Origin of the sequence: Streptomyces griseoruber, from assembly GCF_001514205.1 — a bacterium.
Taxonomy (GTDB): domain Bacteria; phylum Actinomycetota; class Actinomycetes; order Streptomycetales; family Streptomycetaceae; genus Streptomyces; species Streptomyces griseoruber.
Genome location: NZ_KQ948779.1, coordinates 68,103 through 124,941 on the forward strand (window position 1 = coordinate 68,103; position 56,839 = coordinate 124,941).

General features: G+C 71.9%; 47 protein-coding genes and 1 tRNA gene (2 of these 48 only partly in view). 26 read left to right on the plus strand and 22 right to left on the minus strand.

From position 1 onward, the window contains the following. Positions 1–282, minus strand: the start of a protein-coding gene (locus tag AQJ64_RS34440; RefSeq protein WP_059203279.1) for a site-2 protease family protein. 1,320 nt of this gene lie to the left of the window's left edge; only the first 282 of its 1,602 coding nucleotides appear in the window; its start codon is at positions 280–282; the stop codon falls past the left edge of the window. Positions 283–1,225: 943 nt separating this feature from the next. Between AQJ64_RS34440 and AQJ64_RS34445 the strand changes: the two genes are divergently transcribed. Together AQJ64_RS34445 and AQJ64_RS34450 are read left to right on the plus strand one after the other, a co-directional pair. Continuing rightward, positions 1,226–2,143 carry a RecB family exonuclease gene (locus AQJ64_RS34445; protein WP_063808098.1) on the plus strand — a complete coding sequence of 306 codons (918 nt, stop codon included), beginning with the start codon at positions 1,226–1,228 and terminating at the stop codon, positions 2,141–2,143. 14 nt (positions 2,144–2,157) lie between these two features. Next, positions 2,158–2,832: a response regulator gene (locus tag AQJ64_RS34450; protein ID WP_055636776.1), complete on the plus strand. Its 675-nt coding sequence runs from the start codon at positions 2,158–2,160 to the stop codon at positions 2,830–2,832. Positions 2,833–2,901: 69 nt separating this feature from the next. Here AQJ64_RS34450 and AQJ64_RS34455 read toward each other — a convergent pair whose 3' ends face one another. The 4 genes from AQJ64_RS34455 to metH form a co-directional block, all read right to left on the minus strand. Further along, complete coding sequence (locus AQJ64_RS34455; protein WP_055636777.1) at positions 2,902–4,485, minus strand: ABC transporter substrate-binding protein; 1,584 nt, start codon at positions 4,483–4,485, stop codon at positions 2,902–2,904. A gap of 88 nt (positions 4,486–4,573) precedes the next feature. Continuing rightward, entirely contained in the window at positions 4,574–6,181 is a 1,608-nt protein-coding gene (locus tag AQJ64_RS34460) for an ABC transporter substrate-binding protein (RefSeq protein ID WP_055636778.1), read from the minus strand. Between the two features lie 482 nt (positions 6,182–6,663). Further along, a complete protein-coding gene (locus AQJ64_RS34465) occupies positions 6,664–7,359 on the minus strand; it encodes an HAD family hydrolase (protein WP_055636779.1) in 696 nt (231 codons plus the stop codon). Positions 7,360–7,469: 110 nt separating this feature from the next. Further along, positions 7,470–10,982: a methionine synthase gene (gene metH / locus AQJ64_RS34470; RefSeq protein ID WP_055636780.1), complete on the minus strand. Its 3,513-nt coding sequence runs from the start codon at positions 10,980–10,982 to the stop codon at positions 7,470–7,472. Positions 10,983–11,325: 343 nt separating this feature from the next. Between metH and AQJ64_RS34475 the strand changes: the two genes are divergently transcribed. From AQJ64_RS34475 to AQJ64_RS34490, 4 genes are all read left to right on the plus strand, one after another. After that, on the plus strand, positions 11,326–12,090 hold the full coding sequence (locus AQJ64_RS34475; RefSeq protein WP_055636781.1) for an IclR family transcriptional regulator: 765 nt from the start codon (positions 11,326–11,328) through the stop codon (positions 12,088–12,090). A gap of 309 nt (positions 12,091–12,399) precedes the next feature. Beyond that, positions 12,400–13,194: an MIP/aquaporin family protein gene (locus AQJ64_RS34480; RefSeq protein WP_055636782.1), complete on the plus strand. Its 795-nt coding sequence runs from the start codon at positions 12,400–12,402 to the stop codon at positions 13,192–13,194. A 73-nt stretch (positions 13,195–13,267) separates the two neighbouring features. After that, positions 13,268–14,806 (plus strand): glycerol kinase GlpK, encoded by a 1,539-nt coding sequence (gene glpK, locus AQJ64_RS34485; protein WP_055636783.1) that lies wholly within the window; start codon positions 13,268–13,270, stop codon positions 14,804–14,806. Between the two features lie 61 nt (positions 14,807–14,867). Then, positions 14,868–16,484: a glycerol-3-phosphate dehydrogenase/oxidase gene (locus AQJ64_RS34490; protein WP_055636784.1), complete on the plus strand. Its 1,617-nt coding sequence runs from the start codon at positions 14,868–14,870 to the stop codon at positions 16,482–16,484. Positions 16,485–16,694: 210 nt separating this feature from the next. Here AQJ64_RS34490 and mtnK read toward each other — a convergent pair whose 3' ends face one another. From mtnK to AQJ64_RS34510, 4 genes are read right to left on the minus strand one after another with little or no spacing between them, the layout of a single operon-like run. Next, a complete protein-coding gene (mtnK, locus tag AQJ64_RS34495) occupies positions 16,695–17,867 on the minus strand; it encodes an S-methyl-5-thioribose kinase (RefSeq protein WP_055636785.1) in 1,173 nt (390 codons plus the stop codon). 15 nt (positions 17,868–17,882) lie between these two features. Continuing rightward, positions 17,883–18,929, minus strand: coding sequence for an ABC transporter permease (locus AQJ64_RS34500; RefSeq protein ID WP_055636786.1), 1,047 nt, complete (start codon positions 18,927–18,929; stop codon positions 17,883–17,885). Between the two features lie 37 nt (positions 18,930–18,966). Continuing rightward, positions 18,967–20,487 carry a sugar ABC transporter ATP-binding protein gene (locus AQJ64_RS34505; protein ID WP_055636787.1) on the minus strand — a complete coding sequence of 507 codons (1,521 nt, stop codon included), beginning with the start codon at positions 20,485–20,487 and terminating at the stop codon, positions 18,967–18,969. Further along, positions 20,474–21,571 carry a substrate-binding domain-containing protein gene (locus AQJ64_RS34510; RefSeq protein WP_059203280.1) on the minus strand — a complete coding sequence of 366 codons (1,098 nt, stop codon included), beginning with the start codon at positions 21,569–21,571 and terminating at the stop codon, positions 20,474–20,476. Before AQJ64_RS34510 ends, AQJ64_RS34505 begins: the two co-directional genes overlap by 14 nt. Before the next feature lie 549 nt (positions 21,572–22,120). Here AQJ64_RS34510 and AQJ64_RS34515 point away from each other — a divergent pair. Genes AQJ64_RS34515 through mtnB form a run of 3 tightly spaced genes read left to right on the plus strand, consistent with a single transcriptional unit; the run spans position 22,121 to position 24,050 of the window. Next, the gene (locus AQJ64_RS34515; protein WP_055636484.1) at positions 22,121–22,720 is read left to right on the plus strand and encodes a 1,2-dihydroxy-3-keto-5-methylthiopentene dioxygenase; all 600 of its coding nucleotides are present in this window, start codon (positions 22,121–22,123) and stop codon (positions 22,718–22,720) included. Beyond that, positions 22,717–23,445: an acireductone synthase gene (gene mtnC, locus AQJ64_RS34520; protein WP_055636485.1), complete on the plus strand. Its 729-nt coding sequence runs from the start codon at positions 22,717–22,719 to the stop codon at positions 23,443–23,445. Before AQJ64_RS34515 ends, mtnC begins: the two co-directional genes overlap by 4 nt. Then, on the plus strand, positions 23,442–24,050 hold the full coding sequence (gene mtnB / locus AQJ64_RS34525) for a methylthioribulose 1-phosphate dehydratase (RefSeq protein ID WP_055636486.1): 609 nt from the start codon (positions 23,442–23,444) through the stop codon (positions 24,048–24,050). The genes mtnC and mtnB overlap by 4 nt, the downstream gene beginning before the upstream one ends. Positions 24,051–24,096: 46 nt before the next feature. On the opposite strand, the gene mtnA is transcribed toward mtnB, so the two are convergent. After that, entirely contained in the window at positions 24,097–25,128 is a 1,032-nt protein-coding gene (gene mtnA, locus AQJ64_RS34530) for an S-methyl-5-thioribose-1-phosphate isomerase (RefSeq protein ID WP_055636487.1), read from the minus strand. A gap of 301 nt (positions 25,129–25,429) precedes the next feature. Here mtnA and AQJ64_RS34535 point away from each other — a divergent pair, with 301 nt between their 5' ends. From AQJ64_RS34535 to AQJ64_RS34570, 8 genes are all read left to right on the plus strand, one after another. Beyond that, positions 25,430–26,485, plus strand: coding sequence for a BMP family ABC transporter substrate-binding protein (locus tag AQJ64_RS34535; RefSeq protein WP_055636488.1), 1,056 nt, complete (start codon positions 25,430–25,432; stop codon positions 26,483–26,485). Beyond that, complete coding sequence (locus AQJ64_RS34540; RefSeq protein WP_055636489.1) at positions 26,466–28,004, plus strand: ABC transporter ATP-binding protein; 1,539 nt, start codon at positions 26,466–26,468, stop codon at positions 28,002–28,004. Before AQJ64_RS34535 ends, AQJ64_RS34540 begins: the two co-directional genes overlap by 20 nt. Before the next feature lies 1 nt (position 28,005). After that, positions 28,006–29,046, plus strand: coding sequence for an ABC transporter permease (locus AQJ64_RS34545; protein WP_055636490.1), 1,041 nt, complete (start codon positions 28,006–28,008; stop codon positions 29,044–29,046). Continuing rightward, positions 29,046–29,912: an ABC transporter permease gene (locus AQJ64_RS34550; RefSeq protein ID WP_079062121.1), complete on the plus strand. Its 867-nt coding sequence runs from the start codon at positions 29,046–29,048 to the stop codon at positions 29,910–29,912. Before AQJ64_RS34545 ends, AQJ64_RS34550 begins: the two co-directional genes overlap by 1 nt. Next, positions 29,909–30,661: a nucleoside phosphorylase gene (locus tag AQJ64_RS34555; protein ID WP_055636491.1), complete on the plus strand. Its 753-nt coding sequence runs from the start codon at positions 29,909–29,911 to the stop codon at positions 30,659–30,661. Before AQJ64_RS34550 ends, AQJ64_RS34555 begins: the two co-directional genes overlap by 4 nt. Then, complete coding sequence (locus tag AQJ64_RS34560) at positions 30,658–31,986, plus strand: amidohydrolase (protein ID WP_059203281.1); 1,329 nt, start codon at positions 30,658–30,660, stop codon at positions 31,984–31,986. Before AQJ64_RS34555 ends, AQJ64_RS34560 begins: the two co-directional genes overlap by 4 nt. Positions 31,987–32,033: 47 nt before the next feature. Then, the gene (locus AQJ64_RS34565) at positions 32,034–32,705 is read left to right on the plus strand and encodes a FadR/GntR family transcriptional regulator (protein WP_059203282.1); all 672 of its coding nucleotides are present in this window, start codon (positions 32,034–32,036) and stop codon (positions 32,703–32,705) included. 156 nt (positions 32,706–32,861) lie between these two features. Next, the gene (locus AQJ64_RS34570) at positions 32,862–33,833 is read left to right on the plus strand and encodes a PAC2 family protein (RefSeq protein WP_055638659.1); all 972 of its coding nucleotides are present in this window, start codon (positions 32,862–32,864) and stop codon (positions 33,831–33,833) included. 39 nt (positions 33,834–33,872) lie between these two features. On the opposite strand, the gene AQJ64_RS34575 is transcribed toward AQJ64_RS34570, so the two are convergent. From AQJ64_RS34575 to AQJ64_RS34595, 5 genes are all read right to left on the minus strand, one after another. Further along, positions 33,873–34,835, minus strand: coding sequence for an SMP-30/gluconolactonase/LRE family protein (locus AQJ64_RS34575; protein ID WP_055638660.1), 963 nt, complete (start codon positions 34,833–34,835; stop codon positions 33,873–33,875). Between the two features lie 205 nt (positions 34,836–35,040). Further along, complete coding sequence (mshC, locus tag AQJ64_RS34580) at positions 35,041–36,270, minus strand: cysteine--1-D-myo-inosityl 2-amino-2-deoxy-alpha-D-glucopyranoside ligase (protein WP_055638661.1); 1,230 nt, start codon at positions 36,268–36,270, stop codon at positions 35,041–35,043. A 114-nt stretch (positions 36,271–36,384) separates the two neighbouring features. Continuing rightward, entirely contained in the window at positions 36,385–37,218 is an 834-nt protein-coding gene (locus tag AQJ64_RS34585) for an SCO1664 family protein (protein ID WP_206189942.1), read from the minus strand. Continuing rightward, positions 37,182–37,772 carry a DUF3090 domain-containing protein gene (locus tag AQJ64_RS34590; protein WP_055638663.1) on the minus strand — a complete coding sequence of 197 codons (591 nt, stop codon included), beginning with the start codon at positions 37,770–37,772 and terminating at the stop codon, positions 37,182–37,184. Before AQJ64_RS34590 ends, AQJ64_RS34585 begins: the two co-directional genes overlap by 37 nt. Positions 37,773–37,859: 87 nt before the next feature. Further along, the gene (locus AQJ64_RS34595) at positions 37,860–38,546 is read right to left on the minus strand and encodes a histidine phosphatase family protein (RefSeq protein ID WP_055638664.1); all 687 of its coding nucleotides are present in this window, start codon (positions 38,544–38,546) and stop codon (positions 37,860–37,862) included. Positions 38,547–38,607: 61 nt separating this feature from the next. Between AQJ64_RS34595 and corA the strand changes: the two genes are divergently transcribed. Further along, positions 38,608–39,603: a magnesium/cobalt transporter CorA gene (gene corA / locus AQJ64_RS34600; protein WP_055638665.1), complete on the plus strand. Its 996-nt coding sequence runs from the start codon at positions 38,608–38,610 to the stop codon at positions 39,601–39,603. Between the two features lie 59 nt (positions 39,604–39,662). Here corA and AQJ64_RS34605 read toward each other — a convergent pair whose 3' ends face one another. Both AQJ64_RS34605 and AQJ64_RS34610 read right to left on the minus strand, forming a co-directional pair. Then, positions 39,663–40,451, minus strand: coding sequence for a ferritin-like domain-containing protein (locus AQJ64_RS34605; protein WP_055638954.1), 789 nt, complete (start codon positions 40,449–40,451; stop codon positions 39,663–39,665). A 213-nt stretch (positions 40,452–40,664) separates the two neighbouring features. Next, positions 40,665–41,720, minus strand: coding sequence for an LLM class F420-dependent oxidoreductase (locus AQJ64_RS34610; protein WP_055638955.1), 1,056 nt, complete (start codon positions 41,718–41,720; stop codon positions 40,665–40,667). A 294-nt stretch (positions 41,721–42,014) separates the two neighbouring features. On the opposite strand from AQJ64_RS34610, the gene AQJ64_RS34615 reads away from it, so the two are divergent. Both AQJ64_RS34615 and AQJ64_RS34620 read left to right on the plus strand, forming a co-directional pair. Next, entirely contained in the window at positions 42,015–43,001 is a 987-nt protein-coding gene (locus tag AQJ64_RS34615) for an aldo/keto reductase (protein ID WP_059203283.1), read from the plus strand. Next, positions 42,998–45,169 (plus strand): ATP-dependent DNA helicase, encoded by a 2,172-nt coding sequence (locus AQJ64_RS34620; protein WP_059203284.1) that lies wholly within the window; start codon positions 42,998–43,000, stop codon positions 45,167–45,169. The genes AQJ64_RS34615 and AQJ64_RS34620 overlap by 4 nt, the downstream gene beginning before the upstream one ends. A gap of 262 nt (positions 45,170–45,431) precedes the next feature. Here the strand turns inward: AQJ64_RS34620 and AQJ64_RS34625 are convergent, their stop codons facing one another. Beyond that, positions 45,432–46,154 (minus strand): hypothetical protein, encoded by a 723-nt coding sequence (locus tag AQJ64_RS34625; protein WP_055638649.1) that lies wholly within the window; start codon positions 46,152–46,154, stop codon positions 45,432–45,434. Positions 46,155–46,201: 47 nt separating this feature from the next. On the opposite strand from AQJ64_RS34625, the gene AQJ64_RS34630 reads away from it, so the two are divergent. Further along, entirely contained in the window at positions 46,202–46,390 is a 189-nt protein-coding gene (locus AQJ64_RS34630) for a DUF5703 family protein (RefSeq protein ID WP_007380901.1), read from the plus strand. Positions 46,391–46,459: 69 nt separating this feature from the next. Here AQJ64_RS34630 and AQJ64_RS34635 read toward each other — a convergent pair whose 3' ends face one another. From AQJ64_RS34635 to AQJ64_RS34645, 3 genes are all read right to left on the minus strand, one after another. Beyond that, positions 46,460–47,350 carry a chaplin gene (locus tag AQJ64_RS34635; protein ID WP_055638648.1) on the minus strand — a complete coding sequence of 297 codons (891 nt, stop codon included), beginning with the start codon at positions 47,348–47,350 and terminating at the stop codon, positions 46,460–46,462. A gap of 189 nt (positions 47,351–47,539) precedes the next feature. Beyond that, on the minus strand, positions 47,540–47,773 hold the full coding sequence (chpH, locus tag AQJ64_RS34640; RefSeq protein WP_055638647.1) for a chaplin ChpH: 234 nt from the start codon (positions 47,771–47,773) through the stop codon (positions 47,540–47,542). Positions 47,774–47,916: 143 nt separating this feature from the next. Beyond that, entirely contained in the window at positions 47,917–49,236 is a 1,320-nt protein-coding gene (locus AQJ64_RS34645) for a M20/M25/M40 family metallo-hydrolase (protein ID WP_059203285.1), read from the minus strand. A gap of 201 nt (positions 49,237–49,437) precedes the next feature. Here AQJ64_RS34645 and AQJ64_RS34650 point away from each other — a divergent pair. The 4 genes from AQJ64_RS34650 to AQJ64_RS34665 all read left to right on the plus strand — a co-directional run bounded on the left by AQJ64_RS34650 (position 49,438) and on the right by AQJ64_RS34665 (position 55,586). After that, positions 49,438–49,522, plus strand: a tRNA-Leu gene (locus AQJ64_RS34650). Positions 49,523–49,794: 272 nt separating this feature from the next. Then, positions 49,795–53,673: a Pls/PosA family non-ribosomal peptide synthetase gene (locus tag AQJ64_RS34655; RefSeq protein ID WP_055637622.1), complete on the plus strand. Its 3,879-nt coding sequence runs from the start codon at positions 49,795–49,797 to the stop codon at positions 53,671–53,673. Between the two features lie 166 nt (positions 53,674–53,839). Then, complete coding sequence (locus AQJ64_RS34660) at positions 53,840–55,183, plus strand: M1 family metallopeptidase (protein WP_055637621.1); 1,344 nt, start codon at positions 53,840–53,842, stop codon at positions 55,181–55,183. A gap of 28 nt (positions 55,184–55,211) precedes the next feature. Next, a complete protein-coding gene (locus tag AQJ64_RS34665; protein ID WP_099054104.1) occupies positions 55,212–55,586 on the plus strand; it encodes a YchJ family protein in 375 nt (124 codons plus the stop codon). 1 nt (position 55,587) lies between these two features. Here the strand turns inward: AQJ64_RS34665 and AQJ64_RS34670 are convergent, their stop codons facing one another. Further along, positions 55,588–56,289: a FadR/GntR family transcriptional regulator gene (locus AQJ64_RS34670; protein ID WP_055637619.1), complete on the minus strand. Its 702-nt coding sequence runs from the start codon at positions 56,287–56,289 to the stop codon at positions 55,588–55,590. Positions 56,290–56,420: 131 nt separating this feature from the next. Between AQJ64_RS34670 and AQJ64_RS34675 the strand changes: the two genes are divergently transcribed. Further along, on the plus strand, positions 56,421–56,839 hold the 5' portion of the coding sequence (locus tag AQJ64_RS34675; RefSeq protein WP_055637618.1) for a gluconokinase. The gene runs 100 nt beyond the window's last position; the window shows 419 of its 519 coding nt (coding positions 1–419); it begins with the start codon at positions 56,421–56,423; the stop codon falls past the right edge of the window.

Genomic DNA, 56,839 nt, shown 5'->3' on the forward strand with positions numbered 1-56,839 from the left:
GTCGTCGGCCGGGGCGTCGGACGGCTCCGTGCCCGCCTCCCGCTCGTCGGAGGGCCGCGTTGCCTCCGTGGGCTCGTCCGCAGGCTTCACCGGCGGGTCGGAGGGTTCGGTTCCGCTCTGCTCTCCCTCGGAGGGGGGCGGTACGGGGTCCGTGGGGGGCGTGGACGGGGGCGGGCCCTCCGGTTCCGCCGGGGCGGTGGCCTGGGGGGCTGGTGTGACGGGGTGCTCGGCCGACTCTTCGCTGTCCGGCCGCGGCCGCCCGCTCCCGCCGCTTTCCACCACGATGTCCCCTCGTTCGAAGCGTCTCCCGCTCCTGCCGGGCGGAAGGGTCTGTGACCGATGGTATGCGGCCGTTGTGACGCGTTCCGCCCCGGCACCCCCTGTGTTTCCCCGCTCGCCGCCAGGTGGGCGGGCCGGGGCTGGGTGACTGTCAGTGGCGGGCCGTATGGTCTGAGGCATGGACAGCAGCAGCGAGGGCGTCGAGGGCGGGGACGTGGAGGAGTCGACCCGGGCGGAGGCTCGGGCCGCGGCCGGGCCGGAGGCGGAAGCGGGGGTCGCCGCGCCGGAGGCGGAAGCGGGGGTCGCCGCGCCGGAGGCGGGGGCGGAGGCCGTCCTGCCCGGGAGCGCGGGGACCGTCGCGGCCGAGACGGGGGCGGGCGCTGTCCTGCCCGAGGCGGAGGCGGGGGCGGGGATGCTCGCGCCGGAGGCGGAAGCGGGGATGGTCGCGCCGGAGGCGGAAGCGGGGATGGTCGCGCCGGAGGCGGAAGCGGGGATGGTCGCGCCGGAGGCGGGGGCGGAGGCCGTCCTGCCCGGGAGCGCGGGGACCGTCGCGGCCGAGACGGGGGCGGGCGCTGTCCTGCCCGAGGCGGAAGCGGGGATGCCCGCGCCGGAGGCGGAAGCGGGGGTGGTCGCGCCGGAGGCGGGGGCGGGGGCCGTCCTGCCCGGGAGCGCGGGGACCGTCGCGGCCGAGACGGGGGCGGGCGCTGTCCTGCCCGAGGCGGAAGCGGGGATGCTCGCGCCGGAGGCGGAGGCGGGGATGCTCGCGCCGGAGGCGGGGGCGGAGGCCGTCCTGCCCGGGAGCGCGGGGACCGTCGCGGCCGAGACGGGGGCGGGCGCTGTCCTGCCCGAGGCGGAAGCGGGGATGCTCGCGCCGGAGGCGGGGGCGGGCGCTGTCGTGCCCGAGGCGGTCGCGGGGGCCGGCGCCTCCGGCGGGGGTACGGCGGCCATGGTGTCCGACGGCGGCGCAGCGGGCCTCGGGCAGGTGCCCGCGCCCGCGCCCGCCAGGGCTGTCGCCGTGGCGCCTGCCTCCTTGTCGCCCTCGCGGGCCGGGGACTTCATGCAGTGTCCGTTGTTGTACCGGTTCCGGGTGATCGACCGGCTGCCGGAGAAGCCGAGTCCGGCGGCCACCAAGGGGACGCTGGTGCACGCGGTGCTGGAGCGGCTGTTCGACGCGCCGGCGGCGGAGCGGACGGCGCCGCGGGCGAAGGCGTTGATCCCGGGGCAGTGGGACCGGTTGCGGGAGACGCGGCCGGAGGTGGTGGAGCTGTTCGCCGACGATCCGGACGGTGTGCGGATGGCGGGTTGGCTGGCGGAGGCGGAGGCGCTGGTGGAGCGCTGGTTCACGCTGGAGGATCCGACGCGTCTGGAGCCCGCGGAGCGGGAGCTGTTCGTGGAGGCGGAGCTGGAGTCGGGGCTCAGGCTGCGCGGGATCATCGACCGGGTCGACGTGGCGCCCACCGGTGAGGTGCGGATCGTGGACTACAAGACGGGCAAGGCACCGCGCGCGGAGTACGCGGACGGTGCGTTGTTCCAGATGAAGTTCTACGCGCTGGTGGTGTGGCGGCTGAAGAACGTGGTGCCGCGGCGGCTCCAGCTGGTGTATCTCGGCAGTGGGGATGTGCTGACGTACGACCCGGACCTCGCGGATCTGGAGCGGGTGGAGCGCAGGCTGCTGGCGCTGTGGGACGCGATCCGGCTGGCGACGCAGACGGGTGAGTGGCGGCCGCGGCCGACGAAGCTGTGCGGCTGGTGCGATCACCAGGCGCACTGTCCGGAGTTCGGCGGTACTCCCCCGCCGTACCCGCTGCCGGTGAGGGCGGCGGCGTCCGGGGACGTCGAGCAGGGCAGAATGGGGCCGGACTAGCGAAGGAGACTCACGTGGCCATCCGCGTCCTACTGGTCGACGACCAGCCGCTGCTGCGTACCGGCTTCCGGATGATCCTGGAGGCGGAGCAGGACCTCGCGGTCGTCGGTGAGGCCGGAGACGGTCTTCAGGCCCTGGACCAGGTGCGGGCGCTGCAGCCCGATGTGGTGCTCATGGACATCCGTATGCCGCGGATGGACGGGGTGGAGGCGACCCGGCAGATCACCGGACCGGGCCGGGACGGGCCGGCGAAGGTGCTGGTGCTGACGACGTTCGACCTCGACGAGTACGTGGTGGAGGCGTTGCGGGCGGGGGCCAGTGGGTTCCTGCTGAAGGACGCGCCCGCCCATGAGCTGGTGCAGGCGATCCGGGTGGTGGCGGCGGGCGAGGCGATGCTGGCGCCGAGCATCACGCGCCGGCTGCTGGACAAGTACGCCACGCATCTGCCGTCGGGCGACGAGCCGGTGCCGAACACGCTGCACACGCTGACGGACCGTGAGGTGGAGGTGCTGAAGCTGGTGGCGCGGGGGTTGTCGAACGCGGAGATCGCGGCCGATCTGTTCGTCAGTGAGACGACGGTGAAGACGCATGTGGGGCATGTGCTGACGAAGCTCGGGCTGCGTGACCGGGTGCAGGCCGCGGTGTACGCGTACGAGAGCGGTCTGGTGCGGCCCGGCGCACAGCAGTAGGCCTGACGGGTACGACGCGAAGGGCGCCCCTGCCGAGCGGGGGCGCCCTTCGTCGTGCTCTGCCGGGGGTCAGCTCTTGCTGAGTTCCCAGAAGCGGAACACGGTGGACGCGTCGAGGCAGTTCTCGAGGCCGTAGACGTTCTCGCCGACGACGGCGTACTGCTTGGCCTGCCAGACCGGGAGGACGGGGAGTTCCTTGGCGACGATGTCCTGGAGGGTGGCGTAGTCGGCGTCGGTGGCGGTGCGGTCGCTCTGGGCGGCGGTGCGCGGGATGAGCGTGCCGGTGATGGTCTTGTTGGTGTAGTTGTTGGCGAGGACGTTGCCGTCGCCGAAGAAGGGCGCGGTGAAGTTGTCGGCGTCGGGGAAGTCGGGGACCCAGCCCTTGACGTAGACGCCGTACTTGCCGGCGGCGATGTCCTTCTCGTACTGGTCGAAGGGGACTGACTTGACGTCGGCGTCGAACAGGCCGCTGGCGTTGAGCTGGGCGGCGACGGTCCTGAGTTCCTGGTCGGTGGCGGGGCCGTAGCGCGAGGGGGTGGACCAGAGGGTGAGTTTCACCTTGCCGGTGAGGCCTTCGGCCTGGAGTGCGGCGGCGGCCTTGGCCTGGGAGGGGCGGGCGCCGTAGCGGTCGAAGAAGGCGGTGTTGTGGCCCGCTATCCCGGCCGGGATGATCGAGTACAGCGGGTCGGCGGTGCCTTCGTAGACGTCCCGGATGAGGGCTTCGCGGTCGATGAGGTAGGCGATGGCCTGTCGGACGCCGAGTTTTCCGGTGACGGGGTCGGCGGTGTTGAAGACGAGGTGCTGGACCTCGGCGCTGCTGCCTTCGACGACCTCGGCGCCCTCGTCGCCGGTCCCGGCGTCGATGTCGGCGATGTCGGCGGCGGTGAGGCCGCGGTAGGCGATGTCGACGTCGCCGTCGAGGAGGGCCTTCTTGAGGGCCTTCTGGTCGCCGCCGAAGAACTTGAGGGTGATGCCCTTGTTCTGGGGGTCGCCCGCGGTGCCCCGGTAGTTCTCGTTGACGGAGAAGACGGCCTGGTCCTCGTCGAAGGAGTCGAGGGTGTAGGGGCCGGAGCCGACGGCGCCGCCGTCCTTGCGCAGGCCGTCGGCGTCGTACTTCCTGTGGTCGACGATGGAGCCGGCGCCGGAGGCGAGCTTGCTGGGGAAGGTGGCGTCGGGGACCTTCAGGGTGAAGACGACGGTCTTGGCGTCGGGTGTCGCGACCTTGGCGAGCATGGGGAACATGACCGCGGGGCCGTTGTCGTCGTTGATCTTCAGCATGCGGTCGAAGGAGAACTTGACGTCCTCGGAGGTGAGGTCGTCACCGTTGGAGAACTTCAGGCCGTCCTTGAGGGTGCAGCGGTAGACCTTGGCCTGCTGGTCCGTGAAGGAGCAGTCCCGCGCCGCGTCGGGCTCGGGTTCGGTGGCGCCCTTGGGGAAGCTCAGCAACGACTGGAAGACGTTGTTGAACAGCATCCAGGATCCGGGGTCGTAGCCGGAGGCCGGGTCCGTGGCGAGGACGTCGTCCGACATCCCGAGCACCACGGTGGAGCCGTCGCCGCCCGAGCCCCCGGTCTGGGTGCCACAGCCGGTCAACATGCCGGAGGCCAGTCCCGCCACGATGGGCAGGACCGGCCACTGGTTACGGATATTCACGAAATACCTTGTCGTCGGGTCCCATCACACCGGGGCTCCGTCCCGGGCCCCGGCCGCGAAAAACGTATCACCCGACCGGCAAGGGTCCTCAGTTGCTCACGCCGCGGCCGAGTTCCCACAGCTGGAGCGTGGCGGAGGAGTTGAGGGCGTACGCGGTGCCGGTGATGTCGGTGTTGGCGGCGACGTACTGCTTGCCCTGCCACAGCGGGAGGATCGGGACGTCGTCGGCGACGATGTCCTGGATCTCGGTGAGGCTCTTGCCGGCGCTGATGCGGTCGGCCTCCCGGCGGGACTGCGGGATCAGCTTGTTGATGATCTCGCTGTTGGTGTACGGCGAGTTGAGGGTGTTGTCCTTGTCGAGGAACGGCGCGAGGAAGTTGTCGGCGTCGGGGAAGTCGGGGAACCAGCCCATGCCGTAGACGGCGTACTCGCCCTTGCGCTCGGCGGGGGCGAAGGTGTCCCAGGCGGTGCCCTTGACGGTGACGTCGAACAGGCCGCTGTCGTTGAGCTGCTTCTTCAGCAGCTCGAACTCCTGCTTGGTGGCGGGACCGTAGTGGTCGGTCGTGTAGTTCAGCGTGAGCTTCACCGGGGTGGTGATGTTCGCCTCGGTCAGCAGGGCCTTGGCCTTGGTGACACTCGGGTCGCTGTACTTGTTGAAGAAGGCGTTGGAGTGTCCGGTGACGGAGGCCGGGACGAGCGAGTAGAGGGCTTCGGCCTGGGAGCCGTAGACCTGGGAGACCAGCTCGTTGCGGTTGATGACCTGGGCCATCGCCTGGCGCACGGCCTTGGTCTTCACGACGGGGGCGTCGGTGTTGAAGGCCAGGTAGCGGATCTCGAGGCCGGCCAGTTCGACCAGGTCGATGTCGCTGTCGGCGGCGGCGTCGGAGAGCTTCTTGATCTGCTCCGGGGACATGGTCCGGGTCATCAGGTCGATGTCGCCCTTTTCGAGGGCGGTGTCCATGGCGTCGGCGTCGTCGTAGGACACCATGTCGACCTCGTCGTTGTTCACCTTCAGGGTCCCCTTGTAGTTGGGGTTCTTGGTGAACACGGCCTTGGTGATGGCGTCGCCGTCGGTCTCGGCCTTGAGGGTGTACGGGCCGGAGCCGTCGACCTCGAAGCCCTCGCGGAGCTTGTTCTTCTCGTAGTCGTCGGGGTTGACGATGCCGGCGACGGGGGTCGACAGCTTGGACGGGAAGGTGGCGTCGGCGGTCTTGAGGTGGAAGATGACTTCGTTGTCACCCTGCGTCTCGACGGTGTCGATGGTGGACAGCAGGGCGAAGACACCGGTGTCGGCCTTGATGGCGCGGGCGCGGTCGATGGAGAACTTGACGTCCGCGGCGGTGATGGCGTCGCCGTTGGCGAACTTCAGCCCGTCCCGGAGCTTGCAGGCGTAGCGCTCGTTGCCGCTGTCGGTGAATCCGCAGGACTGCGCCGCCTCGGGGACGGGGTCGCCGTCGCCCTTGGGCACGATCATCAGGGTCTGCACGGTCTGGCGCAGGATGTTCCAGGTGCCGACGTCGTAGGCGTAGGCGGGATCGAGCGGCGCGGGAGCGGCCTTCGTGGCGGTGAACCGGTCGGTGGTGCCCACGACGATGGCGTCGCCGCCGCCGCTCCCGCTGTCGGCCCCGCCGCAGGCGGCGAGTACGGGCGCGAGCAGACCGACCACGGCCGGCAGCACCAAAGTCTTGCGGTTCATGCTCGAGTTTCTCCAGAGCTGTCGGTCCGTGTACCCGGCATGCAAGGTTGTCGCAGCGGATCACAGGGATAGGGGTGATGTTCCGCGAAGAGATTAGTCCGGACCGGCACGAGGGTTCGCCACGACCGGAGTTGAAAGCTCATCACGGAGCGAAACCGTATGCGAACGCATTGAAAAATCACGAGCGGAACGATCCGCGCAGCTGTCCATCAATCGGGACACAAGGGTGCGGCCAAACGCCCGGAACGCGGCGTCTGGGCACACGGCGGACCCCCTGTCGACCACGCCCGCCGTGGGGAAGGTCACACCGTCAACGGTCCGCGCCCGTCCGGAATGCAACCGTTATCGAAGATCGGAATTCCCCCGTGCGTACACCCGCCGAATTACGTTGCTATCGGCGGTGCACGCTCGGTGAACGAGTACGGCGAATTCCGTCATCGAGAGGATCACCAATGATCGCAGGGGTGATCATCGGAGCGGAGTCACCGGGGCATCAGACCGCGCAGAAAAGGCAGGTCGACCTGTTCCAGCGAGGGCACCACGGTGCGCCGGACGGCAGCGGTGATCGGGGCCACGGAGGGCACCGCCACCACATGGCAGCCCGCCGCCTCCGCCGAGGCGACCCCGGTCGCGGTGTCCTCGACGACGGCGCAGCGGGCCGGGTCCACGCCGAGGCCGGCGGCCGCGAAGAGGTAGGGGTCGGGGTACGGCTTGGTGCGGGCGACCTCGTCGCCGGCGACGGTCAGCGTGAAGTGCTGGGGGCCGAGCGAGGTCAGGACGCGGTCGATGATGCGGCGGTGGGAGGCGGAGACGAGGGCCGTGGGGATCTCGTGCTCGGCCAGCTCGGCGAGCAGCCGGGCGGCTCCGGGCATCAGGGGCAGGGCGCGGGTGATGCGGTCCTCGAAGCCCTCGTTGAGCAGGACGGAGAGTTCGGTGAGGGTGATGTCGGCCCCGGTCGCCTCGATCAGGAACCCGGCGCTGCGGCTCATCGGGCCGCCGACCACGACATGGCGCCAGGAGTCGTCGAGGGCGTGGCCGAGACCGGCGAAGATCTCCACCTCGACGTCCCACCAGAAGCCTTCGGTGTCCACCAGGGTGCCGTCCATGTCGAGGAGCACCGCCTGGAGGGCCGAGCCCTCGGCCGTACGGGTCAGGGGCGCGGGTACCGTGCTGGTCATCCACGTACCTCCTTTGAGGGACGAGCAGGCCGGTTCCCGCTGGGGAACCGGCCTGCAGTGGACCGACCAGTGTACGACTTATCGGATCAGTGTGCTCAGTGACACGGATGTCACCGTGCGTTGAAGTACTTCGCCTCGGGGTGGTGGATGACGATCGCGTCCGTGGACTGCTCGGGGTGGAGCTGGAACTCCTCGGACAGGTGGACGCCGATCCGCTCGGGCCGGAGCAGGGCGGCGATCTTGGCGCGGTCCTCCAGGTCGGGGCAGGCGCCGTAGCCGAGGGAGAAGCGGGCGCCGCGGTACTTCAGGGAGAACATGTCCTCGATGTCGGCGGGGTCCTCGCCGGCGAAGCCGAGTTCGGAGCGCACGCGTGCGTGCCAGTACTCGGCGAGGGCCTCGGCGAGCTGGACGGACAGGCCGTGCAGTTCGAGGTAGTCGCGGTAGGAGTCGGACGCGAAGAGCTTGGCGGTCTCCTCGCCGATGCGGGAGCCGACGGTGACGACCTGGAGGCCGACGACGTCGGTCTCCCCCGATTCCTGGGGGCGGAAGAAGTCCGCGAGGCACAGCCGGCGGCCGCGGCGCTGGCGCGGGAAGGTGAAGCGGGTGGTCTCGTTGCCGTGCTCGTCCAGGATGATCAGGTCGTCGTCCTTGGACACGCAGGGGAAGTAGCCGTGGACGACGGCGGCCTCGAGGAGGTTCTCCGTCTGGAGGCGGTCCAGCAGGCCGCGCAGGCGCGGGCGGCCCTCGGTCTCGACGAGTTCCTCGTAGGTCGGTCCGTCGCCGGTGCGGGCCTGCTTGAGGCCCCACTGGCCCTTGAAGAGGGCGCCCTCGTCCAGCCAGGTGGCGTACTCCTTGAGCTGGATGCCCTTGATGACGCGGGTGCCCCAGAAGGGCGGCTCGGGGACGGGGTTGTCGGTGGCGACGTCGGAGCGGACGTGGCCCTCCTCGGGGCGCTCCTCGACGGCCACGGCGGCGGCGCGGACGCGGCGCTGCTTGAGCTCGGGCAGCTTGGCACCGGGGACGCCGCGCTTGACGCCGATGAGGGCGTCCATGAGGTGCAGGCCCTCGAAGGCGTCGCGGGCGTAGCGGACCTCGCCCTGGTAGATCTCGTGCAGGTCCTGTTCGACGTAGGCGCGGGTGAGGGCGGCGCCGCCGAGGATGACCGGGTAGTCGGCGGCCAGGCCGCGCTGGTTCAGCTCCTCCAGGTTCTCCTTCATGATCACCGTGGACTTGACCAGGAGGCCGGACATGCCGATGACGTCGGCCCCGTGTTCCTGGGCGGCGTCGAGGATCGCGGAGACCGGCTGCTTGATGCCGAGGTTGACGACGTTGTAGCCGTTGTTGGACAGGATGATGTCGACGAGGTTCTTGCCGATGTCGTGGACGTCGCCGCGGACGGTGGCGAGGACGATGGTGCCCTTGCCGTCGGCGTCGGACTTCTCCATGTGCGGTTCGAGGTGGGCCACCGCCGCCTTCATGACCTCGGCGGACTGGAGGACGAACGGCAGCTGCATCTGGCCGGAGCCGAAGAGCTCGCCGACGACCTTCATGCCGTCCAGGAGGGTCTCGTTGACGATGTCGAGGGCCGGGCGGGTCTCAAGCGCCTGGTCGAGGTCGGCCTCCAGGCCGTTCTTCTCGCCGTCGATGATGCGGCGCTTGAGGCGCTCCTCCAGCGGCAGGGCGGCGAGTTCCTCGGCCTTGCCGGCCTTGAGGGACTTGGCGGTGGCGCCCTCGAAGAGCTGCATGAGCTTCTGGAGGGGGTCGTAGCCCTCGCTGCGGCGGTCGTGGATGAGGTCGAGGGCGGTACGGACCTCCTCCTCGCTGAAGCGGGCGATGGGGAGGATCTTGGAGGCGTGGACGATGGCGGAGTCGAGGCCCGCCTTGACGCACTCGTCGAGGAAGACGGAGTTCAGCAGGATCCGGGCGGCCGGGTTGAGGCCGAAGGAGATGTTGGACAGGCCCAGGGTGGTCTGGACGTCGGGGTGGCGGCGCTTGAGTTCGCGGATCGCCTCGATGGTGGCGATGCCGTCGCCCCGGGACTCCTCCTGACCGGTGCAGATGGTGAAGGTCAGGGTGTCGATGAGGATGTCCGACTCCTGGATGCCCCAGTTCCCGGTGAGGTCGTCGATGAGCCGTTCGGCGATCTCGACCTTCTTCTCGGGGGTGCGGGCCTGGCCCTCCTCGTCGATGGTGAGGGCGATCAGCGCGGCGCCGTGCTCCTGGGCCAGCCGGGTGACCTTGGCGAAGCGGGACTCGGGTCCGTCGCCGTCCTCGTAATTGACGGAGTTGATGACCGCGCGGCCGCCGAGCTTCTCCAGGCCGGCCTGGATGACGGGCACCTCGGTGGAGTCCAGGACGATCGGCAGGGTGGAGGCGGTGGCGAAGCGGCCGGCGAGTTCCTCCATGTCGGCGACGCCGTCGCGGCCGACGTAGTCCACGCACAGGTCGAGCATGTGCGCGCCCTCGCGGATCTGCTCGCGGGCCATCTCGACGCAGTCGTCCCAGCGGGCTTCGAGCATGGCCTCGCGGAACTTCTTGGAGCCGTTGGCGTTGGTGCGCTCGCCGATCGCCAGGTACGAGGTGTCCTGGCGGAAGGGGACCGTCTGGTAGAGGGAGGCGGCGCCGGGCTCGGGGCGGGGGGCGCGCTCGACGGGCGTGGTGCCCTGGACGCGGTCCACGAGCTGCCGGAGGTGTTCGGGGGTGGTGCCGCAGCAGCCGCCGATGAGGTTGAGGCCGTAGTCCCGGACGAAGTTCTGCTGGGCGTCGGCGAGGCCCTCGGGGTCGAGCGGGAAGTGGGCGCCGTCCTTGGTGAGGATCGGCAGACCGGCGTTCGGCATGCACAGCAGGGGGGTGCGGGAGTGCCGGGCGAGGTAGCGCAGGTGCTCGCTCATCTCGGCGGGGCCGGTGGAACAGTTCAGACCGATCATGTCGATGCCGAGGGGTTCCAGCGCGGTGAGCGCGGCGCCGATCTCGGAGCCCAGCAGCATGGTGCCGGTGGTCTCGAAGGCCATGGAGACCAGCAGGGGGACGTCGACTCCGGTGGCCGCCATGGCGCGCTTGGCGCCCAGGACGGAGGACTTCGTCTGGAGGAGGTCCTGGGTGGTCTCGACGATCAGGGCGTCGGCGCCGCCGGCGAGCAGGCCCTCGGCGTTGGCCTGGAAGCCGTCGCGCAGGACGCCGTAGCCGATGTGGCCGAGGGTGGGCAGCTTGGTGCCGGGGCCGATCGAGCCGAGGACCCAGCGCTGCCGGCCGTCACGGGCGCCGAAGGCATCGGCGGTCTCGCGGGCGATCCGGGCGCCCGCCTCGGACAGTTCGAACACACGGTCGGCGATGTCGTACTCGGCCATGGCGGAGTGGTTTGCGCCGAACGTGTTGGTCTCGACGCAGTCGACGCCCGCGTCGAAGTAGGCCTCGTGGACCGAACGGACGATGTCGGGCCGGGTGAGGTTGAGGATCTCGTTGCAGCCCTCGAGGTTCTCGAAGTCCTCGAGGGTGGGCTCCTGGGCCTGGAGCATGGTGCCCATGGCCCCGTCGGCCACCACCACACGGGTGGCCAGGGCCTGGCGGAGCTCGGACACACGGGTCCGGCTGTCGGCGGAAGGGGTCGGCGGCACAGAGGCCATGGAAGGGCTCCCTCGGATGCGACGGCTGTCGGCTTTGCGTGACCTCAGGATGCGTGCGGTACGGCTTCCCGAGGAGTGCGCACGCCGTCAGGGTAGCCGGGTCGGGGGCCGTATGGTCAGGGCGTCCACGGGGCGGACGGGGAGGACGGGCGTGCCGGTGCTCGCGTGCGGGGCCGGTCACCGCCACACTGCCGCCACGTCACCTCGGGGGGTCGGGTGGCGTAACAGGTGTTGACCGACCATTAGCGGGAGGTCGACATGGACCGGTAGTGTTCGACATTGCCGAACGACGGTACTTGCGTGCCGCTCGTGGACGGCGAAGGGGACGGAGGCAGGAGGGCGGATGGCACGGAACATCCAGTCGGTCGAACGGGCGGCCGCGATGCTGCGGCTGCTCGCGGGCGGGGAGCGGCGGCTGGGCCTGTCCGACATCGCCTCTGCGCTGGGCCTGGCCAAGGGCACCGCCCACGGCATCCTGCGCACGCTCCAGCAGGAGGGGTTCGTCGAACAGGACGACACCTCCGGGCGCTACCAGCTGGGCGCGGAGCTGCTGCGGCTGGGCACCACCTATCTGGACGTGCACGAGCTGCGCGCACGGGCCCTGGTGTGGACGGACGACCTGGCGCGGTCCAGCGGCGAGAGCGTCCACCTGGGGGTGCTGCACCAGCAGGGCGTGCTGATCGTGCACCACGTCTTCCGGCCGGACGACAGCCGTCAGGTGCTGGAGATCGGGGCGATGCAGCCGCTGCACTCCACGGCGCTGGGCAAGGTGCTGTCGGCGTACGACCCGGTGGCGCACAGTGAGGCCCTGGAGGCCGACCGCAAGCCGTTCACGGACCGCACGGTGTGCGATCTGGACGCCTTCGAGCACATCCTCGACGTCACGCGCGCGCGGGGCTACGCGGCGGACGTGGAGGAGACCTGGGAGGGTGTGGCCTCCCTCGCGGCACCCATCCACGACCGGCGGCGCATGCCGGTCGGGGCGGTCGGCATCACGGGGGCGGTGGAGCGGCTGCGCCGGGACGGCGAGCTGCGGCCCGAGCTGATCGCGGCGGTGCGGGACTGTGCCCGCGCGGTGTCGCGGGACCTGGGCGCCGGGCGCTTCTGAGCAGCGGGTTCGGGCCGGGACGCCCTGGGGCGTCCCGGCCTTCGTCATGCCCTCGGGCACCCCGCGAACCGCCCCGTGGAACCCAGGGATCAGTAACGATCGCGTTTTCGAGAACCGAACCCTTGACGCACACGTAACGCCGGAGCAAGACTCCCGTCCATCGGTCGGCATTGTCGAACACCTACCGGCAATACGCGCTAGAGTGTGACAACGCCAAGGACCGGCATCGCTCTCACCCCCGAGGGCGGCAGCCCCCCGGAGGGACCCGGGGAGAACGGCTTCCCTGGACGAAGGACAAAGGAGTCGCGGGTGTCCAGCTCCGACATCTTCATCGGCGAGACCATCGGTACCGCCATACTCATCCTGCTCGGCGGAGGCGTGTGCGCCGCCGTCACGCTGAAGGCCTCCAAGGCCCGCAACGCCGGCTGGCTCGCCATCACCTTCGGGTGGGGCTTCGCCGTGCTCACGGCGGTCTACACCTCGGCGCCGCTGTCCGGCGCCCACCTGAACCCGGCCGTGACACTCGCGCTCGCGATCAAGGACGGCGACTGGAGCAACGTTCCGGTCTACTGGGCCGGCCAGCTGCTCGGCGCCGCGATCGGCGCGACCCTGGTGTGGGTCGCCTACTACGGCCAGTTCCACGCGCACCTCACCGACAAGGAGATCGTCGGCGGTCCGGGGGCCCAGGCCACGACGGCCAAGGCGGTCGAGGCCCAGGAGAAGGGCGCGGGTCCGGTCCTCGGCGTCTTCTCCACCGGCCCGGAGATCCGGGTCCCCTGGCAGAACCTCGCCACGGAGATCGTCGGCACCGTGGTGCTGGTCCTCGCCGTCCTCACCCAGGGTCTGAACGACAAGGGCAACGGCCTCGGCACCCTCGGTGCCCTCGTCACCGCGCTGGTGGTCGTCTCGATCGGTCTGTCCCTCGGCGGCCCGACCGGCTACGCGATCAACCCGGCCCGTGACCTCGGTCCGCGCATCGTGCACGCCCTCCTGCCCCTGCCCAACAAGGGCGGCTCCGACTGGGGCTACGCCTGGATCCCGGTGGTCGGTCCGCTGATCGGCGGCGCCATCGCTGCAGGCCTCTACAACGTCGCTTTTGCTTAAGAGCACCAGCCACACCCTGTAGTAATCAGCGCCGTACAGACAGCCCTTACCCACGGAACCCCAGGAGCACTCAGTGACCGACGCCCACACCGCCGGCCCCTTCATCGCCGCGATCGACCAGGGCACCACCTCCAGCCGCTGCATCGTCTTCGACAAGGACGGCCGTATCGTCTCGGTCGACCAGAAGGAGCACGAGCAGATCTTCCCCAAGCCGGGCTGGGTCGAGCACGACGCCAACGAGATCTGGACCAACGTCCAGGAGGTCGTCGCCGGAGCCATCCAGAAGGCCGGCATCACCCGCGACGACATCAAGGCCATCGGCATCACCAACCAGCGCGAGACCACCGTGCTGTGGGACAGGAACACCGGTGAGCCCGTCCACAACGCCATCGTCTGGCAGGACACCCGCACCGACGCCCTGTGCAAGGAGCTGGGCCGCAACGTCGGCCAGGACCGCTTCCGCCGCGAGACCGGCCTGCCGCTGGCCTCGTACTTCGCCGGCCCCAAGGCCCGCTGGCTGCTCGACAACGTCGAGGGGCTGCGCGAGCGCGCCGAGGCGGGCGACATCCTCTTCGGCACCATGGACACCTGGGTCATCTGGAACCTGACGGGCGGTGTCGACGGCGGCAAGCACTACACCGACGTCACCAACGCCTCCCGCACCATGCTGATGAACCTCCACACCCTGGAGTGGGACGACAAGATCGCCGAGTCCATCGGCGTCCCGCCGGCGATGCTCCCCGAGATCCGCTCCTCCGCCGAGGTCTACGGCGAGGTCACCGGCGGCAGGCTCGGCGACCTGCTCGGCGGCATCCCGGTCGCCTCCGCGCTCGGCGACCAGCAGGCGGCCCTGTTCGGCCAGACCTGCTTCTCCGAGGGCGAGGCCAAGTCGACGTACGGCACCGGCACGTTCATGCTGATGAACACCGGCGAGAAGATCATCAACTCGTACTCGGGTCTGCTGACCACCGTCGGCTACCGCATCGGCGACCAGGCGCCGGTCTACGCCCTCGAGGGCTCGATCGCCGTCACCGGTTCGCTGGTGCAGTGGATGCGCGACCAGATGGGCCTCATCTCCACCGCCGCCGAGATCGAGACGCTCGCGCTCTCCGTCGAGGACAACGGCGGCGCCTACTTCGTGCCGGCCTTCTCCGGTCTGTTCGCCCCGCACTGGCGCTCCGACGCCCGCGGTGTGATCGCCGGCCTCACCCGGTACGTCACCAAGGCGCACCTCGCGCGCGCCGTCCTGGAGGCCACCGCCTGGCAGACCCGTGAGATCACGGACGCCATGACCAAGGACTCGGGCGTCGAGCTCGCGGCCCTCAAGGTCGACGGCGGCATGACCTCCAACAACCTGCTGATGCAGACGCTCTCGGACTTCCTGGACGCCCCCGTGGTGCGCCCGATGGTCGCCGAGACCACCTGCCTCGGCGCCGCCTACGCCGCCGGTCTCGCCGTCGGCTTCTGGACCAGCACCGACGACCTGCGCGCCAACTGGCGGCGGGCCGCCGAGTGGACCCCCCGCATGGACGCGGAGACCCGCGACCGTGAGTACAAGACCTGGCTCAAGGCCGTCGAGCGGACCATGGGCTGGCTCGAAGACGAAAGCTGACGAAAGCTGACGAGAGCTGACGCCCCACGCGCACAGCTCTGATGAGGAGTAAGAACCCGACATGACCAGTCAGTCCACCCTGAGTTCCGTGCCTGCCCTGGGGACGCACCCGGCCTCCGGCTCGAACCCGAGCCGCGCCGAGACCCGGGAGCAGCTCTCCAAGGCGTCGTACGACCTTCTCGTGATCGGCGGCGGCATCCTGGGCATCTCCACCGCCTGGCACGCCGCGCAGTCCGGCCTCAGGGTGGCTCTGGTCGACGCCGGCGACTTCGCCGGCGCCACCTCCTCCGCCTCCTCCAAGCTGCTCCACGGCGGTCTGCGCTACCTGCAGACCGGCGCGGTGAAGCTGGTGGCGGAGAACCACTTCGAGCGCCGTGCGGTCTCCCGCCAGGTGGCCCCCCACCTGGCGAACCCGCTCACGTTCTACCTCCCCGTGTACAAGGGCGGGCCGCACGGCGCGGCGAAGCTCGGGGCGGGCGTGTTCGCCTACTCCGCCCTGTCGGCCTTCGGTGACGGCGTGGGGCATCTGCTCTCGCCGGCCAGGGCCGCGCAGGACGTGCCCGAGCTGCGCACCGAGAACCTCAAGGCCGTGGCCGTGTACGGCGACGACCAGATGAACGACGCGCGCATGGCGCTGATGACGGTCCGCGCGGCCGTCGAGGCGGGCGCGGTCGTCCTCAACCACGCCGAGGTCACCGGCCTGCGCTTCACCCGGGGCCGGGTCACGGGCGCGGACCTGAAGGACCGCACCTCCGGTGACGAGTTCGGGGTGAACGCCCGGCTGGTGCTGAACGCGACCGGTCCCTGGGTCGACCACCTGCGCACGATGGAGGATCCGAACGCGGCCCCCTCCATCCGGCTGTCCAAGGGCGCGCACCTGGTCCTGAAGCGGACCTCCCCGTGGAAGGCCGCGCTCGCGACCCCGATCGACAAGTACCGCATCACCTTCGCCCTTCCCTGGGAGGACATGCTCCTGCTGGGCACCACCGACGAGGAGTTCGAGGGCGACCCGGCGGACGTCTCGGTCAACGACAAGGACATCGCGCAGATCCTCGACGAGGCCGCGTTCTCCGTCCGTGACCAGCAGCTCTCCCGTGACCTCATCACGTACGCCTTCGCGGGTCTGCGGGTGCTGCCGGGCGGGCCCGGCGACACGGCCAAGGCCAAGCGCGAGACCGTGGTGACCGAGGGCAGGGGCGGCATGCTGTCCGTCGCGGGCGGCAAGTGGACCACCTTCCGCCACATCGGCCGTACGGTGATGCAGAAGCTGGAGGCGCTGCCGGGCCACCCGCTCGGTGACGACTTCGAGCCGATCTCCTCGCTGCCGAAGAGGCTGCCGCTGCCCGGTGTCGCCAACCCGCGCGCGGTCGCCCACCGGCTGCTGGTGGACAACCCGGCGCCCGGCCCGCGTATGGCGGCCGACACCGCCAAGCACCTGGCCACCCACTACGGCTCGCTGGCCTTCGACATCGCCCGGCTGGCGAACGACAACCCCGAGCTGGGGCAGCGCGTCCACCCCGACGCCCCCGAGATCTGGGCGCAGGTCGTCTACGCCCGTGACCACGAGTGGGCCGAGACGGCGGACGACGTGCTGCGCCGCCGCACCACGCTGACGATCCGCGGTCTGGCCACGGACGAGGTGCGCGGCAAGGTGCAGGACCTGCTCGACAAGAAGTAGGCCGATACGAAAGACCCTTTCACGACAGGGGCGGCCCCGCGTCGGCGGAGCCGCCCCTGTCGTGTGCGCGCCGCCCGCACATGTGCCGTCCACGTGCGCCCTCGGCCCTTGCCCGGCCCGGGCGTACTCGCTTCGACACGCCCCCCGGACGCTTCCGCGCGCTCCCCCACCCGTATGTCGAACGGCACAACGGAGACCGCGGCCCACGCCTCAGGCGAGCGGGTCCACCAGTGCCCGTACGGCGGCCACGTCCGTCAGTTCCCCGCGCCGCACGATCAGTTCACGGCCGAGGAGCAGGGTGCGCCGGGACGCCGCGACCGGGTCCGGCAGGGTCGTGAGGTCGGTGAGGTGGGCGAAGCCGATGACACGGCGGACGATCTCGGTGCCCGCGAAGCCGACCGCGTCCGTCCACACGCGGCGCAGGAAGCGGTCGAGGTAGGCGTCGTCGAAGAAGGTGTCGACGCGGGCCGGCCACAGCCGGCGGAACTCCGTCTCGAACGCCTCCCAGGACAGGCGGAGCTGTTCGGGATGGTCGGTCAGGGTGTCCAGGGCCCGCGCCCGCTCCTCCGAGACCAGGGCGTTGGCCCAGTACAGGCCGAGGTCGTAGCCGATCGGTCCGACGAAGGAGAACTCGGGGTCGAACACCCGCACCACGGGGGCGCCTTCCCGCTCGCCCACCATGATGCTGCCGGTGTGCAGGTCGCCGTGGAGGAGGGCCTGGGCGCCGGTCATGAAGGTGTGGCGGAGGTCGGCGACCTCGGTGCGAAGGCGGTCGTCGGCGCGGAACTCCGACGCCAGGTCGTCGACCCCCTCGTGCCAGTGGTTGTGCTCGTGCTCGATGTACGGCTCGGACAGGACCACGTCCTCGGTGATCTTGCAGAGCTCGGGGTTCACCGAGACGGCGAGCAGGGCCTTGCGGTCGGCGGAGGACATGCCGAAGTCGCTGGTGGCAAAGGTGAGCTGGGCGACGAACTCGCCGATGCGGGCGGAGGTGTGCGGGCCGTACGGGGCGCCCTCGTTGAGGGCGGTGCGCAGGACCTCCAGGTCGGAGAGGTCCTCCATGACGAGGGCGTGGTGCTCGGGGTCGTAGCCGTGGATCGCGGGGATCTTGTCGGGGGCGACCTTGGCGACCTGCTCGTAGGCGCGGGCCTCGGCGTCGGCGCGGTCGGGGCTGAGCGGCCAGGAGGGGCCGGCGACCCGGACCCAGGGCAGGGCCTGCTTGAGGGCGAGGCCGCGGGTGCCGTCGGCGTTCGAGGCGAGGAAGACGCGGTTGATGTTGCCGTCGGACACCTCCCGGACGGTGATCTCCTCGCCGTCCGGCCAGTGGCCCCGCTCGCGCAGGTACGCCGGGATGTCGTCGGTCTCCAGGACGCGGTAGCCCATGGTCGGTGAACTCCCTTATGCGGTACGGCGCTTGGACAGGGTGAAGCTGAAGACCAGGGCGAGGATGAGGACCGCGCCCTCGACGACGTCCTGGGTGTAGTACGGCAGGCCCTTGATGGTGAGGCCGGTGGTGATGATGCCGATCAGGACGGCGCCGAGCGCGGTGCCCCACACATTGGGGCGGCCCCGGCCGAGCACGGAGGTGCCGACCAGCGCCACGGCCACCGCTTCGAGCAGCTGGGAGGTGCCCGCCGACACATCGCCCTGGCCGATGCGGGAGGCGAGGATGAGCCCGCCGACGGAGGCGAGGACGCCGGAGACGACGTAGGCCAGGGCGCGGTAGGCGCCGACGCGGATGCCGGCCAGCCGGGAGGCCTCGGGGTTGGCGCCGATGGCGTAGAGGATCCGGCCCCAGCGGGTGCGGGCGAGGAAGACCCAGGCGGCGACGGTCAGCGCGCCGAAGACGATCACGGAGACCGGGACGCCGAGGACCGTGCCGCGGTCGATCTTCAGGAAGCCGTCGGTGAACCTGCCGGGGGCGGTGGAGCCGTCGTCCAGCGTCATGCCGGGGGTGATCGACTGGCCGTCGACGAGGATCAGCTTGCTGCCCTGGATGACGAACATGGTGCCGAGGGTGGCGAGCATGTCGGGGATCTTCAGGACGACGATCAGCAGCGCGTTGAGCAGTCCGGCGAGGGCGCCCGCGACCAGGACGGCGAGGATCGCGACCGTGCCGACCTGGTTGAAGACGACCATGGTCTGGGCGGCGACGGAGACGCCGAGGCCGGCGACGGCGCCGACGGACATGTCCATTCCGCCGACGGCCATGGTGAGGGTGACGCCGAGGCCGAGGATCGCGGCGACGGAGACGTACCGCAGGGTGTCGAGGAGGGTCGCCGACTCACGGAAGGAGCCCTCGGTCAGCGCGAAGTACAGGAAGAGCGCGACCGTGACGAAGATGAACCCGTACTTGATGACGAAGTTCTGGACGCGCAGGGCCGTGCCGGGGGCGGGCGGGGTCGCCGCCTTCGCCGGGGCCTCGGTGCTCTGGGTGGTGGTCATGGGGTGCTTTCCCGGGACTTCGTGGGGCGGGCCGGCGTCAGACGGACGCCGAGATGGTCTGGATGACACGGTCGCGCTCGGCGTCCTCGCCGTGGGCGTCGAGGTGGATCTCGCCGGCCGCGAGGACGACGACCCGGTCGGCGATCTCGAGGACCTCGTCGACGTCGGCGGACAGCACGAGGACGGCGGCGCCCTCGGCGGCGAGCGTCCGGGCCCGGCGGCCGATGTCGCGGCGGGCGCCGATGTCCACTCCCCGGAACGGTTCGTCCAGGATGAGGACGCGCGGGGTCTGGGCGAGCCAGCGGCCGACGACGACCTTCTGCTGGTTGCCGCCGGACAGTTCCTCGACGGTGCTGTGCTCGTCGCGGGTGACGACGCCGAGGGCCTCGACGGTGGCGCGGCCCAGGGCGTCCTCCTCGGACCGCTGGACCAGGCCGGCGCGGGAGAGGGACCTCAGGAACGGCAGGGAGATGTTCTGCGCGACCGACCAGCCGGGCACGAGGGCGTCGGCGTGCCGGTCCTCGGGGACCAGGTGGACGCCGGCCCGGATGGCGTCGGCGGGGCGGCGGGGGGCGTAGGCCGTGCCGTCCAGTTCGAGCGTGCCGGTGGTGAAGGGCTCGGCGCCGAAGAGGCCGCGGGCCAGTTCGGTCTTGCCGGCGCCCAGGAGGCCGACGACTCCGGTGACTTCGCCGGTGCGCAGATCGAGGTCCAGCGGCGACCGGCCCTCGAAGAGGCGCACACCGCGCAGGGAGAGGACGGTCGCGCCCTGGTCGCCCTCGCGGACCGGGCGGGCGGTGGTCGCCTCCTGGGCCTGGGCGAGCATGGCGCGCAGGGCCGCGTCCCAGTCGAAGGGCTTCGCCTGGTCCCCGGTGAGGAGTCCGTCCCGCAGGACGACCAGCCGGTCGGCGAGCGCGTCGATCTCGCCGAGCCGGTGGGAGACGTAGAGCACGGCGATGCCGTCCTCGCGCATCCTGCGGACGAGCGCGAAGAGGCGCTCCGCCTCGGCGGCGGAGAGCGCGGAGGTCGGCTCGTCGAGGATGAGCAGCCGGGGCCGGGTGGCCAGGGCGCGGGCCAGGATCAGCAACTGCCGGTCGGAGATGCCGAGTTCGGTGACGTCCTGCTTCAGCACGGAGTCGCTCCACTCCAGGCCGAGGCCGGCCTGGATCTCCCGGGCGCGGGCGAGGGTGGCGCGGCCGCCGAGGAACGGGTTGCCGCGTCGCTGGGCGAGTTCCTCGAAGACCAGGTTCTCGGCGACGCTGAGGCCGGGCACGATGCCCTCGCCGATCCGCTGGTGGACGGTCTGGATACCGAGCCGGCGGGCGGCGAGCGGGGAGTCGAGGGCCACCGGTGAGCCGTCGACCCGTACCTCTCCCCCGTGGTCCGTGTGCACGCCCGACAGGATCTTGATCAGCGTGGACTTGCCGGCGCCGTTGGCGCCGAGCAGCGCGACCACGCTGCCCGGGGCGATGTCCAGGGAGACGGAGGCGAGGACGGTCCTGCCGCCGAACGCCATGCTGACGTCGGTGAGAGCGACCGCCGGCGTCTCAGTGGGCGACATTCGAGATCCAGTCGGCGGTCGAGACCTGCGACAGGTTCAGCGCGGGCAGCGCCTCGCGGAGTTCGTCCATGTTGGCGATCTTCTTCTCGCGCAGGAAGTCCTGGGTGATGGCGACGGCCGGGAACTCGACGGAGGTCTTGCCGAGCTGTCCGGCCAGCTCCAGCGCGGTGGTGCGGACGACGGCCGCGCCGACGGCGGACGGGTCGGTGCCGGCGGTCGCGACCCAGGGGCTGTCGGTGGCGGTCATCTGCTGGATGTCGGCGTTGGAGACGTCCGCGCCGAAGACCTTCACCTTGTCCTGGAGCTTCTTGTTCTGCACGGCGAGCACGGTGCCCTTGGCGAGCTCGTCGTAGGGGGCGAAGACGCCGGCCACGTCGGAGTGCTGGGTGAGCGCCGCGGAGACCAGGGGAACGTTGTCCGTAGCCGTGGAGTCGGTGACCTTGCCGACCTTGAACTGCTGCTTCCAGCCCTCGGAGGTCACGGTGGACTTCCAGACGGTGTCGCGCTTGTCGAGGGCGGCGTAGCCGGCGACGTTGACGTAGCCGACCTTGGCGTCCTTGCCGACCTCCTTGGCCATCACGTCGAGGACGGCCTTGGCCATGCTCGCGTCGTCCTGCTTGGTGGAGACGACACCCTTGGTGGAGGTCTCGACGTCGTAGACGACGACCTTGATGCCCTTCTTCACGGCCTTGTCGATCTCGGGCTGGATGGTCGCCGGGAAGCCGTGGTCGATGATGATCGCCCGGGCGCCGGAGTTGATCGCCGAGGACAGGTCGGTGGCCTGCTTGGCGTTGTCGGCCTGGGCGTCGTACACGGTGAGGTCGATGCCGAGGGCCTTGGCCTGGGCCTTGGCGCCGTTGCCCCACTGCTCGAAGTAGTCGCCGGCGCCGCTCTGCCGGACCAGGGCCACCTTGACCGTGCCCGCGCTGAACGGGGCGGGCTTCTTGCCGGTGGCGGCGGAGGCGGAGGCCGCGGTGTCGCCGGAGTCCTTGGAGGCGTCCGAGGACTGGGAGCAGCCGGACAGGACGAGGGCGGAGACGGAGGCCAGCGAAAGCGCGGCGAGGGGCAGACGGGTGCGGGACATGAGGGGGCTCCAGGGCGGGGTGGCGCAGAGGGGAACGCGGAGGGATGCGAAGGGGATGCGTGGGCCCGGAGCGGGGGACGGAAACGCGCCACCGCACAGGCGGCGGGGCACGCCCGGCGGAACACGGGCGGGTCAGGACTCCGGGGGAGGTCAGCGACAGCTGGCCGTGGTCGACCGGAGCAGGTCCACGTACAGCCGCCGCACGAGCAGCAGCGTCTTCATAGGGAGATCATGAGAACGTTTTCAGCCACCCGTCAAAGAGATGGACACCTAATCTCATCATTCGAGACAACGATTACGTCACAGGCGGTCCGTCCGCCGTCGGGAGTTACCATCGGCGGACCGGCACCCCTCCCGGCAAGCGAGGCCCCGATGACGACACCCTGCGCGAACGCGCTGCGCATGCCCGGCATGCGGCGCTGTCCCGGCGCGCCGTGTCGCGGCTGAGTGACGTTCCACCGCCGCCCTCCCCCTCGCGCCCCACCCGCATGATTCCGTCCGAGCCGTCTCGGTATCCGGACATCCCTTCCAGACTCCTGGAGTTGCCCCATGACGCTGCTGACGACCTGGTCCGAGTCCGGCCCGGAGACCCTGGTCCGCCGCACCTCCGACCCCGCCGAGATCGCCGAGGCCCTCAAGCCGCTGGGCGTGCGCTACGAGCAGTGGCCGATCCGTGAGGACGTCCCGTTCGACGCCGACAGCGCGACCGTGTTCGCGGCGTACGGCCCGGAGATCGACAAGCTGAACGCCGAGGAGGGCTTCACCACCGTCGACGTCCTCGGCCTGCACCCCAGCGACGACCCGGAGTTCCCCGCGAAGGCGAAGGCGGCCCGCGAGAAGTTCCTCCAGGAGCACACGCACGACGACGATGACGAGGTCCGCTTCTTCGTCTCCGGCTCCGGCATCTTCTATCTGCACGTCAACGGCGAGGTGCACGCGGTCTACTGCGAGAAGGGCGACCTGCTGGGCGTGCCGCGCGGCACCACCCACTGGTTCGACATGGGCACGAGGCCGTCGTTCACCGCGATCCGCTTCTTCCACGAGGAGGACGGCTGGATCGGCAACTTCACCGGTTCCCCGATCTCCGCCCGCTTCCCGGACTACGACACGATCGCCGCGGGGTACGAGGCCGACAAGGGTGCCGCGTGAGCCTGCACGACCCGCGCTTCGACGTGGACGCGGTGGTGCTCGACATCGAGGGCACCACGAGCGCCACGGGCTTCGTCGTCGACGTGCTGTACCCGTACTCGCGCGCCCGGTTCGCCGAACTGCTCACCGAGCGGGCCGCCGAGCCCGCGGTGGCCCGGGCGATCGCCCAGGTGCGCGAGCTGACGGGCGAGCCGGACGCCGACGCGGCCGCGATCGAGAAGACGCTGAACGCCTGGCTGGACGACGACCGCAAGGCGACCCCGCTGAAGACTCTTCAGGGCATCGTCTGGTCCGAGGGGTTCGCCCGCGGCGACCTCGTCTCGCACTTCTACGACGACGTCGTCCCGGCGCTGCGCGCCTGGCACACGGCGGGGCTGCGGCTGTACGTGTACTCGTCCGGCTCGGTGCCGGCGCAGCGGGCGTGGTTCACCCACAGCCCGGAGGGCGACCTCACGCCGCTCGTGTCGGGGCTGTACGACACCGAGAACGCGGGACCCAAGCAGGAGGCGGCGTCGTACCGCCGCATCGCGGAGGCGACCGGCGTGACCCCGGGCCGTCTCCTCTTCCTCTCCGACCGGCCCGGCGAGCTGGACGCGGCCCGTGCGGCCGGCTGGCGCACCGCCGGGATCCGGCGGGCCGGGGAGCCGTACTACGAGCAGGGCGTCGGCGACCACGCGCAGGCGGGGACGTTCGACGGGATCACCGTTTCGAGGAGCACCACGTGACCGCCGACATCTCCGCGCTCGACCTGGAAGAGGCCGGCGCCGTCCTCGCCGCCGAGTCCGCCCGGTTCGCCTCCTTCGGCTGGATGCGGGGCACCTCCGGGAACCTGTCCGTGGTGCTCTCCCGCGACCCGCTGCGGCTCGCGGTCACCGCGAGCGGCCACGACAAGGGTGAACTGACGCCCGCGGACGTGGTGCTGGTGGACGGTCAGGGCGCGGCGGTGCGGGGCGGCAGGCCGTCCGCGGAGGCCGAGCTGCACGCACGGGTCGCTGCGCTGACGGGGGCCGGAGCCGTGGTGCACGTGCACACGGTCGCCTCCGTGGCCATGGGGCGTCGTGAGCCGGGTGGGATCACCTTCAAGGACGTCGAGATGCTCAAGGGGGTCGGGCAGCCGGCGCACGACGTGGAGGTGACACTGCCCGTCATCGCCAACAGCCAGGACATGAAGGTGCTCGGGGATCGCCTCGAAGAGGCACGGAACCCCCGTATGCCGGCGGTGGTGGTCGCAGGACACGGCCTGTACGTCTGGGGTAGCGATCCGCGTCAGGCCCGGCACCACACCGAAGTCGTCGAGTGGCTGCTGGAGTTGGAGCTGTCGCAGCGCTGACGGAGTGGAGCGGGACCCCCGGCGATCGGAGGTCCCGCTCCCTTGTCTACTTCAGGTGGTCGCCGGGCAGTTCGCCCGAGGCCACTTCCAGTACCCCCCGCTCGGTGACCAGGCCCGTCACCAGCCGCCCCGGCGTCACGTCGAAGGCGGGGTTGTGGCCCCGCGACTCGGCGGGGGCCGTCCGCAGGCCGGCCCACTCCAGCACCTCGTCCTCGCCGCGGAGTTCGATGTGGATGGCGTCGCCGTCCGGGGTGGCGAGGTCCACCGTGGTCGTCGGTGCCGCCACCAGGAACGGGATCCCCGCGTCCGCGCAGGCCAGGGCGACACCCACGGTGCCGACCTTGTTGGCGGTGTCGCCGTTGGCGGCGATCCGGTCGGCGCCGACGATCGCCGCGTCGACCGCGCCGCGCAGGATGGTGCCGGCGGCGGCCCCGTCGGCCTGGACGTAGTGCGGGATGCCCTCCTGGACCAGCTCCCAGGCGGTGAGGCGGGAGCCCTGGAGGAGGGGGCGGGTCTCGTCGGCGTAGACGACCTCGAGGCGGCCGCGTGCGTGGAGTTCGCGGATGACGCCGAGGGCGGTGCCCCAGCCGGCGGTCGCGAGGGCCCCGGTGTTGCAGTGGGTGAGGATCCGCAGCGGCCGGTCCTCGCCGACCCGCCCGAGCAGCCAGTCCGCGCCGAACGCGCCCATCGCGCGGTTGGCCTCGACGTCCTCGCGCTGGACGGCCGCCGCCTCCGCGAGTACCGCGTCGAGGCCCTCGGCGAAGCGGGTCATGACGCGGTCGACGCACACCATGAGGTTCACGGCGGTGGGCCGTGCCGCGCGTACCCGCGCGACGGCCGCGCGCACCTCGGCCCCGGTCCAGCCCTCCCGCTCCCCCTGGAGGATCGCGAGCGCGACGCCGTAGGCGCCGGCCGCGCCGATGGCGGGGGCGCCGCGCACGACGAGCCGCTGGATCGCGTCCACCAGTGTGTCCACATCGCGGACATCCACGGTCTCGTCACGGTGCGGCAGCAGCGTCTGGTCGATGAGCGTGAGGCTGTTTCCGGTCCAGGCGACAGCACGCAGTTCCTGGGACATATCGGGACACTCCTGATGATCCGATGATGTCCGCCACCGTACATGACCTGGGAGAACCACAGTTCGAGACAGTCGCGCAGATGTCTGGAAACGGGTGTTACAGTCCAGCACCCAGTCCGCAGACCGAGACGAAGGAGGAGACCCATGATGCTCACCCAGCGCCGTTTCCTCGACTTCGGCCGGTGTGCCGGCGACGGCTGTCGACGCTGACCTTCTCCCAGCGCCCCGTCACCCCTCTGCGGCTCTCCTCTCACCCGCTCACCGCCGAGCGTGGTTCGCCGTACCTCCGGAAGGTCCCCCGATGTCCCGTAGAACCCGCCGTACCCTGCAGACGGTCGCTGCGGCCACCCTCCTGGTCGGCGCGGCCACCGCGTGCAACGCCGCCGCCAAGAACGACGCCTCCGACAGCGCGGGCAGCGGCGGCAGCGGCACGTCGTTCACCCTCGTCACCCCGGACGCCGTCGGACAGAACGAGTTCCTGAAGCTCGCCGTCACCGGCATCAAGGACGCGGCGAAGGCCCACGACGGCACGCAGAAGGTCTACGAGTCCACCGACACCGCCTCCCAGCAGCAGAACGTGCAGGCCGCGGTGGACGCCAAGCCGGACGTCATCGTCCTCGTCGGCTTCGAGTTCGCGGACGTCGTCGCCCAGCAGGCGGAGAAGAACCCGACGCAGCAGTTCCTCATCGTCGACGCGTGCACCACGAAGACGTACAAGAACGTCAGCTGCGCGGTGTTCCGGGAGCACGAGGGTGTCTATCTCGCGGGCGCCGAGGCCGGTCTGCTGAGCAGGTCGGGCAAGGTGGGCGCGGTCGACGTGCTCGACACGCCCCAGTTCCGCCGCTACAGCGACCCGTTCGCGGCCGGTGCCAAGCAGGTCGCCGGCAAGACCGAGACGTCCACCCGGTTCGTCGGCGGCCAGTCGCCCTTCGACGACTCGGCGCGTGCCAAGGAGCAGGCGAACACCCTGCTCTCCAAGGGCTACGACCAGATCATGGCGGCCGCCGCGGCCGGCAACTACGGCGTCTTCGAGGCCGCCAAGGCCAAGGGGGCGTACGCGTACGGCGTGGACGTCAACCAGTGCCCCTCGGCGCCCGGCACGGTCGTCGACAACGTGATCAAGCGCACGGACGTCGCCGTGGAGAAGGGCATCGACGCGGTGCTCGGCGGCACGACGGGCACGACCGTCTCGTACGGCCTGAAGGAGGGCGGCATCAGCCTGACCGGTCTGGAGGACGGCGTCGACTCCTCGCAGTGCGTGATCGCCGACCACAAGGACGTCCTGACGAAGGTCGAGGCGCTGCGCGACCGGATCGTGTCCGGAGAGCTGACGGTCGATGACCCCGCCGCCTCCTGAGTCCGAACTCGCGGTCGAGCTCCGGGGAATCACCAAGCGGTTCCCCGGCACGCTCGCCAACGACGCCGTCGACCTGAGCGTCCGCCGGGGCGAGATCCACGCCCTGATGGGCGAGAACGGCGCCGGCAAGTCCACGCTGATGTCCGTCCTGTACGGCATGGAGCGCCCGGATGCCGGGACGATCCGTGTCGAAGGGCGGGACGTGACGTTCGCCAGCCCGTCGGCCGCGATGGCCGCCGGACTCGGCATGGTCCACCAGAGTTTCAAGCTGTTCGACTCGCTGACGGTCGCCGAGAACGTCGTGTACGCCGCCGAGCCGCGCCGCTTCGGCCTGGTGGACCGGGCCGCCGCCCGGCGCCGGGTGCGCGAACTGGCCGAGGAGCACGGGCTGGCCGTCGACCCGGACGCCCGGGTCGGTGAGCTGCCGGTCGGGCTGCGCCAGCGGGTGGAGATCCTGAAGCTGCTGCACCGGGGCGCGCGCACGCTGATCCTCGACGAGCCGACGGCCGTGCTCACCCCGGCCGAGGCGGACGCCCTGTTCGCCGTCCTCAAGTCACTGACCGCGCAGGGCCGTACGGTCGTCCTCGTCACCCACAAGCTGCGTGAGGTACTGGAGGGCTCCGACCGGGTGACGGTCCTGCGGGACGGCCGGGTCGTCGCCCGGCTGGTCACCGCGGACACCACGGCCGACGAGATCGCCGCCGCGATGACCGGCCGTGCGGTCGAGCTGGACCGCGTGCACGCCTCCGGTACGCCGGGCGAGGCGATCCTCTCCGTCGAGGCCCTCGGCACGGACGCCGTCCACGGAGTGGACCTCGGTGTCCGTGCCGGGGAGATCGTCGGTATCGCGGGCGTGGCCGGCAACGGGCAGAGCGAGCTGATCGGGGCGCTGGCCGGGCTGCGCCCGGTCACCGCGGGCCGGGTCACGCTCCGGGGCGAGGACATCACCCACGCCTCGGCCGCCGAACGCCGCGCGAAGGGCCTCGCCTACGTCCCCGAGGACCGCCACGCGGTCGGTACGGCGCCGGCGGCGACGGTCGCGGAGAACCTGGCGATGGGGCATCACCGTACGTCCCTCTCCTCCCGCGGGCTGCTGCCGCCCGCCGCCGTCCGCGCCCACGCCCGCGCGCTCGTCGAGCGGTTCGGGGTCAAGGCGGCGACCACCGAGGTGCCCGCCTCGGCGCTGTCCGGCGGCAACCTCCAGAAGCTGCTGATCGGGCGGGAACTCGCCCATGACGCCCCGCTGCTGCTCGTCGAACAGCCCACCCGCGGGGTGGACATCGGCGCCATCCAGAACATCCACGACCAGCTGATCGCCTACCGCGACGCCGGTCACGCCGTCCTGCTCGTCTCGGCCGAGCTGAGCGAGATCCGGGGGCTCGCCGACCGGGTCCTGGTGATGTACGAGGGCCGCGTCGCGGCGTCGTACACCAGGGAGGAGGCGGACGAGCGGACGCTGGGCCTGGCGATGGCGGGCGCCGCCGCCCCGGCCCCGGAAGCGGCGGAGGCCACGGACTGACATGACACGTACATCCCTCGCGGGGGCGCTGCGTTCCCCGCTCACCTTCTCCGTGCTCGCGGGCCTGGTCATCGGCGCGCTGTTCCTCGTCGGCACCGGCGCGGACCCGCTCACGGCGTACGAGGCCGTGGTGACCGGCGCGCTCGGCGGCGACGGCATCGGCGCGACCCTGACGACCACCACCGGCGTGCTCGGTCTGGCGCTCGCGCTGGCGGTCCCGCTGCGGGCCGGGCTGATCAACCTCGGCGGCGACGGGCAGATGGTCCTCGGCGGGATCACCGCCGCCGTGACCGGGCTCAACTCCCCGCTGCCCGCGCCCCTCACCGTCGTCCTGGCCCTGCTGGCGGGCACGGCGGCGGGCGCCGGGTACGCGGTCCTGGCCGCGCTGTGCGAGAACCGGCTCGGGGTCCCGCTGCTGGTCAGCAGTCTGCTGCTGAGCTACCCGGCGGTGTCGCTGGCCTCCTACCTGGCCCGCTACCCGCTCAAGGAGCCGGGCTCCAGCCTGCCGCAGACCCGCGCCCTCCCGGACGGGGTGGCGCTGCCCGCGTTCGGCGACTCGACGGTCACCCTCGGGCTGGTCCTCGTCGCACTGGCCGCCGCCGCGTACTGGTTCACCGACCGGCGCACCGCCCTCGGCTACGAGATCCGCATGACGGGCCTCAACCCCCGTTTCTCCGCGTACGCGGGCGTCGAACGCCGGGGCCTCACCCTGCGGCTGATGTCCGTCTCCGGAGGTCTCGCGGGGCTGGTCGGCGCCATCGGGGTGCTGAGCTTCCCGTACCGCTTCGTGGACGGCTCACTGACCGCGCCCGGCTACACCTGGACCGGGCTGACGGCGGCGCTGCTGGCCGGCGCGGCCCCGCTCGGCACGGTGATCGCCGCGTTCTTCTTCGCCGTCCTCCAGGTCGGCGGGCTCGCGATGGAGCGGACCACCGAGGTGCCGCGCGAGCTGACCCAGGTGCTCCAGGCCATCGTGATCGTGTTCCTGGCGGCCCGACTGCGGTTCCCCCGCCGTCTGTTCCGGAAGCGGGTGACCGTCTGATGTTCCTCGACTCCGACCTTCTGATGTCGGCGCTGCGCGCGCTGACCCCGATCCTGCTGGCCGCACTGGGCGGTGCCCTGTGCGAGCGGGCCGGGGTGTTCAACATCGGCCTCGAAGGCATGATGCTGCTCGGCTGCTTCACCTCGGTGGCCACCAGCTGGTTCACCGGCAGCCCCTGGCTGGGCGTGCTCGCGGCGGCCCTCGCGGCGGCGGCGTACTCGCTGATCCTGGCCGTGGGCGCGGTGACGCTGAAGGGCGACGCCGTGGTCCTCGGCATCGCCATGAACCTCCTCGCCGTCGGTCTGACCAGCTTCCTGCTGCGCACGGTCTTCGGTGTGCAGGGCACCTTCGACGACCCGTCCCTCCAGGGGCTCCCGCTCATCGGCGGCTTCAGCCCGCTCGCCCACCTCTCGTGGGCGGCGGTCGCGGTGGCCGCGCTGCTGCTGTCCCGGCATGTGTGGGGGCTGAGGCTGCGCGGGGTCGGCGAGGCGCCCGACGCGGCGGCCACGCTCGGCGTGCGCCCCGCGACGTACCAGTACGGCGTGATCCTGCTGTCCGGGGTGCTGTGCGGTCTGGCCGGCGCCCAACTCGCGCTCGGCAACGTCACGTTGTTCACCGAGAACATGACGGCCGGCCGTGGTTGGATCGCTGTCGTGGCCGTCATGCTCGGCCGGGCCGCGCCGCTCGGAGTCCTGCTCGCGGCGCTGCTGTTCGGGCTCGCGGAGGCGGCCGGGTTCCGTCTCCAGGGCCTCGGCCTGCCGCAGCAGGCGACCGACGCCGCGCCGTACGTCGTCACGCTCGGCGCCCTGTTCCTGACGACGGCCCGCCGCCGTCGCACCCCCCGTCCCTCTGGAGCACGTTCATGACGCAGGACCTCCTGCCCATCACCCGCGTCCCCCGCACCGGTCTGCCCGCGCACGCGGTGGTCGTCGGCGACCCGGCGCGCGCCGCCGCCGTCGCCGCGCTGCTCGACGGCGCCGAGGAGGTGTCGTACCACCGCGAGTACCGGGTGTTCAGCGGAAGCTGGAAGGGCGTGCCGGTGGTCGTCGCCTCGCACGGGGTGGGCGCGCCGGGCGCGATCCTGCTGTTCCAGGAGCTGGCGGACGCGGGCGTGAAGGTCTTCCTGCGGTTCGGTACGGCGGGTGCGATGAAGCCGGGCATCGGCGACGGCGATCTGGTCATCGCGGAGGCGGCCGTCCGCGACGACGGTGTCACCCACCAGCTGCTGCCCCCGGAGTACCCGGCGGTCTCCAGCCCGGAGGCCGTGTTCGCGCTCCAGCGGGCCGCCCGCGAGAGCGGCGCCCCGCACCACCGGGGTGTCGTCTGGACCCGGGCGGCCTTCCAGCCGGGGCTCCTCCCCCTCTTCTCCTACGACGGCGCCGGGCTCGCGGCGATCGAGATGGAGCTGTCGGCGCTGCTGGTCACGGCCTCGCTGCGCGGGCTGGTGGCCGGCGGGGTGCTGGTCGTGGACGGGGCGAACGCCGACGAGCTGGTCGACGAGGAGTCCACCGGCGGATACAACCCGCACCGGGACGTCGTCGCGGCCGGGGTCGAACGGGGTGCGGTGGTGTCGCTGGAGGCGCTGCGGCTGCTGGCGGAGGACGAGTCGGCGTGAGCATCGATCTGCTGGTGCACGGCGGTGACGTGCTCACCGTGGACGAGGACGGGACGGTCGTACGGGGCGGGGCCGTCGCGGTCCATGACGGGGAGATCCTCGCCGTGGGGACGGCCGAGGGTGTCAGGGCCCGCTTCTCGGCCGCCGAGGAGATCGACGCCGAGGGCTGTCTGGTGCTCCCCGGGCTGATCAACACCCACACCCACCTCGCGATGACCCTGCTGCGGGGCCGCGCCGACGACGTCACCCTCCAGGGGTTCCTGGAGCGGGTGCTGCGGTGGGAGGCCGAGCTGCTGGAGCCGAAGAACGTGGCGGCGGCGGTCAGGCTGGCGATCGCGGAGAGCGTACGGGCCGGGGTGACCTCGGCGCTGGACATGTACTGGTTCCACGAGGCGGCCGAGGAGGCGGCACGCGGGGTGGGCTGGCGGCTGCTGACCGGGCCGACCTTCATGGACGTGCCCAAGCCGCCGGACGGCAGGGACTTCGGCGCGCGGCTGGACTGGGCGCGGCGGGATCTCGAGGCCCGGGGTGCGGCGCGGGGCGGGTACCGGCCGGTGGTCTTCGCGCACTCGGCGTACACCCTCTCCCCCGGGCAGCTCACCGAGGTGTTCGCGCTGGCGCGGGAGTTCGGGGCGCTGGTGCACCTCCACGCGGCGGAGAACGCGACCGAGGTGGCGACCGTCGAGGTGCGGCACGGCAGGCGGCCGGTGGAGCTGCTGGACTCGCTCGGGCTGCTCGGCCCCGATGTGCTGCTCGCGCACGCCGTGGACCTGACCGGGCCGGAGATCGCGGCGCTGGCCCGCACGGGTACGGCCGTCGCCCACTGCCCGGTGTCGAACCTGAAGCTGGGGTGCGGGATCGCGCCGGTGCCGAGGCTGCTCGGCGCCGGGGTGACCGTGGGGCTGGGCACGGACGGGGCGGTCAGCTCCAACTCGCTGGATGTGCTGGGGGCGGTGCGGCAGGCGGCGCTCGTGCACAAGGCGGGCGGCGACCCCACGGCGGTCGGCGCCGAGCAGGCCGTGCGGATGGCGACGGCCGAGGGGGCGCGGGCGCTGGGGCTCGGGGACCGGCTGGGGTCCCTGGAGGCGGGCAAGCGGGCCGATCTGATCGTGCTGGACCTGAACGCGCCCCATCTGCGACCCGCGCACGACCCGTGGTCGACGCTGGCGTACGCGGCGCACTCGGCGGATGTGCGGGACACGGTCGTGGACGGGCGGGTGCTGATGCGGGACCGTGTGCTGACGACGCTCGACGAGCGGGCGGCGGTCGCCGACCTGGAGGTTCTCGTCCGATCACTCCCCAGCGACGCGGTGCCGTGCTCATAATGACCTGAGACATCCGATGTCTGCTCGGGAAGAGAGGAAGGCCGGTCATGGCAGTCACCGACGAGGCGATCGAGAAGATCAAGGGCATGATCGTCTCGGGTGCGCTGCGCCCCGGCGACCGGCTCCCCAAGGAGAGCGAACTGGCCGCCGAACTGGGGCTGTCCCGCAACTCCTTGCGGGAGGCGGTGCGCGCCCTGTCGCTGATCCGGATCCTGGACGTGCGCCAGGGCGACGGCACCTATGTGACCAGCCTCGACCCCCAACTGCTCCTGGAGGCGCTGTCGTTCGTCGTCGACTTCCACCGCGACGACACCGTCCTGGAGTTCCTCGCGGTACGGCGCATCCTGGAGCCGGCCGCGACCGCGATGGCCGCGCTGCGGATCAGCGAGCAGCAACTGGACGCGCTGGACGCCCAGTTGGACAAGCTGGGGGACGCGCCGTCGGTGGAGGAACTCGTCGCCTGCGACCTGGAGTTCCACCGGGGCATCGTGCAGAGCGCGGGGAACTCGGTGCTGTGCTCGCTGCTCGACGGACTGTCCGGGCCGACCACCCGGGCCCGGATCTGGCGGGGGCTGACCCAGGAGGACGCGGTCGCCGGGACCCTGCGCGAGCACCGCGCGATCCTGGCGGCGCTGCGCGACCGGGACGCGGAGGCGGCGCGGTCCTGGGCGACCGTGCACATCGCCAGCGTGGAGCAGTGGCTGCGGTCCACCCTCTGAGAGGCGCCGTCCGAGAGGGCGGTGGCCCGGGGTGTTCGAGCATGGCGAACGGGGCAGTGATCCGTTCACTCCCCCGTGCAAGGGGGCTGCGGGCGCCCCCGCGGAACGCCGTAAGGTTGGGTGGTCAGGCGAGGGCACGTCGGAAGGAGGCGCTGGGTGATCGAGCTCGAGGGGGTTCCCGAGCTGATCGACCCGGTCATGGTGGCCGCGTTCGAGGGCTGGAACGATGCCGGCGACGCCGCCTCCACCGCGGTCGCGCATCTGGAGCGGGAGTGGAAGGGCGAGGTGTTCGCGGCACTGGACGCCGAGGACTACTACGACTTCCAGGTGAACCGCCCCACGGTGTTCATGGACGGCGGCGTGCGCAAGATCACGTGGCCCACGACGAGACTGTCCGTGGTGCGGGTCGGCGGCGAGAAGCCGCGGGACCTGGTGCTCGTGCGCGGTATCGAACCGTCCATGCGCTGGCGCTCCTTCTGCAACGAGCTGCTCGGTTTCGCGCACGAGCTGGGCGTGGAGCTGGTGGTCATCCTGGGTGCCCTGCTCGGGGACACCCCGCACACCCGTCCGGTCCCGATCAGCGGGACGACCTCCGACGCCGATCTGGCGCGGCGGATGGATCTGGAGGAGACCAAGTACGAGGGCCCGACGGGCATCGTCGGCGTGCTCCAGGAGGCGTGCACGCACGCGGGCGTGCCGGCCGTGTCGCTCTGGGCGGCCGTACCGCACTACGTCTCCCAGCCGCCGAACCCGAAGGCGACGCTGGCCCTGCTCAACCGGCTCGAGGACCTGATCGACGTGCGGATCCCGCTGGGCGAGCTGCCCGAGGACGCGCGGGCGTGGCAGGTGGGCGTGGACCAGCTGGCGGCGGAGGACAGCGAGGTCGCGGAGTACGTGCAGACGCTGGAGGAGGCCCGCGACACGGCGGAGCTGCCGGAGGCGTCGGGCGAGGCGATCGCCCGTGAGTTCGAACGCTATCTGCGGCGCCGGGACGGCGGGGGCCCGCCGGACCCCGGGGAGCGGACCCGTCCGCCGAGGCCGCCGAAGCCCAGCGGTGAGGCCGGTGAGGCCGGTGAGGCCAGTGACACCGGGGATTCGCCGGGCGACGAGGATTCGTCGGAGGAATGATCGGGGCGGTGCGTTTCCTGGAACGCACCGCCCCTTCCGTCAGGCCGGGACGGCGACGACCGCGTACGTCGTCCCGGGCGTGGGCGTCGTCGTGAAGCGGGCGTTGGGCAGGTAGAGCCGGTTCCCGAAGGCGGCGACCGTGGTCGGCACGTCGAAGTCGGAGTCCGTGATCCGGCGCCGGAAGACACCGCTGCGGCCGTCGGCGGCCAGGGTGAACACGTCGATCGCGTTCTGCCGGTTCTGTACGACGTACAGCGTGCGCCCGGTGCGCAGCAGTCCGTCGCCGTTGGTGAGGGGCGCCGCGTCACCGAGGTCGACCAGGGTGGTGACGCCGGTGCGCGGGTCGACGCGGTGCAGTCCGCCGGCGCCGCTCTGGACGACGAGGAGCGCCGAGCCGTCGGGGGTGCGGGTGATGCCGTTGGCGTTCACGGATCCGTCGGCGGCCTGGGTCCAGTCGCCGCTCAGCGGGAGGCGTACGACGGCGGCGGCGTCCGGGAGTTCACCGCGCCGGCCGAGCGGCAGGGCGTACAGGACCGGCTGGTAGGAGTCGGTGAACCAGGCCGCGCGCGGGGTGAGGAAGACGTCGTTGGTGAAGGTCGGGGTGGTGGCGGCGAGCGGGTAGGAGGCGAGGATCTCGCCGCTGCGCACGTCCACGACCCGGGCGCCGGCGTCTCTTGCGGCGACGAACAGCCGCCCCCGGTCGTCGAGTTTGAGACCGACCGAGGGGGTGCCGGGGCCCGTCGAGATGATGCCGCCCTCCCCGGTGCGCAGGTCGGCGCGGTAGAGGGAGCCGTCGCCGAGGGAGCCGAGATAGGCGTAGGGGGCGCGGCCGATGGCGATGCCCTCGGGGCGGAAGCCGTCGGGCAGGGGGATGACGTCCGGCCAGGAGGCGGTGGCGTGGGCGGGTGTGCCGAGGGAGGCGGCGCCTAAGGTCGCGGTGCCGAGGGCGAGCAGTCTGCGACGGGAGAGGGGATGTGCGAAGGAACCGTGCGTGGGTGCCACGGAGCGTCCTTCCGCGAAGGGGACCGGCAGTTGGCCGGTCCGGCGGTCAACTACCGCCCCACCTCACCACATGGACCCCCGCGGCCACAGTGCGTCGTGGCCGGTCCACAGCATTTCGACAGGGAGCACGCCGGCAGCGGGCAGGCCGGCGGTGTGCGAGGGGCCCTTCACCGGGCGAACCGGCGAAGGGCCCCTCGCACGCGGATTACAGCGCGACGCCGAGCAACGCGTCGACGGCCCGGGAGACGACCCCGGGGGCGCTGATGTCCGTGCCGCCCCGCTCCTCCTGGAGGGCGGCCCAGCGGTCGACGGCGGCCAGCGCGGCCGGGGCGTCGAGGTCGTGCGCGAGGGCCTCGCGGATCTCCTCCACCAGCGCCTCGGCGGGCGGTCCGTCGGGGCGGGAGACGGCGGCGCGCCAGCGGCCGAGGCGGGCGACGGCGTCCGCGAGGACCTGGTCGGTCCACTCCCAGTCGGCCCGGTAGTGGTGGGCGAGCAGGGAGAGGCGGATCGCGGCGGGGTCGACGCCGTCCCGGCGGAGCTGGGAGACGAAGACGAGGTTGCCCTTGGACTTGGACATCTTCTCGCCGTGCAGGGCGACCATCCCGGCGTGGACGTAGGCCTTGGCCATGGGGAACTCGCCGGTGAGCACCTGGGCGTGCGAGGCGCCCATCTCGTGGTGCGGGAAGGCGAGGTCGGAGCCGCCGCCCTGGACGTCGAAGGTCATGCCCAGGTGGTCCAGGGCGATGGCGACGCACTCGATGTGCCAGCCGGGGCGGCCGCGGCCGAGGGAGCCGCCGTCCCAGCTGGGCTCGCCCTCGCGGGCGGCCATCCAGAGCATCGGGTCGAGGGGGTTCTTCTTGCCCGGGCGGTCCGGGTCGCCGCCGCGCTCCGCGGACAGCAGCCGCATGGCGGCGGCGTCGAGGTTCGAGACCTTGCCGAAGTGCGGGTCGGACTCGACGGAGAAGTAGATGTCGCCGTCCAGCTCGTAGGCGGCACCCGCGTCGCGGAGCCGTTCGACGAGCGGGACGATGCCGGGTATCGCCTCGACGGCGCCTATGTAGTGCTGCGGGGGGAGCATCCGCAGGGCGGTCATGTCCTCGCGGAAGAGGGCGGTCTCCTTCTCGGCGAGGGCGACCCAGTCGACGCCGTCGCGCTCGGCGCGCTCCAGGAGCGGGTCGTCGACGTCGGTGACGTTCTGGACGTACTGAACCTGCCGCTTGGTGTCGAGCCACACGCGCTGGACGAGGTCGAACGCGTTGTAGGTCGCCGCGTGTCCCATGTGGGTGGCGTCGTACGGCGTGATGCCGCAGACGTAGAGACGGGCGACGGGACCGGGGTCAAGGGTGACCGGACCACCGGTCGCGGTGTCGTGGATCCTCAGGTCGCGGCCCTGACCAGGCAGGGCGGGGACCTCGGAAGCGGGCCAGGCATGCATGTCATGAGCGTAACCCGGACGGATGTTGTGCATACGAGCCGGAGCGGGCCGGATGACCGGGAAGGCGTTCTTGCGCGTTTCCGCCCCGTGTGCATACGGCATGCATACGGCCCGTTACACCGGTGGCCAAGGGATGGCGGGCCACTCACCCCCGGGCTCGGGGTGTCGCCCGCTTTCCAGGAGCTCGTCGACCCGCGCGCGCGTGGCCTCCACCTCGGCCGGGGTGAGGAGCGGGGTCAGGGTGCCGGTGAGCGCCCCGGAGGGTTCCAGCGCGGCCCGGAGGCCCTTGAGGACGTCCACCGCCTCTCCCGTCAGGGGCTCCCCCGCCCAGCCCCACAGGAGGGTGCGCAGCTTGTTCTCGGTGTTGAAGGTCACTCCGTGGTCGATGCCGTAGAGCCGGCCGTCGGCGGTGGGCAGGAGGTGGCCGCCCTTGCGGTCGGCGTTGTTGATCACCGCGTCGAGGACGGCGAGCCGCCGCAGCCGCCCGTCGTCGGCGTGCACCAGCAGCGCGGTCCGGCCCTCGCCGACCTCGGCGAACCCGATCGCCCTCCAGCCCGGCTCCGGTTCCTCGCCGTCGACCAGGGCGAGCAGCTCGGCCTCGGGGGCCACCTCGATCCACAGCTGGCACATGCCCTCGCCGTACGGCCCGTCGCGCAGCACGGTGGGCGGTACGAGGCCCCAGCCGGTCGCCTCGGAGACCTCGTACGCGGCGACCTCGCGCCGGGCGAGGTTGCCGTCGGGGAAGTCCCACAGGGGTCTCTCGCCGGCCACGGGCTTGTAGACACAGGTGGCCTCACGGCCCTCGTGGGCGACGGTGCAGTACAGGGCCGCGTTGGAGGCGTCGCGGATACGGCCCCGTACGGTCAGCTCGCCCCGGGCGAGGAGATCGGCGAAGGCCGGGTCGGTGGTCGTCACGCCCCGCGGCGGTATCCGTTCTGGCGCGGACATACGTGTCCTTCCGGGTCGAGCGGCAGGCTGCACAGCGGGCACGGCGGCCGGCCGGCGTTGACGACGTCGAGGGCGCGCTTGGCGAAGGCTCTCGCCTGTGCGCCGGTGAGCCGGACCCGCAGCATCGGGGGCCCGTTCTCCTCGTCCTGGAGGAGCCGTTCCTCGGCCTCGGCGAGATCCTCCTCGGAGTCCGCCTCCAGCTCCACCAGGGCCTGTGCCTCCACGATCATGCGCTGTTCCTCACCGTCCCAGGCGAGGGCCATGGTGCCGACCCGGAACTCCTCCTCGACGGGGGCCTCCAGGGGGGCGGTGTCGGCGTTCTCGGCGGGCGCCACGGCGGGCACCGAGGCGCTTCCTCCGCTACGGCGTACGACCTCGTCCAGCAGCTCGTCCATGCGCTCGGCGAGCGCGGCGACCTGGGTCTTCTCCAGGGCCACGCTGGTCACCCGGGCGCCGGAGGTGGCCTGGAGGAAGAAGGTACGGCGCCCGGGCAGCCCGACCGTACCGGCCACGAAGCGGTCCGGCGGGTCGTAGAGGAACACCTGACGGGACACGTCCTGTCTCCATGGGAGTCGTGGGTTCGGGAACGTCCATGCGTGTACGCGTGTGTGTGGACCGCTTCACCCTACTGCGGCCGACGATCACGGTGCGCCCGCGCCGCCCCCGACCGTCGCGTCGCCGCTCGGGGGTTCCTCGCGCGGCGCCAGGGAGGCGAAGTCGCCGGTGTCGCCGAGGCGTACGAGAAAGGGCCGCAGCCGGGTGTAACGGATCGCGGTGATGGAACACGGTTCGACGGAGATCCGCTGGAAGAGGTCGAGATGGAGTCCGAGGGCGTCCGCCACGAGCGACTTGATGATGTCGCCGTGCGAGCACATCAGATAGACGGCGTCGGCGCCGTGGTCGCGCTCCACGCGCGCGTTCCACTCGCGTACGGCCTCGGCGGCGCGGGTCTGCATGGCGCGCATGGACTCACCGCCGGGGAAGGCGGCCGCGGACGGGTGCGCCTGGACGACCTCCATCAGGGGTTCGTCCTTCAGCTCGGCGAGTTTGCGCCCCGACCAGTCGCCGTAGTGGGCCTCCCCGATCCGCTCGTCGGTGTGGACGGGCAGACCGGGGCGGGCGTCGAGGAGGGGCCGGACCGTCTCCTGGCAGCGTTGCAGGGGACTCGCGACGACCTCGGCGAGCGGCAGCCCCTCCAGCCTGCCGGGCAGCGCCGCGGCCTGCGCGGCCCCGCGCTCGTCGAGCGCGACACCGGGCGTCCAGCCGGCGAGCACTCCGGAGGTGTTGGCGGTCGAACGTCCGTGCCGGACCAGGATCAACGTGGGCATGCGGCCCAGCCTAGGTCGGGCGCGCGTGCGCCGGGGGCCCGGTGAGGGGAGAATACGCTCCGTGATCGTCGACTGCGGGCTCTACCGCGACGGGCATCGGGCGGAGGGCCCGGCGGACCTGTCCGACGCCCTGGCCGAGGCGCGTGCGTCGGGCGGTTTCGTGTGGATCGGGCTGTACGAGCCCACGGAGGACGAGTTCGAGCACGTCACCGAGGAGTTCGGGCTGCATCCGCTCGCCGTGGAGGACGCGCTCAACGCCCACCAGCGGCCCAAGCTGGAGGTCTACCACGACTCGCTGTTCCAGGTGTTCAATCCGGTCGTGTACGAGCCCGAGAGCGACACCGTCTCCTCCGGCGAGATCATGGTCTTCCTCGGCGACGCCTTCGTGGTCACCGTCCGCCACGGCGAGGGCTCACCGCTGGGTGCCGTACGGCGGCGCCTGGAGGACGATCCGGAGATCCTCGCCAAGGGGCCCACGGCGGTGCTGTACGCGGTCGCGGACGCGATCGTCGACCACTACCTGGAGGTGGTGACCGAGCTCGGCACCGATCTGGAGGAGCTGGAGACGGAGGTGTTCTCACCGACGGGCGGCGGCTCGCGGAACACCGCGTCGCGGATCTACGGCTTCAAGCGGCAGCTTCTGCACTTCCGCCGCGCCTGCGTGCCCCTGATGCCGCCGATGACCCGGCTGGCGGAGACCGGCGGGCTCGGTTCAGGACTGCCCTTCGTCAACGACCGGGCACGGCCCTTCTTCCGGGACGTCAGCGACCATCTCACGCGCGTGAACGAGTCCGTGGAGGGCCTGGACCGGCTGGTCTCCGACATCCTCAGCGCGCATCTGGCGCAGATGAGCGTCCGCCAGAACGACGACATGCGGAAGATCTCCGCGTGGGCGGCGATGGCGGCCGTGCCCACGATGATCGCCGGGATCTACGGCATGAACTTCGACCACATGCCGGAGCTGCACTGGCTGTGGTCGTACCCGGCGGTGATCGCGCTGATGGCCGCCCTGGAGGCACTGCTGTACCGGCTGTTCAAGCGGCGGGGCTGGCTGTAGCTCCCCGGGTCCCAGGCCCCGCACCCCGCACCCCGGGCCCCGGGGCCCGGGCCCCGGGCTCAGGCGTATTCCGGGGCGGGGGTCGCGGGTCCGCCCAGCGCGTCGCGGTGCTCGGGCATCTCCAGGGACACCATCCGCCGCCAGCCCGCGAACCGCTCCCAGGCGTACAGGCCGTGGACACCGGCCGCGAGGACCGCGGACTTGGCCCTCGGCCAGCCGAGGATGCGGCCCATGTGGGCCATGACGGCGAGGCTGACGTCCCGGTAGACCCGGATCTCGGCGAGCGCGCACGCGCGCAGGGTGCGCTGGATGGCGCGGCCGTGCCCGGCTCGGGCGAGGCGCAGCAGTTCCTCGTGGCAGTAGGCGAGGTGGCTGTCCTCGTCGCGGGAGATCATCTTCACCGCGCGGCCGATGTCGGGGTGGTCGGCGAAGTACCTGCGCAGGAGGTCCATCTGCTCGGAGGCGCGCTGCTCGGTGACCCGGCTGTGGGCGAGGTAGGTGACGACGTCCTGGACGGTCAGCGGCCGGTCGGCCCGGAGCCGGTCATGGGCGAGGCCGATGCCGTCCCGCTCCAGGAGCATCGTGTAGTCCGTCTCCGGCGGCACCGGGACGGGGCGCACGCCCCGCTTCTTCATCAGGGCGTTGAAGATGCGGCCGTGTTTGTCCTCGTCGGCGCCGTGGCGGGCGATCTTGGGGGCGAGGTCGCGCTGGTCCGGCGGGACGAGCGTGGCGATCCGGGCGTTCTCCCAGCCGCCCTGCGACTCCCCGCCGGCGGCGATGGAGCAGAACAGCGCGAACGACTCGTCGTTGTCGAGGATCTCCTGGAACAGACTCTTGGCCGAAAGCATGCAAATCAGTCAAATGCGGGACGACATGGGCCGCAACAGATGGGTCCGGGGACTCGGCCGAAAGGATGAGGGCGACGGTGCCCCCGTGAGGCGTAACCGCGCGCGCTCCGGCGCGTTGTTCTCCGTGACGGCCGTGGCGGGGAAGACCCCCGAGCCCCCACCACGGCCGCTGTAACCTCCCCGCCGCCGGAATGCCCCGCCGCCCAAATCTCCCTACGCCAGGCCGGCCAGCTCCAGCGCCCGCGAGCCCGCGCGCAGCGAGGCGAGGCGCTCGTCCAGGGTGAAGCCCGCGGGGGCGAGCGTGAGGGTGGTGACGCCGGCCGCCGCGTAGGCCTTCATCCGGTCGGCGATCCGCTCCACCGAACCGAGCAGCGTGGTGCCGTCGATCAGGTCGTGCGGGATCGCGGCGGCGGCGCCCTGCTTGTCGCCGGCCAGGTACTTGTCCTGGACCTCGGCGGCCGCCTCCTCGTAGCCCATGCGCCGGGCGAGCTGGTTGTAGAAGTTCTGCTTGCGGCTGCCCATGCCGCCGACGTACAGGGCGGTGTACGGGCGGAAGGTGTCGGCGAGCTTCTCGACGTCCTTGTCGTCGCCGACGGCGAGCGGCAGCGTCGGACAGACGTCGAAGCCCTCCATCGTCTTGCCGGCCTTCTCGCGCCCGGCCCGGATGTGCCGGAGCGCGGTGTCCTCGATGTGCTCGGCGGACGGGAAGATCAGCAGCGCGCCGTCGGCGATCTCGCCGGTCTGCTCCAGGTTCTTCGGGCCGATGGCGGCGATGTACAGCGGGATGTGCTCGCGCTCGGGGTGCACGGTCAGCTTGATCGGCTTGCCGGGGCCGCCGGGCAGCGGCAGCGTCCAGTGCTCGCCCTCGTAGGACAGCCGCTCGCGCGTCATCGCCTTCCGTACGATCTCGACGTACTCGCGGGTGCGGGAGAGCGGTTTGTCGAACTTGACGCCGTACCAGCCCTCGGAGACCTGCGGTCCGGAGACGCCGAGGCCGAGGCGGAACCGGCCACCGGAGAGGGAGTCGAGGGTGGCGGCGGTCATCGCGGTCATCGCGGGCTGACGCGCCGGGATCTGGAAGATGGCCGAGCCGACGTCGATCCGCTCGGTCTTGGCGGCGACCCAGCTCAGCACGGTGGCGGCGTCCGAGCCGTAGGCCTCCGCGGCCCAGCAGACGGCGTACCCGAGGCGGTCGGCCTCCTGGGCGACGGCCAGGTTGTCCCCGTCCATTCCGGCACCCCAGTAGCCGAGGTTGATCCCGAGCTGCATGGCCGATTCCCCTTACTGATCAGTAACGACGCTGTCGTGCCGACCTTAGCGCGGGGGACGGGGGTCGGGGAGGCCGGTGTGGCGAGGGTCGCGTGGCTGCGCGGGGTGAGCGCGGTGGGGCGGGCGTGCGGGGAAGGGGAGTTGAACGGGACGGCGGGCGCGGGAGGGCGGTCGGGCGGTGTGGCCTGCGGGGCAGCGGGACGGTGGGGTGGCCGGGGCCCGTGGGTGACGCGCGGAGATTCCGTTGTCCACAGGCAACCCACGGCCCAGTTCTGGCCAGTAATCTCGGCGTTCATGGAGCAGAGGCATCTCGGCCGCACCGGCCTGCGTGTGTCCCGCATCGGGCTCGGCACCCTGACCTGGGGGCGTGACACCGACGAGCACGACGCCGCGGACCTCTTGAAGACGTTCTGGGAGGCGGGCGGCACCCTCGTCGACACGGCGGACGTGTACGGCGACGGAGAGGCCGAGTACCTGCTGGGGCGGCTCATAGACGGCCTGGTGCCCCGCCGGGACCTGATCATCTCCACCAAGGCGGGCAGTGTGCCCGACCCCGACCGCCGCTTCGACGGCTCGCGGGGCCATCTCCTCGCCGCCCTGGACTCCTCCCTCGCCCGGCTCGGCACGGACCACGTCGACATCTGGCACGTCCACGCCTTCGACCCGGACACCCCGCTGGAGGAGACGCTCCAGGCCCTCGACATCGCGGTCGCCAGCGGCCGCGCCCGCTACGCCGGGGTGTCCAACTTCTGCGGCTGGCAGATCGCCAAGGCCGCCACCTGGCAGCTCGCCGCACCCGGCGTCCGTACCCGGCTCGCCAGCACACAGATGGAGTACTCGCTGCTCCAGCGCGGCGTGGAGCGCGAGGTGCTGCCGGCCGCGCTGGACCTGGGCATCGGGCTGCTGCCGTCCTCGCCGCTCGGCCGGGGCGTCCTCACCGGCAAGTACCGGGGCGACGCCCTGCCGCCCGACTCGCGCGCCGCCTCCGACCACTTCGCGCCCTTCGTCGAGCCGTACCTCGACGACACCGCGAGCCGCATCGTCGACGCCGTGACCACCGCGGCGGACGGACTCGCGGTGACCCCGCTCCAGGTCGCCCTGGCCTGGGTCCGCGACCGGCCCGGGGTGGCCGCCCCCGTGGTCGGCGCGCGCAACGCGCAGCAGCTCACGGCGGCGTTGTCAGTGGAGGCCCTTACTCTTCCTGACGAGATCTGCCGGGCTCTCGACGACGTGTCGGCGCCCGTGCACCGCTATCCCGATCACGACTGGAGCACGCTGTGAGCACGGAACCGGATTCCTCGGACGACACCGAGAACACCGGGCCGGGGACACCGGACGGTGACGACAGCGCCCCGGCCGCGACCGGGAGCGAGAGCGAGGAGACCGCCGCGGCACCGGCCGCCGAGGGCGGGAGCACCGGGGGCGAGGCAGCCGCCCAGGTCACCGAGGCCCAGGCCGAGCTGGCCGCCCAGAAGCTGGAGCGGGAGCGGATCGAGCGGCGCAAGGCCGACAAGGCGGGGCCCATCGACAGCGGGGCCAAACTCAGCGGCACGGCCGCCGACCTGCTCGCGGCGGTCCGGGCCGTGGAGAGCGGGGCCAGACCCGCCGCCACCGTCTTCAGCGCACCGGAACCCCCGCGCCGCCTCGCCGCCCCGGAACCCGTACCGCGCCCGCAGCCGGTGCCCGCCGGGACCCCGGCCGCTCCCCCGGCCCCCGCCCAGGAGACCGTGGCGGCCGTCCGGCGCGTGCTGACCGACGGCGGTGCCCCCGAGGCGCTCGCCCCGCAGGTCGCCGGGGCACTCGGCGAGGGCGCCGAGGACCTGCTGCGCGAGGACCCCTGGCAGCTGCTGCGGGTCACCGGTGTACGGCCGGAGCAGGCCGACGGGTTCGCCCGGGCCCTGCTCGGCGCGGAGTGCGCCCCCGACGACGAGCGACGGGGCCGCGCCCTGACGGTCTGGCTCCTGGAACAGGCGGCCCTGGCCGGTCACACCGCGCTGGAACTCCCGGCGCTCACCGCGGCCCTCGCCCAGCGGTCCGTGCCGGACGCCGACGAGGCCGTGCAGAGCGCCCTGGCCGAGGGCGAGGCGCTCGCCTTCCAGGACGCGGTGGAGGAGCCCGGGACACCGCCCTCCGAGGGCGGCACCGAAGAGGCCGAGGGCGACCGTCCGGTCCGTGTCCTGATCGGCCTGGAGCGGTACGCGCTCGCGGAGGAGAGCCTCGCCGACGGCCTGGCCCGGATCGTGAACTCCCTGGCCAAGGAGGCCGCCACGGGGGCGGGGTGGGAGTCGGCCGCCGCCTCGGCGTCCGGCAGCGCCGCCGAGCTGATCCGTGCCGTCGCCGGGCACGGCCTGGTGCTGCACACCGGTGGCGAGGCCGCCCGCACCGAACCGGTCGCACTGCTCACCGCCGCCCGCTCCCTGGACCTGCGCGCGGTCGCGGCCTGTCACACCCCGGACGGCCGGGACCGCGTCGCGGCACGAGCGGGCGAGGCGGACTCCGCCGTCACCGTGCACGGGCTGCTGGCGGGCACCGAGGGCCCCGGCCGGGACGCCGACGGAGCGCTCGCCCTGGACCTGCTGATCGTGCCGGACGCGCCGCGGCTCGACGTGGAGAGCGCCGCGATGGTGGTCGAGTCGCTGCCGGACGGCGCGCGGCTGGTGCTGAGCGGTGATCCGGCTCAGCTGTGGTCGGCCGGTCCGGGCCGGGTCTTCGCCGATCTGCTCGCCGCCCGGGTGTGCCCGCAGATCGCCTCGCGCACCCCCGACCCCGGCCCGCTCGGCGAGCTGCTCTCCGGGATCGGCATCGGCGAGCTCAACCAGGTCGAGGCGCCCGGCAAGGAGTTGGTGATCGTGCCGGTGCGGGACGCGGCCGAGGCCGTGCACCGGACCCTGCAACTCGTGCTGGAGTCGGTGCCGCGGGCCTTCGGCGTCGAGCCGGGCCGGACGGTGGTGATCACCCCGGGCCATGGCGGCGCGGCCGGCACCCGCGCGCTCAACGCCGCGCTCAAGGAACGCCTCAACCCCGGGCCCGGCCGCTTCGGCGGCTTCGACCCCGGGGACGTGGTCGCCCACTCCGCCGCGCCGGGGCGGACCGTGCTGGGCCGGGTGGAGAAGGCCGACGCGGACGGACTGCACCTGTCCTGTGCGGGCGCCCCCGTCGTCGTACCGAAGGAGCGGGTGGAGCAGTCCGTGCGGCACGGCTGGGCGCTGACCGCGCACCAGGCGGTGGGCAGCCGGTGGCCGGCGGCGGTCGTGGTGCTGCCCGGCGACGCCGCGCAGGCCCTCTCCCGGCCGTGGGTGTACACGGCGTTCGGGCGGGCGGAGCGGCATCTGTCCGTGGTGCACGGTGTCGAGCAGGCGCTGGCGCGAGCCGTCGCCGAGGTCCCGGCGAAGCCGCGCACGACCCGGCTGCCGGTCCTGCTGCGCACCCAGGTCCCGCCGGCCGGCTGAACCGCCCCGGAGCGGGACGCGAGCGGCGGCCGGGTCGGGGTCTCCCCCGTCCCGGCCGCCGCCGTGTGCCGTCCAGCTGCCCGCGGACGTCGATCGCCTAGTGCCGCGGCAGGCAACGTCTGCCCGTCAAGGAGCGGCGTCCGGTGCGTGCTCTCGGCGTGCCGGCCGGAAGTCCTCGTACTGGACGTACTTGGGCTTTCGGCCGGTGCGGCGAGAGTGCGTGCCGGGCGTCGCGACGGGGCGAACGTTGCCTGCCGCGGCACTAGCGCCGGTCGACGTCCAGCGGCTCCAGGTCCCCGTCCAGGTCGTCGCTCTCGACGTCGTCGTCGAGTTCGTCCAGTTCGGCCGCGAGATCCTCGCCGTCCTCGTCCTCGTCCTCGTCCTCGTCGAGGTCGTCGAACACCGCGCTCACGTCGAACCGGCAGACCACCCGCTGGGGATCGGCCTGGTCGAACGGGGCCTCCAGCCACTCGCCCGGTTCGGCCGTTTCGTCGGCGGCGAGCACCCACAGTGTGGAGTCGCCCTCCTCCAGGCCGAACTCCTTGTGCCGGGAGGCGATCTCGTCCGGTTCGAACTCACCGAACAGGATGCCCAGGGCCCCGTGCACGGTGCCGGAGACCTCCGTGCCCTCGTCGTCCGCCGCCTCGACCCGCTGGGCCTGGGCGAGCAACCGCTGCGGCTCCGCGACGGCGTAGTCCCGGCGGATCAGCACGCTGAGCGCGTTCGGCTCCTCGGGTCCGGTGTACGGAGGCAGGGAGTCGTCCGCGCCGGGGATCTCGAAGGGCGTGACCTCGTCGTAGCGGTCGTAGAGCAGTTCGTCGTAGACCTCGGCGGCCGCGGCCAGCTCGTTGAACGCCTCGTAGACGGCCGGGTCGTCCTCCCCCGTCCTGCGTTCGACCGCGGCCAGATGGCGGTCGAGCGCGGTCTTGACCGCCTCGGCGGCGGCGCGTACCTCGGCAGCGGTGGGCTGCGCAGCATCAGACATAGTGCAGACGCTATCCGTACGAGGCCCCAGCCCGCACAATAGATGCGATGCCGGAATACGAATTTGTCGACGTGTACGTACCGCGCGGGGTCTCCCGCAAGGACGCGACGCGTCTGCTGACCGACCATGCCGAGTACGGACACTGGGAGTTGGACCGCCTGAGCCTGATGCGCGACGGCAGTCGCAGAGTGCGGCTGCGCCGACGGATCATCCGCCAGGTACGTGCCACATGGTGAAGTGAGCGACACACACGGAGCGGGCCCCGCCGAGGCGGGGCCCGCTCCGTTGTCCGGCCTCCCGTGGGATCACAGGGAGGTGCGCGCCTTGCGGTAGAGCAGCGCGCCGGCGAGCAGCGCGCCCGCGCCGGCCGGCAGGGCGAGGCCGAGCGGGAGCTCGCTTCCGGTCTCGGCGAGCTGGGCGCCGCCGGCGACCGTGCCGGCGGTGCCGGTGGGCCGGTGGTCGGTCACGGAGTGGGCCGGGGTGCCGCGGCCCGGGGTGGACGGCACGGCCTCGGGCCCGGACGGGGTGGAGCCGTGGCCGACCGGCTTGCCGGGGGTGTGGTGGCCCGGCGTGCCCGGCGTCTCGTGGCCGCGGTCCGGCGGGGTGCCGTATCCGTGGCCGCCGCCGTTGTCGCAGTCGTTGCCGTAGGACGGGTTGAGGATCCCGATGCCGTCGACGCTGTTGCCGCAGACGTTCACCGGGACGTCGATCGGGGCCTGGACGTGGTTGCCGGAACCGACACCGGGCGAGCCACCGGTGTGACCGCCCGCCTGCGCGCCCCCGGAGCCCGGGTACGCGCCGTAGCCGCCGTCGTGACCGCCGTGACCGCCGTGCTGACCGCCCCAGTGGCCTCCCCCGTTGCCACCGTGACCGCCACCGTGACCGCCGCCGTGCTGGCCGCCGCCGTACGCGTGGTCGCTGTCGCCGTAGCCGCCCGGTGCGCGGTGCCGGCCGCCCTGGGTGGCGCAGGAGTTGCCGAACGCCGGGTTGAGGAGCCCGACGACGTCGATGGTGTTGCCGCACACGTTGACCGGGACGTTCACCGGCGCCTGCACCGTGTTGCCGGACGCGACGCCGGGCGAGTCGGTGGCGAAGCCGTTCGCCCCCGAGTCGGCGTGCGCGTAGCCGCCGGCGGCGGCGATCACCCCCGTGGCCGCCGCCACAGTCATGAGGCTTTTGCGGGTGACCTGTCGCATTGCTGTTTCCTGCTTTCGATCTCGTCCTCGACCTGAATTCCCGCATCATTCCAGTTCCCGGGAAATCTCTCGGGACATTCGGGCCGTTCGAATTCTTCGGCCATTCCTTCGGAAAAGACCGGTCGGCCCCGGAGCGCATGGCGCGCGCTCCGGGGCCGACGGTGTGGACGACCCCTCAGCGGGTCGACGTCACTTGTTGATGCAGACGTTGCCGAAGGCGGGGTTCAGCAGCCCGATCACCGAGATCGTGTTGCCGCAGACGTTCACCGGGACATGCACCGGAACCTGGATCACGTTGCCGGAAGCGACACCCGGGGAGTGCACCGCGGCACCCTGGGCACCGGCATCGGCGACGGCCAGGCCCGCGCCCGCGAGAACCAGCCCACCAGTGGCAGCCGCAGCAGCGACGACCTTCTTGATCATTATTCCTCCTTGTTGGCAAAAGCGATCCTCAGCAGCGGACCGCATCACCAGTAACGAGGGGGAATTAATGAGGCTACGCGCTTATCGGCGCATTCACTCTTCTCAGTCGCACCCGCACGGGCGCGCGAATCTCCTCGTGTGATTCAGGATGCGTCGATGAACCGGTCGAGCACCCGCACCCCGAACTTCAGCCCGTCCACCGGCACCCGCTCGTCGACGCCGTGGAACATGCCCGCGAAGTCCAGCTCCGGGGGCAGCTTCAGCGGGGCGAAGCCGAAGCCGCGGATGCCGAGGTCGTCGAAGGACTTGGCGTCGGTGCCGCCGGAGAGCATGTAGGGGACCGCCTTCGCGGCCGGGTCCTCGGCGAGCAGCGCCGACTGCATGGCCTCGACGAGCGCCCCGTCGAAGGAGGTCTCCAGCGCCTTGTCGGAGTGCACGTCCTCGCGCCGGACGTTCGGGCCGAGCAGCCGGTCGAGGTCGGCGAGGAACTCCTCCTCGTACCCCGGCAGGAAGCGGCCGTCGACGTGCGCGGTCGCCTCGCCCGGGATCACGTTGACCTTGTAGCCGGCGCCGAGCTGGGTCGGGTTGGCGGTGTTGCTGAGGGTCGCGCCGATCAGCTTGGCGATACCGCCGAGCCGGGCGAGGGTGGACTGCATGTCCTCGGGGTCCAGCTCGGTGCCGAGGGCGTCGCCGAGCTCGTCGAGGAAGGCGCGGGTGGTCTTGGTGACCCGGACCGGGAAGGTGTGCCGGCCGAGCCGGGCGACCGCCTCGGACAGCTCGGTGATCGCGTTGTCCTTGTGGATCATCGAGCCGTGCCCGGCGGTGCCGGCCACGGTCAGCTTCATCCAGTGCATGCCCTTCTCGGCCGTCTGGATCAGATAGAGCCGCCGCTCCTCGCTCACGGTGAACGAGAAGCCGCCGACCTCGCTGATCGCCTCGGTGACGCCGTCGAAGAGCCCCCGGTGGTGGTCGACCAGGTGACGGGCGCCGTACAGACCGCCGGCCTCCTCGTCGGCGAGGAACGCGAGGACGATGTCCCGGGGCGGCTTGCGCCCGGAGCGCATCCGGTCGCGCACGACCGCCAGGGTCATCGCGTCCATGTCCTTCATGTCGACCGCGCCGCGGCCCCACACACAGCCGTCCGTGACCTCCCCGGAGAAGGGGTGGTGGGTCCAGTCGACCGCGTTGGCCGGGACGACGTCGAGGTGGCCGTGGATGAGCAGCGCGGGCCGGGACGGGTCCTCGCCCTCGATTCGGGCCACGGTGGAGGCGCGCCCCGGGTGCGACTCGAAGATCTGCGGCTCGAGCCCGACCTCGGAGAGCTTCTCGGCGACCCACTCGGCCGCCTTGCGCTCACCCGGGCCCGAGTGGTCGCCGTAGTTGCTGGTGTCGATCCGGATGAGGTCGCGGCAGAGGTCCACGACCTCGTCCTCGCCGGTGACGTTCCTGGCCGTGTCGCTCACGCTGCTTCCTCCCGCTGTCCTTGCCGGTTCCCCCTCATCCTCCCCCCCGGTGGCACCCCCGCCCAAGGCCGGTCCCGGCCCGTCACACTCCGTTCACGTGGAGCCGTGCCTCCCGTCCGACCAGGCGTGATCGGGCACCCTCGAAAGCCTGGTAGTGTTTACGACGTCGCCGCGAGGGAAACCCCGCGCGACAGACACCTTGTCCGGGTGGCGGAATGGCAGACGCGCTAGCTTGAGGTGCTAGTGCCCTTTATCGGGCGTGGGGGTTCAAGTCCCCCCTCGGACACGTGAGAACAGCGAGGGTCGCGACCATGGGTCGGGGCCCTCGCTTGCTGTGTGTGGCCGATCTCTCCCCGGTCGAAGATCACGCAGGTCACCACCGGTCACCGGGGTGCGGAAGGTCCCCCGAACGGCGTTCCCCGGTCGCCGACAGAAGGGGGCGAGCCTAGCGTCGTACTAAAATTTCCGGCTTGTTACGGAGCCGGTCCGGACAACCCCAGGCAGACCTGCGGGCCCGCCGGCGCCCCGGAGGCTTCCGGGATCGAGACGCGAGGACCGATGGCAGCGATTCACGAGAGCAGTGCTCTCGGCCTGCTCGACGAAGAAATCCGCGTACAACTCGGTGACCGGGCGCGCTTCTCCGGCGGGCCCGCCGCTTCCTCCCGCACGCTCGTCGACGTCTTCGAGGGGTCCGTGCGGTCGTACCCGGACGAACTCGCCCTGGACGACGGCAGCACGCCCCTGACCTACCGGGCGCTCGCCGTGGAGGTGGAGCGGCTGCGACGCCGGCTCGACGCCGCCGGGGTCGGGCTCGGGGACCGGGTCGGGGTGCGGGTGCCGTCCGGCACCAACGACCTCTATGTCGCGATCCTCGCCGTGCTCGCGGCGGGTGCCGCCTATGTGCCCGTGGACGCCGAGGACCCCGACGAGCGGGCCGAGCTGGTGTTCGGCGAGGCGGACGTGCGGGCCGTGATCGGCGCCGGGCACGAGATCACCGCTCACGAGATCACCGCTCACGGGGCCTCCGGCACGCGGGCCGCCCGCCCGACGGTCGAGCACGACGCGTGGATCATCTTCACCTCCGGCTCCACCGGCAAGCCCAAGGGGGTGGCCGTCAGTCACCGCGGCGCCGCCGCCTTCGTGGACGCCGAGGCCGCGCTGTTCCTCACCGAGGAGCCCATCGGGCCCGGTGACCGTGTGATGGCGGGTCTCTCGGTGGCCTTCGACGCCTCCTGCGAGGAGATGTGGCTGGCGTGGCGGTACGGCGCCTGTCTGGTGCCGGTGCCCCGGTCGCAGGTCAGGAGCGGCGCCGATCTCGGGCCCTGGCTGGTCGAGCAGGAGATCACCGTGGTCTCCACCGTGCCGACGCTGGCCGCGCTCTGGGAGCCGGAGACCCTCACCGACGTCCGTCTGCTGATCTTCGGCGGTGAGGCCTGCCCGCCCGAGCTGGTGCAGCGGCTGGTGACCGAGGGCCGGGAGGTCTGGAACACGTACGGGCCGACCGAGGCGACCGTGGTGGCCTGCGCCTCGCTGATGTCGGGCGAGGAACCGGTCCGGATCGGGCTGCCGCTGCGGGGCTGGGAGCTGGCCGTCGTGGACGAGGCCGGCGAGCCGGTGCCGATGGGCGAGAGCGGCCAGCTGGTGATCGGCGGGGTCGGCCTCGCGCGCTACCTCGACGCCGAGAAGGACGCGGAGAAGTACGCGCCGCTTCCGTCGCTGGGCTGGGAGCGGGCGTACCGCAGCGGTGACCTGGTCAAGGCCGAGCCCGAGGGGCTGGTCTTCCTCGGGCGGGCCGACGAGCAGATCAAGCTCGGCGGGCGGCGCATCGAGCTGGGCGAGGTGGACGCGGCGCTCCAGGCGCTGCCGGGTGTCGCGGGCGCGGCGGCGGCCGTACGGACCGCGCGCAGCGGCAACCAGCTGCTCGTCGGGTACGTCGTCACCCAGGACGGCTGGGACCGGGCGGAGGCGGTGGAGCGGCTGCGGGCCGCGCTGCCGGCCGCGCTGGTGCCGCTGCTGGCGCCGGTCGGCGAGCTGCCGACCCGGACGTCCGGCAAGGTCGACCGCAACGCGCTGCCGTGGCCGCTCGACAGTGTCGAGGTGCCGGCGGGCGAGGATCTGTACGGCACCGAGGCATGGCTGGCCGAGCAGTGGGCCGCGGTCCTCGGCATGCCGGTGACGAGCCGCTCCGACGACTTCTTCGCGATCGGCGGCGGCAGTCTGGCCGCGGCCCAGCTCACCACCCGGCTGCGCACCCGCTACCCGAGCGCGGCCGTCCTGGACATCTACCAGCAGCCGGTGCTGCGCAGACTGGCCCGTCGGCTGGAGGAGTCGGCGCACGACGAGGGCGGCAGCCGTACGGTCGCGCCGGTGCCGAAGAAGACGCAGTGCGTGCAGCTCCTGTTGCTCCTTCCGCTGTTCACCCTGCTCGGGCTGCGCTGGACGGTCGTGCTGGCCGCGCTGGGCAATCTGCTGTCCGGGTACGGCTGGCTGCCGACCGCGTCCTGGTGGCTGGTGGCCGCCGGAGCACTGCTCTTCTTCAGCCCGCCGGGGCGGATCGCCGTGGCGGCGGGCGGGGCACGGCTGCTGCTGCGGGGCGTGACGCCCGGCCGGTATCCGCGCGGCGGCTCGGTGCATGTGCGGCTGTGGGCGGCGGAGCGGCTGGCCGAGTTCAGCGGGGCGACCACGCTGACCGGGGCCTGGCTGGAGCGGTACGCCCGGGCGCTGGGCGCCAGGATCGGGCCGGACGTCGATCTGCACTCGCTGCCGCCGGTGACCGGGCTGCTCAAGCTCGGGCGCGGGGCGGCCGTGGAGTCCGAGGTGGATCTGTCCGGGTACTGGCTGGACGGCGACCGGCTGGAGATCGGTACGGTCAGGGTGGGTGCGCACGCTGTCGTCGGCACGCGCAGCATGCTCTTCCCGGGGGCCCGGGTCGGCAAGCGCGCCGAGGTGGCGCCGGGCTCGGCGGTCACCGGGCAGGTCCCGACCGGTCAGCGCTGGGCGGGCGCGCCCGCGGTCAAGCTCGGCAAGGCCAAGCGGAACTGGCCCAAGGAGCGGCCGCAGCGCGGCACGTACTGGCGGATCATGTACGGCGTGACCGGTCTGGCGCTGAATCTGCTGCCGGTGGCGGCGGCGGTGGCCGCGCTCGCGGTGGCCCGGATGTTCGTGACGCCGGGCGCCGGACTGGGCGGTGCGCTGCGCGGGGCGGTGCTGGCGCTGGTCCCGGCGACGCTCGCCTACGGGCTGGCGTACGCGCTGCTGCTCCTGGTCGCCGTACGGCTGCTGAGCCTGGGGCTGCGCGAGGGCACGCATCCGACGCACAGCCGGGTGGGCTGGCAGGCCTGGACGGTGACCCAGCTGATGGACCGCTCCCGCGAGACGCTGTTCCCGCTGTACGCGGGGCTGGTGACACCGCTGTGGCTGCGGCTGCTCGGGATGCGGATCGGGCGGGGCGCGGAGGTGTCGACCGTGCTCGCGCTGCCGAGTCTGACGACGGTCGGCGAGGGAGCGTTCCTGGCCGACGACACGCTGACCGCGCCGTACGAGCTGGGCGGCGGCTGGGTGCGGATCGGGCGCGCGGAGATCGGGCGGCGGGCGTTCCTCGGGAACTCGGGGATGACCGCGCCGGGCCGCAGCGTGCCGGACGGCGGCCTGGTCGGGGTCCTGTCGGCGACGCCGAAGAAGGCGAAGAAGGGCAGTTCCTATCTGGGGCTGCCGCCGGTGAAGCTGCCGCGCAACACGGCCGACGGCGACCAGAGCCGGACGTACGAACCGCCCGCGCGGCTGCTGTGGGCGCGCGCTCTGGTGGAGCTGTGCAGGATCGTGCCGGTGTTCTGCTCGGCGGCGCTGGCCGTGCTGACGGTGGCCGCGCTGTGCGCCCTCGGGGTGTGGGCGCCGCTGCTGGGCGGGCTGGTGCTGCTCGGCACGGGTGTGGCGGCCTGTCTGCTGTCGGTGGTCGCGAAGTGGCTGCTGGTGGGGCGGCACCGCACCGGGGAGCATCCGCTGTGGAGTTCCTTCGTGTGGCGCAACGAGCTGGCGGACACCTTCGTCGAGGTGGTCGCCGTGCAGTGGCTGGCGGGCGCGGTGCCGGGTACACCGGTGATGACGGCGTGGCTGCGCGGGCTCGGGGCGCGGATCGGCCGGGGCGTGTGGGTGGAGAGCTACTGGCTGCCGGAGGCGGATCTGGTGACACTGGAGGACGGGGCCACGGTGGGCCGCGGATGCGTCCTGCAGACTCACCTCTTCCACGACCGGATCTTGCGGACGGATACTGTGGTCCTCCGTGAGGGCGCCACGCTGGGCCCTGGCGGGATCGTGCTGCCCGGCAGCACGGTCGGGGCCCGTACGACCCTGGGTCCCGCGTCGCTCGTCATGGCCGCGGAGTCCGTCCCGGACGACACCCGCTGGCTGGGCAATCCGATCGAGGCATGGCGTCCCTGAGCGCGGGGGAGGGGATGTCTCATGGATCAGGCCGGACCTGAGTCACGGCAACTGATCTACTGACCCCGCGACCCCGGCATGATCCATGAGACACCCCCGCGGCTCGGTGGCTGCGGGCGGCGCACCGGCAAGCGGTTCGAGTACGGCGCAGGGAGCGGACGCGGAAGTGGCAGTGCAGCAGTCAGTGGGTTCGGACCCGTATTTCCCGGACAACGGCGATCCCCGTTACCGGGTGCATCGCTACGAACTCACGCTGGACTACCGTCCCGGCCCGAACCGGCTGTCGGGCACGGCCCGGATCAACGCGATCGTGGGCCGGGCGCCGCTGGCCGAATTCCAGCTGAACCTGGCCGACTTCAGGATCGGGCGGGTCCGGGTGGACGGCCGGCAGCCGCACTACACGCACCGGGGTGGAAAGCTGCGCATCCGCCCCGCCAAGTCGCTGCGCGCGGGGGCCGCCTTCACGGTCGAGATCCACTGGTCGGGCAATCCCAAGCCGGTGTCGAGCCCGTGGGGCGGGATCGGCTGGGAGGAGCTGACGGACGGGGCGCTGGTGGCGAGCCAGCCGGTGGGGGCGCCCTCGTGGTACCCGTGCAACGACCGTCCCGCCGACAAGGCGTCGTATCTGATCTCGGTCACGACGCCGTCGGCGTACTCGGTGGTGGCGGGCGGCCGGCTGCTGACCCGGACCACGAAGGCGTCCACGACGACCTGGGTGTACGAGCAGTCGGCGCCGACGTCGAGCTATCTGGTCGGGCTGTCGATCGGCAAGTACCAGACGGTGCTGCTGGGCGATCCCGGGCTGGGCGGGGTGCCGATGCACGGCCACATACCGGCGCACCTCCTGCCCCAGTTCTCCCGGGACTTCGCACGCCAGCCGGGGATGATGGACCTCTTCCAACGGCTGTTCGGGCCCTACCCGTTCGACGAGTACGCGGTGGTCGTGGCCGACGAGGAACTCGATGTCCCGGTAGAAGCCCAGGGGTTGTCGCTGTTCGGCGTCAACCATGTGGACGGGGCCCGGGGTTCGGAGCGCCTGGTCGCGCACGAGCTGGCCCACCAGTGGTTCGGCAACAGCGTGTCGATCGCCGACTGGCGGCACATCTGGCTCAACGAGGGCTTCGCGAAGTACGCGGAGTGGCTGTGGTCGGAGCGGTCGGGCGGCCGCAGCGCACAGCAACTGGCCGCCGCCGCGCACCGGTTGCTGTCCTCACGGCCGCAGGACCTGAAGCTGGCCGACCCCGGCCGCAAGACGATGTTCGACGACCGGCTGTACCAGCGCGGCGGGCTCGCCGTGCATGCGCTCCGGTGCGCGCTCGGCGACGACGCGTTCTTCCGGATGCTGCGCGGCTGGCTCGGGCTGCACCGGGGCGGCGCGGTCACGACGGCCATGTTCACGGCCCACGCGGCCCGGTTCACCCCGGAACCCCTGGACGAGCTGTTCGAGGCCTGGCTGTACCGGCCCGCGCTGCCGCCGCTGCCCCTGACCGAGACCCGCGCGACGGCCTAGGGGGCGTCTCCCTGGGACAATGCCCGCCATGACCACGCGTTCCTGCCCGTGCGGGCTGCCCCCGTCGTACGACGCCTGCTGCGGCCGTTACCACCGGGGTCCCGCCGGCGCCCCCACCGCCGAGGCGCTGATGCGGTCGCGCTACTGCGCCTTCGTGAAGGGTGACGTGGCGTATCTGATGCGGACCTGGCATCCGCGGACCCGGCCGGCGCGGCTGGACCTCGATCCAAGCATGCGGTGGACGGGACTGGAGATCCTCGCGACGAGGGACGGGTCGGCGTTCCACACGAGGGGGACGGTGGAGTTCCGGGCGTCCTTCCGGGGCGGCTCGCTGCACGAGGTGAGCCGGTTCGAGCGGGTGGAGGGGGCCTGGGTGTACGTCGACGGGGACTTCCGCGACTGACCTACGGCGCGAGGACGTCGAGTTCCTGGAGGGCGCCGGCCATGATCTCGCGGGTGAGCTGCTCGGCGCGGGGGCCGTCGCCCGCACGGATCACCTCGGCCAGCCGGACGTGCAGGGTGACGGCCGCCGGGTCCGGGTCCTCGAACATGACCCGGTGATGGGTACGGCCGGTGAGGACCTCGGCCACGACGTCACCGAGGCGGGCGAACATCTCGTTGCCGGACGCGGTGAGGACCACGCGGTGGAAGGCGATGTCGTGCAGGAGGTAGCCCTCCAGCCGGTGGCCCCGGGAGTGGGCCACCATGCCGAGCGCGCACTCGGTGAGCTCCGCGCACTGCTCGGCCGTGGCGTGGCGCGCCGCCAGGCCCGCCGCGACCGGTTCGATCGCCGAGCGCAGGACGGTGAGCGAGCGCAGTTGGTGCGGGCGGTCGGCGCCGGCCAGCCGCCAGCGGATGACCTGTGGGTCGTAGACGTTCCACTCGGCCTTGGGGCGGACCGTCACGCCCACGCGGCGGCGGGACTCGACCAGGTGCATGGACTCCAGGACACGGACCGCCTCGCGCATCACGGACCGTGAGACGTCGAAGCGCTGGGCCAGCTCGTCGGTCCGCAACACGCTGCCCGGAGGGTACTCGCCGGCCGTGATGGCGGGGCCCAGGGTGTCCAGTACACGGCCGTGCAGACCCCGGCCCGGAGTGGTCATGCACTCAGCGTACGGGGTGGATCACCGAGCCAAAAAGTCAGACTTATTCGTCGCAGGCTCTTGATTCATCGTACCTAATCGGTTTCAGTGTCCGTCGACATCAGGTGTCGTCGGAAGACAGCGAGGCAAAGATGCGTACCCCCCACGTCATCGCCGTGATGGGTGTCGCCGGCACGGGCAAGACCACGATCGGTCACCTGCTCGCCACCCGGCTCGGTGTTCCCTACGCCGAGGGCGACGACTTCCATCCGCCGGCCAGCATCGCCAAGATGTCGGCCGGCGTCCCGCTGGAGGACGCGGACCGGTGGCCGTGGCTGGACGCCATCGGCGCCTGGGCGCACGGGCGGGCCGGACGGGGCGGCGTGGTCAGCTGCTCGGCGCTGAAGCGGGCGTACCGGGACCGGCTCCGCGCCACGGCGCCGGGGCTGGTGTTCGTGCACCTCGCGGGCGACCGGGCGCTGATCGAGGACCGGATGGGGCACCGGCGGGGCCACTTCATGCCGACGGCGCTGCTGGACTCCCAGTTCGCCACGCTCCAGCCGCTCCAGCC

Excerpts from the sequence above, each read along its gene's own strand:
- AQJ64_RS34550 (WP_079062121.1), top strand. The coding sequence starts at position 29,046 with ATGTTCCTCGACTCCGACCTTCTGATGTCGGCGCTGCGCGCGCTGACC.
- mtnK (WP_055636785.1), bottom strand. The coding sequence starts at position 17,867 with ATGGGCTACCGCGTCCTGGAGACCGACGACATCCCGGCGTACCTGCGC.
- AQJ64_RS34545 (WP_055636490.1), top strand. The coding sequence starts at position 28,006 with ATGACACGTACATCCCTCGCGGGGGCGCTGCGTTCCCCGCTCACCTTC.
- AQJ64_RS34585 (WP_206189942.1), bottom strand. The coding sequence starts at position 37,218 with ATGTCCGCGCCAGAACGGATACCGCCGCGGGGCGTGACGACCACCGAC.
- AQJ64_RS34630 (WP_007380901.1), top strand. The coding sequence starts at position 46,202 with ATGCCGGAATACGAATTTGTCGACGTGTACGTACCGCGCGGGGTCTCC.
- metH (WP_055636780.1), bottom strand. The coding sequence starts at position 10,982 with ATGGCCTCTGTGCCGCCGACCCCTTCCGCCGACAGCCGGACCCGTGTG.
- AQJ64_RS34605 (WP_055638954.1), bottom strand. The coding sequence starts at position 40,451 with ATGCTTTCGGCCAAGAGTCTGTTCCAGGAGATCCTCGACAACGACGAG.
- AQJ64_RS34670 (WP_055637619.1), bottom strand. The coding sequence starts at position 56,289 with ATGACCACTCCGGGCCGGGGTCTGCACGGCCGTGTACTGGACACCCTG.
- AQJ64_RS34475 (WP_055636781.1), top strand. The coding sequence starts at position 11,326 with ATGGCACGGAACATCCAGTCGGTCGAACGGGCGGCCGCGATGCTGCGG.
- AQJ64_RS34535 (WP_055636488.1), top strand. The coding sequence starts at position 25,430 with ATGTCCCGTAGAACCCGCCGTACCCTGCAGACGGTCGCTGCGGCCACC.
- AQJ64_RS34595 (WP_055638664.1), bottom strand. The coding sequence starts at position 38,546 with ATGCCCACGTTGATCCTGGTCCGGCACGGACGTTCGACCGCCAACACC.
- AQJ64_RS34500 (WP_055636786.1), bottom strand. The coding sequence starts at position 18,929 with ATGACCACCACCCAGAGCACCGAGGCCCCGGCGAAGGCGGCGACCCCG.
- AQJ64_RS34610 (WP_055638955.1), bottom strand. The coding sequence starts at position 41,720 with ATGCAGCTCGGGATCAACCTCGGCTACTGGGGTGCCGGAATGGACGGG.
- AQJ64_RS34565 (WP_059203282.1), top strand. The coding sequence starts at position 32,034 with ATGGCAGTCACCGACGAGGCGATCGAGAAGATCAAGGGCATGATCGTC.
- AQJ64_RS34465 (WP_055636779.1), bottom strand. The coding sequence starts at position 7,359 with ATGACCAGCACGGTACCCGCGCCCCTGACCCGTACGGCCGAGGGCTCG.
- AQJ64_RS34460 (WP_055636778.1), bottom strand. The coding sequence starts at position 6,181 with ATGAACCGCAAGACTTTGGTGCTGCCGGCCGTGGTCGGTCTGCTCGCG.
- AQJ64_RS34505 (WP_055636787.1), bottom strand. The coding sequence starts at position 20,487 with ATGTCGCCCACTGAGACGCCGGCGGTCGCTCTCACCGACGTCAGCATG.
- AQJ64_RS34665 (WP_099054104.1), top strand. The coding sequence starts at position 55,212 with ATGACCACGCGTTCCTGCCCGTGCGGGCTGCCCCCGTCGTACGACGCC.
- AQJ64_RS34490 (WP_055636784.1), top strand. The coding sequence starts at position 14,868 with ATGACCAGTCAGTCCACCCTGAGTTCCGTGCCTGCCCTGGGGACGCAC.
- AQJ64_RS34445 (WP_063808098.1), top strand. The coding sequence starts at position 1,226 with ATGGTGTCCGACGGCGGCGCAGCGGGCCTCGGGCAGGTGCCCGCGCCC.
- AQJ64_RS34540 (WP_055636489.1), top strand. The coding sequence starts at position 26,466 with ATGACCCCGCCGCCTCCTGAGTCCGAACTCGCGGTCGAGCTCCGGGGA.
- AQJ64_RS34655 (WP_055637622.1), top strand. The coding sequence starts at position 49,795 with ATGGCAGCGATTCACGAGAGCAGTGCTCTCGGCCTGCTCGACGAAGAA.
- AQJ64_RS34625 (WP_055638649.1), bottom strand. The coding sequence starts at position 46,154 with ATGTCTGATGCTGCGCAGCCCACCGCTGCCGAGGTACGCGCCGCCGCC.
- mtnA (WP_055636487.1), bottom strand. The coding sequence starts at position 25,128 with ATGTCCCAGGAACTGCGTGCTGTCGCCTGGACCGGAAACAGCCTCACG.
- mshC (WP_055638661.1), bottom strand. The coding sequence starts at position 36,270 with ATGCATGCCTGGCCCGCTTCCGAGGTCCCCGCCCTGCCTGGTCAGGGC.
- AQJ64_RS34510 (WP_059203280.1), bottom strand. The coding sequence starts at position 21,571 with ATGTCCCGCACCCGTCTGCCCCTCGCCGCGCTTTCGCTGGCCTCCGTC.
- AQJ64_RS34555 (WP_055636491.1), top strand. The coding sequence starts at position 29,909 with ATGACGCAGGACCTCCTGCCCATCACCCGCGTCCCCCGCACCGGTCTG.
- chpH (WP_055638647.1), bottom strand. The coding sequence starts at position 47,773 with ATGATCAAGAAGGTCGTCGCTGCTGCGGCTGCCACTGGTGGGCTGGTT.
- AQJ64_RS34635 (WP_055638648.1), bottom strand. The coding sequence starts at position 47,350 with ATGCGACAGGTCACCCGCAAAAGCCTCATGACTGTGGCGGCGGCCACG.
- AQJ64_RS34615 (WP_059203283.1), top strand. The coding sequence starts at position 42,015 with ATGGAGCAGAGGCATCTCGGCCGCACCGGCCTGCGTGTGTCCCGCATC.
- AQJ64_RS34515 (WP_055636484.1), top strand. The coding sequence starts at position 22,121 with ATGACGCTGCTGACGACCTGGTCCGAGTCCGGCCCGGAGACCCTGGTC.